The 57,671-nt window shown below is 28.6% G+C and carries 52 protein-coding genes and 1 tRNA gene (1 of these 53 running past the window's edge); 10 read left to right on the top strand and 43 right to left on the bottom strand.

Going from position 1 to position 57,671, the window contains the following annotated elements:
- The 11 genes from Q0W06_RS09330 to gdhA form a co-directional block, all read right to left on the bottom strand.
- Positions 1 to 414 carry the 5' portion of a PHP domain-containing protein gene (locus tag Q0W06_RS09330; protein ID WP_297634278.1) on the bottom strand. The gene continues 399 nt to the left of window position 1, outside the view, so only the first 414 of its 813 coding nucleotides appear in the window; the start codon lies at positions 412 to 414; its stop codon lies off the left edge, out of view.
- A gap of 118 nt (positions 415 to 532) precedes the next feature.
- Positions 533 to 904: a DUF1292 domain-containing protein gene (locus Q0W06_RS09325; RefSeq protein ID WP_297634275.1), complete on the bottom strand. Its 372-nt coding sequence runs from the start codon at positions 902 to 904 to the stop codon at positions 533 to 535.
- 294 nt (positions 905 to 1,198) lie between these two features.
- On the bottom strand, positions 1,199 to 4,708 hold the full coding sequence (gene nifJ / locus Q0W06_RS09320) for a pyruvate:ferredoxin (flavodoxin) oxidoreductase (RefSeq protein WP_297634272.1): 3,510 nt from the start codon (positions 4,706 to 4,708) through the stop codon (positions 1,199 to 1,201).
- Positions 4,709 to 5,018: 310 nt separating this feature from the next.
- Positions 5,019 to 6,101: an undecaprenyldiphospho-muramoylpentapeptide beta-N-acetylglucosaminyltransferase gene (locus Q0W06_RS09315; RefSeq protein WP_297634269.1), complete on the bottom strand. Its 1,083-nt coding sequence runs from the start codon at positions 6,099 to 6,101 to the stop codon at positions 5,019 to 5,021.
- Positions 6,102 to 6,117: 16 nt separating this feature from the next.
- Positions 6,118 to 7,890 (bottom strand): single-stranded-DNA-specific exonuclease RecJ, encoded by a 1,773-nt coding sequence (gene recJ / locus Q0W06_RS09310; RefSeq protein ID WP_297634266.1) that lies wholly within the window; start codon positions 7,888 to 7,890, stop codon positions 6,118 to 6,120.
- A 15-nt stretch (positions 7,891 to 7,905) separates the two neighbouring features.
- The gene (locus Q0W06_RS09305) at positions 7,906 to 8,451 is read right to left on the bottom strand and encodes a DJ-1 family glyoxalase III (protein ID WP_297634263.1); all 546 of its coding nucleotides are present in this window, start codon (positions 8,449 to 8,451) and stop codon (positions 7,906 to 7,908) included.
- An 11-nt stretch (positions 8,452 to 8,462) separates the two neighbouring features.
- Positions 8,463 to 11,354, bottom strand: a complete 2,892-nt coding sequence (locus Q0W06_RS09300) for a DNA topoisomerase IV subunit A (protein WP_297634260.1) — start codon at positions 11,352 to 11,354, stop codon at positions 8,463 to 8,465.
- A 17-nt stretch (positions 11,355 to 11,371) separates the two neighbouring features.
- Positions 11,372 to 13,315 carry a DNA topoisomerase IV subunit B gene (locus Q0W06_RS09295; protein ID WP_297634257.1) on the bottom strand — a complete coding sequence of 648 codons (1,944 nt, stop codon included), beginning with the start codon at positions 13,313 to 13,315 and terminating at the stop codon, positions 11,372 to 11,374.
- Positions 13,316 to 13,328: 13 nt separating this feature from the next.
- The gene (gene mnmH, locus Q0W06_RS09290) at positions 13,329 to 14,393 is read right to left on the bottom strand and encodes a tRNA 2-selenouridine(34) synthase MnmH (protein WP_297634254.1); all 1,065 of its coding nucleotides are present in this window, start codon (positions 14,391 to 14,393) and stop codon (positions 13,329 to 13,331) included.
- Positions 14,394 to 14,504: 111 nt separating this feature from the next.
- Positions 14,505 to 15,893, bottom strand: a complete 1,389-nt coding sequence (locus Q0W06_RS09285; RefSeq protein ID WP_297634251.1) for a glycosyltransferase family 2 protein — start codon at positions 15,891 to 15,893, stop codon at positions 14,505 to 14,507.
- Between the two features lie 483 nt (positions 15,894 to 16,376).
- Positions 16,377 to 17,723 carry an NADP-specific glutamate dehydrogenase gene (gdhA, locus tag Q0W06_RS09280; RefSeq protein ID WP_297634248.1) on the bottom strand — a complete coding sequence of 449 codons (1,347 nt, stop codon included), beginning with the start codon at positions 17,721 to 17,723 and terminating at the stop codon, positions 16,377 to 16,379.
- Between the two features lie 220 nt (positions 17,724 to 17,943).
- Here gdhA and uvsE point away from each other — a divergent pair, with 220 nt between their 5' ends.
- On the top strand, positions 17,944 to 19,158 hold the full coding sequence (gene uvsE, locus Q0W06_RS09275) for a UV DNA damage repair endonuclease UvsE (protein WP_297634245.1): 1,215 nt from the start codon (positions 17,944 to 17,946) through the stop codon (positions 19,156 to 19,158).
- A 69-nt stretch (positions 19,159 to 19,227) separates the two neighbouring features.
- Here the strand turns inward: uvsE and Q0W06_RS09270 are convergent, their stop codons facing one another.
- The 3 genes from Q0W06_RS09270 to Q0W06_RS09260 all read right to left on the bottom strand — a co-directional run bounded on the left by Q0W06_RS09270 (position 19,228) and on the right by Q0W06_RS09260 (position 22,153).
- A complete protein-coding gene (locus Q0W06_RS09270) occupies positions 19,228 to 19,827 on the bottom strand; it encodes a hypothetical protein (RefSeq protein ID WP_297634242.1) in 600 nt (199 codons plus the stop codon).
- A gap of 112 nt (positions 19,828 to 19,939) precedes the next feature.
- Complete coding sequence (gene pepF, locus Q0W06_RS09265; protein ID WP_297634239.1) at positions 19,940 to 21,730, bottom strand: oligoendopeptidase F; 1,791 nt, start codon at positions 21,728 to 21,730, stop codon at positions 19,940 to 19,942.
- A gap of 18 nt (positions 21,731 to 21,748) precedes the next feature.
- Positions 21,749 to 22,153, bottom strand: a complete 405-nt coding sequence (locus Q0W06_RS09260; protein WP_297634236.1) for a DUF6762 family protein — start codon at positions 22,151 to 22,153, stop codon at positions 21,749 to 21,751.
- Between the two features lie 175 nt (positions 22,154 to 22,328).
- Here Q0W06_RS09260 and Q0W06_RS09255 point away from each other — a divergent pair, with 175 nt between their 5' ends.
- From Q0W06_RS09255 to Q0W06_RS09245, 3 genes are all read left to right on the top strand, one after another.
- The gene (locus Q0W06_RS09255) at positions 22,329 to 22,715 is read left to right on the top strand and encodes a hypothetical protein (protein WP_297634233.1); all 387 of its coding nucleotides are present in this window, start codon (positions 22,329 to 22,331) and stop codon (positions 22,713 to 22,715) included.
- A gap of 65 nt (positions 22,716 to 22,780) precedes the next feature.
- Positions 22,781 to 23,452, top strand: a complete 672-nt coding sequence (locus Q0W06_RS09250; RefSeq protein ID WP_297634230.1) for a metal ABC transporter ATP-binding protein — start codon at positions 22,781 to 22,783, stop codon at positions 23,450 to 23,452.
- Between the two features lie 19 nt (positions 23,453 to 23,471).
- Entirely contained in the window at positions 23,472 to 24,272 is an 801-nt protein-coding gene (locus tag Q0W06_RS09245) for a metal ABC transporter permease (RefSeq protein WP_297634227.1), read from the top strand.
- Between the two features lie 19 nt (positions 24,273 to 24,291).
- Here the strand turns inward: Q0W06_RS09245 and Q0W06_RS09240 are convergent, their stop codons facing one another.
- The gene (locus Q0W06_RS09240) at positions 24,292 to 24,702 is read right to left on the bottom strand and encodes a Fur family transcriptional regulator (protein WP_297634224.1); all 411 of its coding nucleotides are present in this window, start codon (positions 24,700 to 24,702) and stop codon (positions 24,292 to 24,294) included.
- 260 nt (positions 24,703 to 24,962) lie between these two features.
- Here Q0W06_RS09240 and Q0W06_RS09235 point away from each other — a divergent pair, with 260 nt between their 5' ends.
- On the top strand, positions 24,963 to 26,180 hold the full coding sequence (locus tag Q0W06_RS09235; RefSeq protein ID WP_297634221.1) for a 6-phosphofructokinase: 1,218 nt from the start codon (positions 24,963 to 24,965) through the stop codon (positions 26,178 to 26,180).
- Between the two features lie 27 nt (positions 26,181 to 26,207).
- Here Q0W06_RS09235 and Q0W06_RS09230 read toward each other — a convergent pair whose 3' ends face one another.
- Positions 26,208 to 27,506 carry an aminotransferase class V-fold PLP-dependent enzyme gene (locus Q0W06_RS09230; protein WP_297634290.1) on the bottom strand — a complete coding sequence of 433 codons (1,299 nt, stop codon included), beginning with the start codon at positions 27,504 to 27,506 and terminating at the stop codon, positions 26,208 to 26,210.
- A 129-nt stretch (positions 27,507 to 27,635) separates the two neighbouring features.
- On the opposite strand from Q0W06_RS09230, the gene Q0W06_RS09225 reads away from it, so the two are divergent.
- Positions 27,636 to 28,310: a hypothetical protein gene (locus Q0W06_RS09225; protein ID WP_297634218.1), complete on the top strand. Its 675-nt coding sequence runs from the start codon at positions 27,636 to 27,638 to the stop codon at positions 28,308 to 28,310.
- Positions 28,303 to 28,917 carry a DUF4397 domain-containing protein gene (locus Q0W06_RS09220; RefSeq protein WP_297634215.1) on the top strand — a complete coding sequence of 205 codons (615 nt, stop codon included), beginning with the start codon at positions 28,303 to 28,305 and terminating at the stop codon, positions 28,915 to 28,917. The genes Q0W06_RS09225 and Q0W06_RS09220 overlap by 8 nt, the downstream gene beginning before the upstream one ends.
- A 32-nt stretch (positions 28,918 to 28,949) precedes the next feature.
- On the opposite strand, the gene Q0W06_RS09215 is transcribed toward Q0W06_RS09220, so the two are convergent.
- Complete coding sequence (locus Q0W06_RS09215; RefSeq protein ID WP_297634212.1) at positions 28,950 to 29,546, bottom strand: TetR/AcrR family transcriptional regulator; 597 nt, start codon at positions 29,544 to 29,546, stop codon at positions 28,950 to 28,952.
- Positions 29,547 to 29,687: 141 nt separating this feature from the next.
- Between Q0W06_RS09215 and Q0W06_RS09210 the strand changes: the two genes are divergently transcribed.
- Complete coding sequence (locus tag Q0W06_RS09210) at positions 29,688 to 31,622, top strand: ABC-F family ATP-binding cassette domain-containing protein (protein ID WP_297634208.1); 1,935 nt, start codon at positions 29,688 to 29,690, stop codon at positions 31,620 to 31,622.
- Positions 31,623 to 31,662: 40 nt separating this feature from the next.
- Here the strand turns inward: Q0W06_RS09210 and Q0W06_RS09205 are convergent, their stop codons facing one another.
- The 19 genes from Q0W06_RS09205 to rsmH all read right to left on the bottom strand — a co-directional run bounded on the left by Q0W06_RS09205 (position 31,663) and on the right by rsmH (position 48,947).
- The gene (locus Q0W06_RS09205) at positions 31,663 to 32,826 is read right to left on the bottom strand and encodes a class I SAM-dependent RNA methyltransferase (RefSeq protein WP_297634205.1); all 1,164 of its coding nucleotides are present in this window, start codon (positions 32,824 to 32,826) and stop codon (positions 31,663 to 31,665) included.
- A gap of 15 nt (positions 32,827 to 32,841) precedes the next feature.
- Complete coding sequence (gene pyrR / locus Q0W06_RS09200) at positions 32,842 to 33,384, bottom strand: bifunctional pyr operon transcriptional regulator/uracil phosphoribosyltransferase PyrR (protein WP_297634202.1); 543 nt, start codon at positions 33,382 to 33,384, stop codon at positions 32,842 to 32,844.
- Between the two features lie 11 nt (positions 33,385 to 33,395).
- On the bottom strand, positions 33,396 to 34,313 hold the full coding sequence (locus Q0W06_RS09195) for an RluA family pseudouridine synthase (RefSeq protein WP_297634199.1): 918 nt from the start codon (positions 34,311 to 34,313) through the stop codon (positions 33,396 to 33,398).
- Between the two features lie 141 nt (positions 34,314 to 34,454).
- The gene (locus Q0W06_RS09190) at positions 34,455 to 35,057 is read right to left on the bottom strand and encodes a DivIVA domain-containing protein (protein ID WP_297634196.1); all 603 of its coding nucleotides are present in this window, start codon (positions 35,055 to 35,057) and stop codon (positions 34,455 to 34,457) included.
- A gap of 14 nt (positions 35,058 to 35,071) precedes the next feature.
- Positions 35,072 to 35,839 carry a YlmH/Sll1252 family protein gene (locus Q0W06_RS09185; protein WP_297634194.1) on the bottom strand — a complete coding sequence of 256 codons (768 nt, stop codon included), beginning with the start codon at positions 35,837 to 35,839 and terminating at the stop codon, positions 35,072 to 35,074.
- A 3-nt stretch (positions 35,840 to 35,842) separates the two neighbouring features.
- Positions 35,843 to 36,106 (bottom strand): YggT family protein, encoded by a 264-nt coding sequence (locus tag Q0W06_RS09180; RefSeq protein WP_297634191.1) that lies wholly within the window; start codon positions 36,104 to 36,106, stop codon positions 35,843 to 35,845.
- A gap of 8 nt (positions 36,107 to 36,114) precedes the next feature.
- Positions 36,115 to 36,585, bottom strand: coding sequence for a cell division protein SepF (gene sepF, locus Q0W06_RS09175; RefSeq protein ID WP_297634188.1), 471 nt, complete (start codon positions 36,583 to 36,585; stop codon positions 36,115 to 36,117).
- A gap of 11 nt (positions 36,586 to 36,596) precedes the next feature.
- Positions 36,597 to 37,259 (bottom strand): YggS family pyridoxal phosphate-dependent enzyme, encoded by a 663-nt coding sequence (locus Q0W06_RS09170; RefSeq protein ID WP_297634185.1) that lies wholly within the window; start codon positions 37,257 to 37,259, stop codon positions 36,597 to 36,599.
- Between the two features lie 80 nt (positions 37,260 to 37,339).
- Positions 37,340 to 38,083 carry a DUF881 domain-containing protein gene (locus Q0W06_RS09165; protein WP_297634182.1) on the bottom strand — a complete coding sequence of 248 codons (744 nt, stop codon included), beginning with the start codon at positions 38,081 to 38,083 and terminating at the stop codon, positions 37,340 to 37,342.
- A 5-nt stretch (positions 38,084 to 38,088) separates the two neighbouring features.
- Entirely contained in the window at positions 38,089 to 38,430 is a 342-nt protein-coding gene (locus Q0W06_RS09160) for a small basic family protein (protein WP_297634180.1), read from the bottom strand.
- Between the two features lie 3 nt (positions 38,431 to 38,433).
- Positions 38,434 to 39,156, bottom strand: coding sequence for a DUF881 domain-containing protein (locus Q0W06_RS09155; RefSeq protein WP_297634177.1), 723 nt, complete (start codon positions 39,154 to 39,156; stop codon positions 38,434 to 38,436).
- A 7-nt stretch (positions 39,157 to 39,163) separates the two neighbouring features.
- Entirely contained in the window at positions 39,164 to 39,940 is a 777-nt protein-coding gene (locus Q0W06_RS09150; RefSeq protein ID WP_297634174.1) for an FtsQ-type POTRA domain-containing protein, read from the bottom strand.
- A gap of 176 nt (positions 39,941 to 40,116) precedes the next feature.
- Positions 40,117 to 41,247 (bottom strand): stage V sporulation protein E, encoded by a 1,131-nt coding sequence (spoVE, locus tag Q0W06_RS09145; protein ID WP_297634172.1) that lies wholly within the window; start codon positions 41,245 to 41,247, stop codon positions 40,117 to 40,119.
- Between the two features lie 24 nt (positions 41,248 to 41,271).
- Complete coding sequence (gene mraY, locus Q0W06_RS09140) at positions 41,272 to 42,243, bottom strand: phospho-N-acetylmuramoyl-pentapeptide-transferase (protein WP_297634169.1); 972 nt, start codon at positions 42,241 to 42,243, stop codon at positions 41,272 to 41,274.
- A 48-nt stretch (positions 42,244 to 42,291) separates the two neighbouring features.
- Entirely contained in the window at positions 42,292 to 43,644 is a 1,353-nt protein-coding gene (murF, locus tag Q0W06_RS09135; protein ID WP_297634166.1) for a UDP-N-acetylmuramoyl-tripeptide--D-alanyl-D-alanine ligase, read from the bottom strand.
- 12 nt (positions 43,645 to 43,656) lie between these two features.
- Positions 43,657 to 45,108, bottom strand: coding sequence for a UDP-N-acetylmuramoyl-L-alanyl-D-glutamate--2,6-diaminopimelate ligase (locus tag Q0W06_RS09130; protein ID WP_297634163.1), 1,452 nt, complete (start codon positions 45,106 to 45,108; stop codon positions 43,657 to 43,659).
- A gap of 106 nt (positions 45,109 to 45,214) precedes the next feature.
- A complete protein-coding gene (locus Q0W06_RS09125; RefSeq protein WP_297634160.1) occupies positions 45,215 to 47,392 on the bottom strand; it encodes a stage V sporulation protein D in 2,178 nt (725 codons plus the stop codon).
- A gap of 37 nt (positions 47,393 to 47,429) precedes the next feature.
- The gene (locus Q0W06_RS09120; RefSeq protein ID WP_297634157.1) at positions 47,430 to 47,876 is read right to left on the bottom strand and encodes a cell division protein FtsL; all 447 of its coding nucleotides are present in this window, start codon (positions 47,874 to 47,876) and stop codon (positions 47,430 to 47,432) included.
- A 138-nt stretch (positions 47,877 to 48,014) separates the two neighbouring features.
- Complete coding sequence (rsmH, locus tag Q0W06_RS09115) at positions 48,015 to 48,947, bottom strand: 16S rRNA (cytosine(1402)-N(4))-methyltransferase RsmH (protein ID WP_297634154.1); 933 nt, start codon at positions 48,945 to 48,947, stop codon at positions 48,015 to 48,017.
- 298 nt (positions 48,948 to 49,245) lie between these two features.
- Between rsmH and Q0W06_RS09110 the strand changes: the two genes are divergently transcribed.
- A tRNA-Sec gene (locus Q0W06_RS09110) sits at positions 49,246 to 49,342 on the top strand.
- An 86-nt stretch (positions 49,343 to 49,428) separates the two neighbouring features.
- Here Q0W06_RS09110 and ychF read toward each other — a convergent pair.
- Entirely contained in the window at positions 49,429 to 50,526 is a 1,098-nt protein-coding gene (ychF, locus tag Q0W06_RS09105; RefSeq protein WP_297634151.1) for a redox-regulated ATPase YchF, read from the bottom strand.
- A 156-nt stretch (positions 50,527 to 50,682) separates the two neighbouring features.
- Here ychF and pdaA point away from each other — a divergent pair, with 156 nt between their 5' ends.
- Positions 50,683 to 51,453 (top strand): delta-lactam-biosynthetic de-N-acetylase, encoded by a 771-nt coding sequence (pdaA, locus tag Q0W06_RS09100; RefSeq protein ID WP_297634148.1) that lies wholly within the window; start codon positions 50,683 to 50,685, stop codon positions 51,451 to 51,453.
- Positions 51,454 to 51,474: 21 nt separating this feature from the next.
- Here the strand turns inward: pdaA and Q0W06_RS09095 are convergent, their stop codons facing one another.
- From Q0W06_RS09095 to Q0W06_RS09070, 6 genes are all read right to left on the bottom strand, one after another.
- Complete coding sequence (locus tag Q0W06_RS09095) at positions 51,475 to 52,104, bottom strand: cyclodeaminase/cyclohydrolase family protein (RefSeq protein ID WP_297634145.1); 630 nt, start codon at positions 52,102 to 52,104, stop codon at positions 51,475 to 51,477.
- Positions 52,105 to 52,216: 112 nt separating this feature from the next.
- Complete coding sequence (locus Q0W06_RS09090) at positions 52,217 to 53,308, bottom strand: hypothetical protein (RefSeq protein ID WP_297634142.1); 1,092 nt, start codon at positions 53,306 to 53,308, stop codon at positions 52,217 to 52,219.
- A gap of 59 nt (positions 53,309 to 53,367) precedes the next feature.
- A complete protein-coding gene (locus Q0W06_RS09085; RefSeq protein ID WP_297634139.1) occupies positions 53,368 to 55,095 on the bottom strand; it encodes a phospho-sugar mutase in 1,728 nt (575 codons plus the stop codon).
- Positions 55,096 to 55,236: 141 nt separating this feature from the next.
- Positions 55,237 to 55,818 carry a 50S ribosomal protein L25 gene (locus Q0W06_RS09080; RefSeq protein WP_297634135.1) on the bottom strand — a complete coding sequence of 194 codons (582 nt, stop codon included), beginning with the start codon at positions 55,816 to 55,818 and terminating at the stop codon, positions 55,237 to 55,239.
- Between the two features lie 88 nt (positions 55,819 to 55,906).
- A complete protein-coding gene (locus Q0W06_RS09075; protein ID WP_297634133.1) occupies positions 55,907 to 56,332 on the bottom strand; it encodes a DUF523 domain-containing protein in 426 nt (141 codons plus the stop codon).
- Between the two features lie 144 nt (positions 56,333 to 56,476).
- Entirely contained in the window at positions 56,477 to 57,427 is a 951-nt protein-coding gene (locus Q0W06_RS09070) for a carbohydrate kinase family protein (RefSeq protein WP_297634131.1), read from the bottom strand.
- Positions 57,428 to 57,671: the final 244 nt, after the last annotated feature.

Genomic DNA, 57,671 nt, shown 5'->3' with positions numbered 1-57,671 from the left:
ATTCACTATTTCATTTGCTATATGTGCTCTTCCTATTGTAGGATTTTCTGCAATTAGCTTTTCTACATCTATTATAACTCCAACTGCCTTTAATTTTTCACATATCTTTCTAGCTCTTTCTCTTCGCTCTTCTTTTAATCTATCAATTGTTTTTATTAATATCTCATCATTTGGATTAATAAAATATCCTAGCATATGAATTTCTGTATTATTTATTTCAGCACTAACTTCAATCCCTGATATTATTTCTATATTTTTATGTTCTTTATCTATTATATACTGAGAATCAATAGAATCATGGTCAGTGATAGCAATATATCGAATTCCTTTATCTATAGATATTTTTATTATCTCTTCGGGTGTAAGCTTGCCATCTGAATAGGAAGAATGAATATGTAAATCTGCATATTTCATAACCTAACACCTTCCTTTTCTATATATAGAATATACCATTATTAATATCCATTGTAAATTATTTGTTTTTTTTATAAGTCAAAAAAAAGAGTGGAAAACCCCACTCTTTTAAATCTAATTATTCTGCTGACATAGCTTCTTCGTAGTATTTAGCAACTCTATCGAATTCTTCTTCTTCTGGAACTACTAATTCTTCTTCTTCACCATTTACTACTAATTTAAATAAGAAAACTGATCCATCTTCTGGGTGTTGAGCTAAAACGTAATCTGTTCCTTCATACTCAAAAGCATCCATTATAGGACATGATATTTCATTTCCTTCATCGTCTACTAAATCTACAACAAAATGTTCATGTTCATGTTCTTCTCCACATCCACAGTTGTCGTGTTTATGTTCATGACCTTCAGAACCACATCCGCAGTTTCCTCCGCATCCACATCCTTCTTTTTCTTCGCTATTACATCCACATTTATTTAATTCTTTATCCATGTTTATATTCCTCCTAAAATTTCTTCATGTTATAATTCTACCCTTAAATAGCTTAAAATAAAAGCAATTTCTTTAAGTTTTCTCTATTTTTCCTAATTTTTTTGATAAAATTTATGGTTATCTTCTAGTATTTTCATTTTATACATCAATTTGGTTTATATCTTTAAGATTTTCAAAATTACTTCTTATGTTATAACACTTTTTTAGTGTATCCATTATATTAAAATTATATACTTTCTTATACGTAAAAAAAAAGACTTAGACAATAAGTCTAAGTCTCTTTATCTTAAAAGATTATTTTCCAGCTAATTTTTTATAAGTGTCTAATCTGTCCATAGCATCTTTTTGAGTCTTTTCAAATAATGCTTCTGCAGCTTCTGGGAATGCCTTAGCAAGTGAAGCGTATCTAACTTCTCCCATTAAGAATTCTTTGAAGTCTCCAGTTGGTTCTTTAGAATCTAAACTAAATGGATTTTTACCTTCTTCTTTTAATGTTGGATTGAATCTGTATAATTGCCAGTATCCACAGTCAACAGCTTTTTTAGCTTCAACTAAGTTGTTACCCATACCAATTTTAATTCCTTGGCTGATACATGGAGCATAAGCTATAACTAATGATGGTCCTGGATATGCTTCAGCTTCAGCTATTGCTTTAAGAACTTGGTTCTTATCAGCTCCCATTGAAACTTGAGCTACATAAATATATCCATAAGACATAGCAATCATTCCAAGATCTTTCTTCTTAGTTCTCTTACCAGCAGCAGCGAATTTAGCTATTGCAGCAGTAGGAGTAGCTTTTGAAGATTGTCCTCCAGTATTTGAGTACATTTCTGTATCGAATACAAGAATGTTTATGTCGTCTCCTGAAGCAAGTACGTGGTCAACTCCACCGAATCCGATGTCGTAAGCCCATCCGTCTCCTCCGAAGATCCATTGTGATGGTTTTACTAAGAAGTCTTTTTCAGCTAAAATTTCTTTAGCGATTTCTTCTTTAGAACCTTCTAAAGCAGCTATTACTCTTTCTGCTCTTTCTCTAGTTCCTTCACCAACTTCAACTTCAGCAACCCAAGCTTCTAAAGCTTCTTTTGCTTCTCCAGTTAAAGTTTCAATTGCAGCGTTAGCTTTTTCGAATAATCTGTCTCTTATAGCTTTAGCACCTAAGAACATTCCTAATCCGAATTCAGCATTATCTTCAAATAATGAGTTAGCCCAAGCAGGTCCGAATCCTTTATGATTAGTTGTGTATGGTGTAGCAGGAGCAGATCCACCCCAGATTGATGAACATCCAGTTGCGTTAGCGATCATCATTCTGTCACCAAATAATTGAGTTACAAGTTTAGCATATGGAGTTTCTCCACATCCAGCACAAGCACCTGAGAACTCAAGTAATGGTTGCTCGAATTGGCTTCCTTTTAATGTTGTTTTCTTCATTGGGTTAGCTTTTGGTGAAACTTTTTCTATAGTGTAATCCCAGTTAGCTATTTCAGCTTCTTGAGTGTGAGCTGGTTTCATAACAAGAGCTTTTCCTGGAGCTGGACAAGCAACAGCACAGCTGCTACATCCTGTACAGTCAAGAGCTGCAACTTGGATTCTGTATCCTAATTCTTCGTCAGCTTTAATTCCTTTAGCTGGGATTATAGTCATTCCTTCTGGTGCATTAGCTTTTTCTGATGCATTGAATAAGAATGGTCTAATAGCAGCATGTGGACATACAGCAGCACATTGGTTACATTGAATACATTTGTCAGCATCCCATTCTGGTAAGCTAACAGCAACTCCTCTTTTTTCATAAGCAGCAGTTCCTGCTTCAAAAGTACCATCAACTAATTCCATTAAGTCTGAAACTTTTAAGTCAAATCCTTCTTGTCTGTTCATTGGTTCAACGATATTTTTAACAAATTCAGTTGCATTTTCAGCACCTTTAATTGCTTCTGGTTTAGCGTTTTTCCATGAAGCTGGGATTTCGATTTCTTGGATTAATCCAATACCTTTATCGATAGCAGCATTGTTCATGTCAACTACTTTTTGACCTTTTTTACCGTATGAAGTAACAACAGCTTCTTTTAAGTATTTAACTGCATCTTCAACAGGAATAATGTTAGCTAACTTGAAGAAAGCTGATTGCATTATCATGTTGATTCTTCCACCTAAACCTATTTCTTGAGCTATAGCAACAGCATTTAAAGTGTAGAACTTAATGTTGTTGTCAGCTATATATTTTTTATAGAAAGCTGGTAAGTGAGTATCTAATTCTTCTGGTGTCCAGATAGTATTTAATAAGAAAGTTCCGTTTTTCTTTAATCCATCTAACACGTTGTATTTAGTAACATAAGCTTGGTTATGACAAGCAACGAAATCAGCTTTATCTATTAAATAAGGTGATTTTATAGCTTTTTTACCAAATCTTAAATGTGATACTGTTATACCACCTGATTTTTTAGAGTCATATGCGAAATATCCTTGAGCATACATATCAGTATGATCTCCGATGATTTTGATAGCACTTTTGTTAGCACTAACTGTTCCGTCTGATCCAAGTCCCCAGAACTTACAAGCTGTAGTTCCTTCTGGAGTTGCATCGATATCTTCATGAGCTGCTAATGAAGTATTAGTTACGTCATCAACAATACCGATTGTGAATCCATTTTTAGGTTCTGCTTGTGCTAAGTTTTCGTATACTGCTGCAACTTCTGAAGGGTTAGGGTCTTTTGATCCTAGTCCGAATCTTCCTCCAACGATTACAGGAGCATTTTCTTCACCGTAGAAAGCACTTCTAACGTCTAAGTATAATGGTTCTCCAATTGATCCTGGTTCTTTAGTTTTGTCTAAAACAGCGATTTTCTTAACTGTTTTTGGCATAGCTGCTACTAACTTCTTAATGTCGAAAGGTCTGTAAAGTCTTACTTTAATAACCCCTACTTTTTGTCCGTTAGCATTTAAGTAATCAATTGTTTCTTCACATACATCTGTAGCAGATCCCATTGCAATGATTATTCTGTCAGCATCTGGTGCTCCATAATAATCGAAACAGTGGTATTCTCTTCCAGTTAATTTAGTGATTTCAGCCATGTATCCTTCAACAATATCAGGAATTGCGTCATAATATTTGTTAACTGCTTCTCTAGTTTGGAAGTAGATATCAGGGTTTTGAGCTGTTCCTCTTGTTACTGGGTGACTTGGGTTTAATGCGTTAGCTCTGAAAGCATTTAAAGCATCCCAATCAACTAATCCTTTTAATTCTTCAAAATCAAGAACTTCGATTTTTTGTATTTCATGTGAAGTTCTGAATCCATCAAAGAAGTTTACAAATGGAATTTTACCTTTAATAGCTGATAAATGAGCTACTGCTGATAAATCCATAACTTCTTGAACTGATCCTTCTGCAAGCATTGCAAAACCAGTTTGTCTTGCTGCCATAACATCTTGGTGATCTCCAAAGATACTTAATGATGATGTAGCTAATGCTCTAGCTGCAACATGGAATACTCCTGGAAGTAATTCTCCTGAAATTTTGTACATGTTTGGTATCATTAATAATAAACCTTGAGAAGCAGTATAAGTAGTTGTTAATGCTCCTGCTTGTAATGATCCGTGAACTGCTCCAGCTGCTCCAGCTTCTGATTGCATTTCTACAACTTTTACTGGTTGCCCGAATATATTTTTCATTCCTTTAGCTACCCATTCATCTACATGTTCTGCCATTGGTGATGATGGTGTTATTGGGAATATAGCTGCAACCTCTGTAAAAGCATATGATATATGTGCTGCTGCTGTATTTCCGTCCATTGTTTTCATTTTTCTCATCGCGTGACCCCTCTTTCATTATAAAAAATTATAAATTTAGAAAATTTATCCCTAAATAAAGCGATATCTCATTTAGGTTTTTATAATAAATAAAATTGAATTTTAAAAAGTTATTCCAACTAAAATTTAATTTTATTTAATATTTTGTGATGGCTAAACTTATAAAATCTTTTAAATATAATTAATATTATTTTTAATTTCTTCTATAGTATTTCCCATCCTCTTTAATTATATATTACTTTTTTTTTTTTGCAAGTTTAAAAAGGAAAAAAACTTGTTATTTTTTCCCTCTTTTGTCTGAATATCTGGTTTATTTCTTATTGTTTTCTATAGTTTTAGTTATAACACTTATTATTTCTTTCACACCATCATTCATATTACTGTTATTCATAGCTTCTATAAGTTTTTGTTTACTATTTTTTAACATAACAACTTGCTCCATTAGTCCAGTTTTAGCTAATACCTCTTCTTCAACCATTAATGAGAATCCTTCCTTCTTAAATGATTTCGCATTTAAAATTTGGTCTCCTCTACTTTGATTTCTAGATAAAGGTATTAAAAGTGTTGGTTTTTTTAATGCTAAGAACTCAAAAATAGAGTTTGCCCCTGCTCTTGATACTATAAAATCTGCTGCTTGCATTAAGTTTGGTAATTCTTCTCTTACAAATTCAAACTGTCTATATCCTTCAACATCTTCTAATTTAGGGTCTAAGTTTCCTTTTCCACAAATATGAATTACATTGTTTTCTTTTAATAGTTCATTTAAGTTTTCTCTTATTCCATCATTTATAACTTTAGCTCCAAGACTTCCTCCCATTGCTAGAATTACATCTTTATCATCATTAAACCCACAGAATTCTTTTCCTAATATCTTTGAACCTTTAAGCATTTCTCTTCTAATAGGGCTTCCTGTAAGTATTCCTTTTCCGCCTTTTACATATTTTAAACTTTCTCTAAAAGTAACACATAATTTATCACAGAAAGGTGCTGCTAATTTATTTGCAAGTCCTGGTGTAATATCTGATTCATGTGATATTACAGGAATCTTTTTCATAGATGCTGCAATTACTACAGGTACTGTTACAAATCCCCCTTTTGAGAATATTACATCTGGCTTTTCTTTTCCTAATATTCTTAAGGCTTGTATAACACCTTTTCCTACTTTAAATGGATCGGTAAAGTTTTTGACATCAAAATATCTTCTTAGTTTCCCAGAAGATATTCCATAATAAGGTATTCCCTCTCTTTTTATGATATCTTTTTCCATTCCATCTTTACTTCCAATATATTTTATTTCAAAATCTAATTCTTTAAGTGATGGAACTAATGCTAAGTTTGGTGTTACATGTCCTGCCGTTCCTCCACCTGTCATAATTATTTTATATTTTCTCAAAATATCCACTCCTTAATTATTCTGAAACTCTAAAGCTTTTGATGTTTAATTGAATATTTTTAATATTCCTAAACTCATTTATATCAGGATAATAAATTATATCCATATAAAAATTACATCTTCCACCATTATATTGCAACCTTAAAAATTCTTCTTCTCCAAAAGTATTTTCAAACATTTCTTTAAAGTCCTCATATTTAGTAAAATTTACTCCATCTATAGTTTTACCATTTTTCATAGCTATTTTAAACCTTAAATATTTTTTTTCTGCTCCCATAAAGAAAACATTCGTAACATGAACTTTTTTTCCTCCAAAACATGGAGATGGATTAGCCTTTCCAAATGGTTTCATTCTATTTATTTCATCTAATAGCTCATAATTTAAATCTTCTAAAGCTAAGGTCGTATCAATATGCACCTTTGGCGTTATATCATCTTCTGTTAATTTTGCTATCTTATTTAATTTTTCTCTTAATTTATTTATATTTTCTTCTTTTATAGATAATCCCGCTGCCATAGGATGACCACCGAACTTCTCCATAAGGTCTTTGCATTCACTTAATTCTTCAAACATATTATATTCTTCTATTGATCTTGCGGAACCTTTAGGCATTTCTTTTCCCTTAGTTAATACAATAGTTGGTAGGTTATACTTCTCTTTTATTCTTCCTGCTACTATTCCTGCTATACTTTCATGAATAGTATCTTCGTAAACAACAATTACCTTATCATTATTTTTTATTTCTTTTTGAACTTTTTCTGTGACTTTTTCTACACTTTCTAAAGTTAACTCTTGTCTAATTTTATTTAATTCATTTAATTTTTCTGCTAATTCCTTAGCTCTATTTTCATCTTCTGTTATTAAAAGCTCTACTGATATATCTGCTATTTCTAATCTTCCTGTTGCATTTATACATGGTCCTATAACAAAACCAAAATGATATTCTGCAATTTCTTTTCCTTCAAGCTCTTTTACTTTTATTAATTCTTTTATTCCAATTTTATTTGTGTTTCTTATTAATTTTAGACCCTCTTTAACAATAATCCTATTTTCATCTAAAAGATCTACTACATCACATACTGTTGCTATTGATACATACTCTAAAAGTTCAAAAACCTCTTCTTCTATTCCATAAACTCTATATAATCCTTGTAATACTTTAAAGCTTACCCCTGCTCCACATAGCCCTTTAAATGGGTATGTACAATCTTCTCTCTTTGGATTTATTACAACATCTGCCTCTGGCATTTTCTTTACTTTAACTCCATCTTCCTCAACTATAGGAATATCGTGATGGTCAGTTAAAATTACTTTCATTCCTAAATCCTTAGCAAGTTTCACTTCTTCAAATGCTGAAATTCCATTATCACAAGTTAAAATTATTTCTGCACCCTCTTCTTTTAAGATCTTTATTCTGTCCTTATTCATACCATATCCTTCAGATTCTCTATTAGGTATATGATATTTAAAGTTTGCATTTAATTTTTTTAAGCCCTTATATAAAACTGCTGTACTACATACTCCATCACAATCATAGTCACCATAAATAACTATTCTCTTCCCTGTATCTATAGCATCTTTCAATATATTAACAGCCTTCTCTAAATCCTTCATGGCAAATGGATCATGCATTTCTTTTATATCACCATATAGGAAAAGAGAAGCTGCTTTTTTATTATCAATTCCTCTATTACTTAAAAGTCTAAGGGTTAATAATCCTTCGTTGCACTCTTTTTGTAATTTTTGAAATTCTGTCTTTTTGTTCTTTAAAAGCCACTTCTCTTTCATTAATTTACCACCTATCTAATTTTTATAAAGCATTCCTTTTTCTAAGCTTAATGCTTCTTCTTTTTTATCAAGTTGTCTTAAAATTTCATAAGCAAATTCCATTGCTGTAGCTGGTCCTCTACTTGTTATTATATTACCATCAACTACAACAGATGTTTCTTTATAATTCACTTCTGCCTTATTTACTAAAGCATCTGGATAAGACGTTATATTTCTACCCTTTATTATTCCATAGGCTTCTAGTGCTATTGGTGCTGCACATATTGCTCCTATTTTCTTTTCATTTAAGTTCATTTCTACAACTATTTTTTCTAATTCTTTTGAATCTCTTAAATTTGCAGACCCTGGCATTCCTCCTGGAAGAACTATCATATCAAATTCTTTTATATTGTCATGTAATATTATATCTGCCTCTACCTTTATTCCATGAGAACCTGTTACAAATTTATCTTTTAAAGATACCATTTTACAATCAACATTTCCTCTTCTTAAAATATCAACAACTGTTAATGCTTCAATTTCTTCAAATCCTGAAGCTAACATTACTGCAACTCTTTTCATTTAAATCACCTCTAATTTATTTTTTGTAATGATATTGATTTTATTTCATCTTCCATAGTAAGTTCTACTATAGTTGTTCCTCTACCTGCTCTATTTTGCAGTTTCAATTCTTTTATCAATACATTTTCTTCTCGTTTTTCTTTAGTAGTTATAACCATTTTATAATCTTCTTCTTCAAAAAGTCTAGCATAAACTACTTCTTCTCCATCTTTTAATGTAATTCCTGTTACTCCTGAGGTAACTTTCCCCATAGTACTTACTCCTGATGCTGGGAATTTTATTCCTACACCTTTTTTAGTCATTAATACAATATTTCCATTTTCTAATGACTCTACAAATACCATAACTACTCTGTCATCTTCTCGCTTTAATTTATAATAAACTTGTGTATTATACTCTCCTTGGAATTCATTTAAAGAAGTTTTCTTAATTATTCCCTTTTTAGTTACAGCATACACACCCTTATTTTCATCGTATTCTTTTACTGATACCATTTTTATTATAGATTCATCTTTTTTAAGTCCATCTATAATAGTACTTAAACTTAAGTCTTCATTTATAACTTTTTCTACTAAGAAAGCTTTTATCTTAAAGATATTTCCCTTACTACTAAATAGAAGTAAATCGCTTAAAGTATCAGTATATGTTTTTAATTCATCATTTCTACTTATTCTACTTGTAAGTTTTAATATATTTTTATTTCCTAAAGCAACTCCAAATTCTTTTACCTCTAGTTCTTTTGAATATTCACATTGAATAACTGAATCTTTTTCTGATAAGTTAAATAAATATCTTCCAAGTAAATTTCTAGGAGTATTTTTAACTTCTCCTATTTCTAAATTAAATTCAAGTCCTAGTGAAGTTTTAACTTTTAAGAAGTCTTCTTTATTTTCACCTTCGAATAAAGTCGCCTTAATAATAGTTTCTTCTTCTTTTAATTTTATAGCTTGTAACTTTGAATAACTTGTTTTAAAGTTTTCTAAACTAGTATTCTTAATCATTCCAGTATTAGTTATGAATTGAACATAATTATTTGGATTTAATGTTGTTACTGAGAAAATATTTACTATTCCATCTTCTTCTTGATTAAATCCTCTTATTAAATCTTCTATTCTTTCACCTTTATCTTTCCATTTTCCTTCTGGAATATTTATTCCTTTTAATTGATACATATTACCTTTGCTTGTAAAAATTAAAAGTGAATCTCTAGTATTAGATTGAATTAAGAATTTTAAGAAGTCTCCTTCTCTATAATCTATATCATCAGCTTCTGCATTAGATCTTAAATAGTTTTTATGTGGCATTCTCTTTATAAATCCATCATTAGATATTGTTATCATAATATCTTCAACTACAACTAAGTCTTCAATATCAATCTTAGCTTCACTATCATCTTCTATGATAGCAGTTCTACGAGGGTCTTTATATTTTTCTGTAACTTCTATAAGTTCCTTTTTAACAACTTTTAAAAGTTCTTTTTCACTACTTAATATTTTAGTTAATTTCTTTATAATCTTTTCAAGCTCTTCATATTCTTTTTTATATACATTAATTTCTAAGCCTGTTAATCTATAAAGCATCATCTCTAAAATGGCATTAGCTTGAATTTCACTAAATTCAAATCTTTCCATTAAATTCATAGCTGCATCTTTTTTAGACTTTGATGCTCTAATAGTTTTTATAACTTCATCTAAAACATCAATAGCTTTAATAAATCCTTCAACTATGTGGAATCTTTTTTCAGCTGTTTCTAATTCTTTTTTACTTCTTCTATATACAATTTCTTTTTGATGGTTTACATAATGCTCAATTATAGTCTTTAACCCCATTTTTTCTGGTTTACCATCTGCTAATGCAACCATATTAAAGCTTATATTACATTGTAAATCTGTTTTCTTGAATAAATATTTTAAAACCTTATCTACAATTTTTTCATCTACTGCTTTTTTAAATTCTATAACAGCTCTTATTCCATTTCTATCAGATTCATCTCTAATATCTGTTATACCTTCTAAAACTTTAGCGTGTTTTTTATCTCCAGTCATTTCTGAAATAGTTTGAAGAATTCTTGCCTTATTTCTTCTATAAGGGAACTCACTAATAACTATTCCAAGTCTTCCATTTTCTAAAGTTTCAATATTTGTCTTAGCTCTATAGCTTACTTTTCCATCACCTGTTTCATAAGCTGCTAAAAGTGAATTCTTACCTATAAGTATTCCACCTGTAGGTAAATCAGGTCCTTTTATATATTCCATAAGACCTTTTGTATCTATATCGTTATTATCTATATAAGCAAGTATTCCTTCTGTAACTTCACCTAAATTATGTGGAGGAATATTAGTTGCAAGTCCAACTGCAATACCAAAAGTTCCATTTACTAAAAGATTTGGATATCTACTTGGTAAAACCTTTGGTTCCATTTCGCTATCTGAGTAGTTAGGAACCATTTCTACTGTATCTTTTTCAATATCTCTTAACATTTCCATAGCAATATTAGATAATCTAGCTTCTGTATATCTCATCGCAGCAGCTCCATCACCATCTATAGAACCCCAGTTACCATGTCCATCGATTAATGGATTTCTTGTACTAAAATCTTGTGCTAATATTACCATTGCATCGTATACTGATGTATCTCCATGCGGATGGTATTTCCCTAGTATATCTCCAACAATTCTTGCTGATTTATAATAAGGTCTCTCTGGATATGCTTTTAGCATATGTGCTCCATAAAGAATTCTTCTATGAACTGGTTTAAGTCCATCTCTAACATCTGGAAGTGCTCTATCTTTTGCTACTTCTATTGCATATGGAAGATAGTTATCTGGCATAGCTTCTTCAAGTGGAACTCTTATTATATTTTTATCTAGTGGTATTGGATTATTAGTTGTTTTCTTTGCCATATTTTAATTCCTCCTTTTTAGAATTCTCCGTATTTATACATATATTTTCTTCTTGGTTCTACTATGTCTCCCATAAGTAATGAAACCATTTTTTCTGCTTTTGCCGCATCATCAATTGTAACTTGTAGAAGTGTTCTTGATTCTGGATTTAATGTTGTATCCCATAATTGATCTGGATTCATTTCCCCAAGTCCTTTATATCTTTGGATTAAAGCTCCATTTCCAATTTTCTTTTTAACATCTTCTAATTGTTCATCTGAATATGCATATTCAAAAACTTCTTTATTTTTAACTTTTTTATATACTTTATAAAGTGGTGGTTGTGCTAAATACAGATGTCCATTTGCAATTAAAGGTCTCATATATCTATAAATATATGTCATCCATAATGTTCTTATATGGTATCCATCTACATCGGCATCACTCATTATAATTATTTTATTGTATCTTAAATCATTTTCACTATAATTATCTAGTGTTCCTGTCCCTAGTGCTGTATTGAATATTTTAAGTTCTTCTGAAGCTAAAACATTTTCAAGCTTTTGTTTTTCAGTATTCATTATTTTACCTTTTGATGGCATAATACTTTGGAATCTTCTATCTCTAGCTTGTTTTACAGAACCTCCTGCAGAATCTCCTTCTACAACGATAAATTCATTATATTCTTTTTCTTTTCCTGTACAAACTGCAACCTTTCCTGCAAGTGGCGCTGTTCCTTTACCTATTTTTTTCTTTTCTGCTTCATTAATCTTTTTGATTTTCTCTCTTCTTTGTGCAGCAGCTAAAGCATTGTTTATTATTCTTGTTCCAAGTTCTTTATTATCCTCTATCCATTCACCTAATTTTGTATAGGCTACTTCATTCATCATAGTATAAGCTTCATTATTTCCAAGCTTAGTTTTAGTTTGTCCTTCAAAAACTGGATTTGAAATCTTTATTCTTACGATTGCAGTCATTCCTTCTCTTAAATCGTCTCCTTCAAATTCCTTATCCTTTTCTTTAACTATTCCAAGCTTTTTAGCCCATTCTTTAAAAGCTCTAGTCATTCCAGTTTTAAATCCTGTTTCATGAGTACCAGCTTCAGTGGTTGGAATATTATTAACATAACTTGCTATGTTATCTGTAGTCGAGTCTGTAAATTGCATACAAACTTCACCTTCCATAGCAATTCCTCCAATTTCTTTTGAACCCTCAAATAAAATTGGATCTTTATGAAGAGGTGTTTTACTTTCATTTAAATATTCAATAAAGTCTAAAAGTCCTCTTTCTGAATAATATTCCTTTTCGACTACTTCACTTTTACGTCTGTCTATAAGCTTTAACTTCATTCCTTTATTTTGGAATGCAAGTTCTTGTAACCTTTCATCTATTATGTCAAACTTAAATTCTGTCGTTTGAAATATAGCTTTATCAGGTAAGAAAGTTACTCTTGTTCCAGTATCCTTGCACTTTCCAACTTCTTCTAAGCTTGTTACTGGAGTTCCTGGCATCATTTTATTTAATTCTTTATCAAATGCATATTCAAATCTTTGCTTATATATTTTTCCATTTTGATGTACTTCTACCTCTACCCACTTTGAAAGGGCATTAACAACTGCTGCCCCTACTCCGTGAAGTCCTCCTGAAGTCTTATAGTTTTTATTATCAAACTTTCCTCCAGTATGTAATTCAGTATATACCATCTCCACTCCACTTTTTTTCTTTATAGGGTGTATTCCTGTAGGTATTCCTCTACCATTATCCATAACAGTTACACTTTTATCTTTATTTAAAACTACTGTAGCTGTATCTCCATATCCATTTGATATTTCATCTATAGCGTTATCTAATATCTCCCAAACACAGTGATGTAATCCCTTGCTTCCAATTGACCCAATATACATTCCTGGTCTCATTCTTACTGGTTCTAATTTTTCTAAGGACGTCAGCGACGTAACATCATATAAATTTTTATCTTCCATGCGACTTCCTCCTTTATTCCATATCTTCTATTTCTTTATTATTCTTACTCATTTCATCATAAAAATGTATTAATTCTTGTAATGTTTTTTCTCTATCTTCATTATCAATCCATTTAGCAAACTTTTTCTTTTTAAATCCATTTAAATACATAGGATCATAATAGTTTAACATTAAGTTTTCACATGCTTCTTTAAAATTTCCTTCTTTTATCATAGTTTTATAATCTTCAACTTTTTTATTACTTAAATATTTCTTTATTTTATCCATTGCTTCTAAAAGTTCATTTATACTTTCTTCATTTTGGATATATTCATTTATTAAAAGATCACATCTATTTTCAATAGAATCCTCAATCCATATCTTCTCGCTTTTCATCATATTTTCCCAAATGAAATCTGGAATTATTATTCTACCAATTCTCTTACTTTCTCCTTCTGTAAACACTATATTCCCTTTTCTTTCTAATAAAGCATGAAATACTTCTGTTTCAAAAGCTTTTTGAGTATGTATTTTTCCAATAGATACAGAGCCTAATAATGAGCCTCTATGATTTGCAGCTCCTTCTAAATCTAAGATATCATAGCCTCTTTCTTTTAAAGTTTTTAAATACTCTGTTTTCCCAACACCAGTTTTCCCATATAAAACTATAAATTTCATTTCACTAAGCATTTCTTCAAAGTTTTCATTTATATATTTTCTATAAGCTTTATATCCACCTTTTAACTTATATACTTTAAGTCCTAAAGAATATAAAAGTGAATGAATACTACTACTTCTCATTCCACCTCTTGCACAAAATATAACTACCTTTTTTCTTTGAACTGAATAAAGTTCTTGAAACTTTTCAAAAATCTCAGGAAGTCTTTTACTTATAAGTTCTATTCCCCTTGTTCTTGCTTCTTCTACACTACTTCTAACATAAAGAGTTCCAACTTCTTCTCTTTCTTCATCTAAAAGAACTGGAATATTTATAGCACCCTTTATTGTTGATTCTTCAAACTCTTTTGGGCTTCTAACATCTACAAATACTACATTTTCTTCATTCATTATCTCATTATAATCTACTATATTAAACATTTCGTTACCACTTCCTATTTTAATCTCTATATTTTATCATATCTTAACTTTAAAAAAAATCAAAGAGAAAATATTTAAGGTCTACCTTTCGGTAGACCTTAATTTTACATCTTATAAGTCACATATTTCAACGTTTCTAACGTGTTTTGTATGACTCCATTCTTTTTTATCTTTATCTATTATACCTTGTATAGTTATTGGTATCCATGAGATTGTGTATAGTCCATAAAGAATAAATCTATAAAATAGTTTAAAATCATTTATACCTAATATTATAGGCACAAGTATAAAGAATATTATATTATATCCTACTTCTGCAATTATCCATCCATAAGCACCTGGTATATACATTTGTGCTATTGGAACTATTACTACACTTAATGAATATAAAACCATCATTACTAATAATCCATTACTTATCTTCTTTTCTAACTTAAGTATTAATGGTGTAATTACACATTGGAATACGATAAATGCTTCTAATCCTACTCCACTAAAAATACTTGTCATAGAGAAAACACCTGGTGTATGTAGTGTTCCTTGAACAAAAGTTAATACTGCTGAAACTCCTAGTAATAGAGTAACAAAAGGTTGCATTACATATAAAGCACAATCAAAGATATACCATTTTCTTTCTTTAATAGCTTTCTTAGTTAACTTAAAGAAATATCTTGAAGCTACATCTGTAAATCCTTGCATCCATCTCTTTCTTTGAGACCAAGACTGTTTTAGTGTTAATGGCTTTTCGTCAAATATTTTAGCATCGTGTGCCCATCCAACTTTTTCACCATTTGATACTAATTTACAAGTAAATTCTAAATCCTCAGTTAAGCATGTTGCTCCCCAACCTAATTCTTTTAAAATAGCTGTATCAATTGCAAATCCTGTTCCACCTAATTGGTTAGAAAAACCAACATTTCTTCTAGCTAATTGGAACATTCTATTTTGTGACCAAAAAGCAATTGAATATGAAGCTGATATCCAAGAATCATGTGGATTTTTACTATCTATATATCCTTGTACAACTTTATAACCTTCTGACATCTTTGAATTTATTTCTTTTAAGAAATCTTCATGTACTAAGTTATCTGCATCAAATATACAGATTGCATCAAACTTTTCATCCATTTCGAAAAGTTTTGAAAACATCCATTCTAAGGCATAACCTTTACCTCTTTTATCCTTATTAAATCTTTCGCATACATTTGCTCCATGTTGTCTAGCAATTTCTGCTGTTTTATCTGTGCAGTTATCGGCTATTACAAACACTTCATACATATCCTTAGGATAATTAAGCTTTTTCATACTATCAACTATACCAGATATTACTACCTCTTCATTATGTGCTGCAACTAACATTGCAAATTTTTTCCTTGGTGTATAGTCTTTAACATCTTTCTTTTTCCATAGTCCTATTACTCCTAAAACTAAATAGTACATAGTCAAGATAAATACTAAAACTTGAAAGACTGCTGTCACACCGTAAATAACGTTTCCCATTAAATTCACTCCTAAATGACAAATGGAAATTATTCCCCATTCATTTTTCTATTTTTTTTATCAATGTACGTCCTTTTAAATATAATTCAATATACCTTAAAAATCAAGTACATAAATCTTATTTTTATCTTATTTTTATTAATGTTTTTAAATTTATAAAAACCTTTTACAAAGTAAACTAATCTTTTTTAGTCCATCTATCAAGCTAATCTATTATGATATATCCACACAAATTCTGAGTTATAGACTATTTTAAATTTTATCTTCAATAATTATCATTTTATTTTAAGTTGATTATTTAATTTTTATGTCTCACTAAAATTTTACAAATTTCTCACATAAAATACGTGTTCTATAATTTCTATTTTATATTATTTTTAGTCTCTAATAATTTAGTTTAAATTAATTTTTCATTACTTCTTCCTTTTCTATAGATTAAAAAAGGGGTAGCTCTTGTAAATTAGCTACCCCTTTTATTATTTTTTAAACTAACCCTTGTGCCATCATAGCTTCAGCTACTTTCATAAATCCAGCAATATTAGCCCCTACAACTATATTACCTTCTTGCTCATATGCCTTTGCTGCTTCACTTGAGTTTTTATAGATATTTTTCATAATATCTTTTAATTTTTCATCAACTTCTTCGAAAGTCCAAGATAATCTCATGCTATTTTGTGACATTTCTAAAGCTGAACATGCAACTCCTCCAGCATTTGCTGCTTTAGCAGGCCCAAACATTATACCTTTATTTAAGAAAAGATCAATTGCCTCTAAAGTTGAAGGCATATTAGCACCTTCTGAAACACAAATTGTTCCATTCTTTATAAGCTTTTCTGCATCTTCTTTATTTATCTCACCTTGAGTTGCACATGGAAGAGCTATATCACATTTAACATCCCAAATATTTCTGCATCCTTCTACGTAAGTTGCATCTTTAACATAATTTAAGTAGTCTTTTATTCTACCTCTCTTCACTTCTTTAATTTCTTTTATTGCATCTAAGTTTATTCCTTTTTCATCATATATATATCCATTTGAATCACTTAATGCAACAACTTTTGCTCCAAGTTCAGTTGCTTTTTCAGTTGCATATATAGCAACATTTCCTGAACCAGATATTACTACTGTTTTTCCTAAGAAACTTGTTTTATTATCTTTTAGCATTTCTTCAGTAAAATAAACTAATCCATACCCTGTAGCTTCAGTTCTTGTTAAACTTCCGCCATAAGTTAGTCCTTTACCAGTTAAAACTCCTGGTGTATTAAGATTTCTTAGTTTCTTATAATATCCATACATATATCCGATTTCTCTTCCACCTACTCCAATATCACCAGCAGGAACATCTAAATCGCTACCTATATGCTTACATAACTCAGCCATAAAGCTTTGACAAAATCTCATTACTTCATTATCAGACTTACCTTTTGGATTAAAGTCTGAACCACCTTTTCCTCCACCTATTGGAAGGCCTGTTAATGAGTTTTTAAATATTTGCTCAAATCCTAAGAATTTAACTATACTTGCATTTACAGTTGGATGAAATCTAAGTCCACCTTTATATGGTCCAATTGCACTATTGAACTGCATTCTAAATCCTCTATTAACATGAACTTTACCATTGTCATCCATCCAAGGTACCCTAAACATAATTTGTCTTTCAGGTTCAACAATTCTCTCTAAAAGCCCAGCTTCTATAAATTTTGGGTTTTTATCAAATACAGGTGCTAACGAGTTTAATACCTCAGTTACTGCATCCAAAAATTCTCTTTCACCTGCATTTCTTTCTTTTACTTTTTCTAACACTTCTCCAACGTATTGTTTTCCATTCATTGTTAATCCCCCATTTCTTTTTTAATTTATATATATAATAACTCTTTTATTTTATTTTTTCCATAAAAAAATTTTTTATTGCTTAAATTTATACATTTAATATATTTTTGTCTTTCTTATTAGGAAACAATCAATTTTTCTATCTAAAATGAAAAGGTTTGTATTATATTTTGTTATTTTGGCAACATAATTATATAATTTTCTTTTAGGAGGCGTTTTCATGAAATTTGGTTATGCATGTATTCCACTTGCTACTCACTATAAAACTACAAAAAAATTTTCACTTAAGAATTTTAATGATGAAATTTTAATAAATTGCATTGAAAGTAATCTTTTAGGACTTCTAGAAATTTTAAAATATAATCTTCGTAACAATATAAAAATGTTTCGAATTAGTTCAGATATTATTCCCTTTGGTAGCCATGAAATAAATAATTTAAATTGGCAAGAGCACTTTAAAGAGCTTCTTTTAAAGATTGGTGATTTTGCTAATGAAAATAATATTAGATTATCTATGCATCCTGGTCAATATACTGTACTAAATTCTAAAGACCCATCTATTGTTAATCGTTCTATTAAGGATTTACAATATCATACTGACTTTCTAGATTGCCTTAACATGGATTCAAGCAACAAACTAATTTTGCATGTAGGTGGTGTATATAATGATAAGCCCTCTGCTATAGACCGCTTTATAAAAACTTATTCCTCTTTAGATTCATCTATAAAGAAAAGACTTATTATAGAAAATGATGAAAAAAGCTTTTCTCTATACGATCTTCTAAATATTTCTCTTAAAATAAATACTCCAATAGTTCTAGATAATTTACATTATTTTTGTATGGAAAATCATATCCATACCTATAATGATCTAAAAGATGCCTTTAGTACTTGGAGTCCTTCCGATGGAATTCCTAAAGTTCATTATAGTGAGCAGGCATTTAATAAACGTATTGGTTCACATTCTAATACTATTCACTTAAAAAATTTAACAGATTATCTAAATATATCTAAGGATTTAGATTTCGATATTATGTTAGAGGTGAAAGATAAAGACTTTTCTGCTATAAAAGCAAATAATTTTTTAAATAATGTTTCTAATAAAGCAGATTTAGAAAAACAGTTAGAGATTTATAAATACTATTTATTAGAAAAGTCTACGTCTGCTTATGATCATGGATATAATATTATTATGAATAAGGGGATTGAATCCTTTCTTTATTATATAGACTCCCTTGAAGATTCTCTAAATACAAACTCTTTATCTGCCTTAAGATCCTTTTCCTCTACTTTAACTTTAAAGAAAACTGAAAAAAGTTATCTAGATAAATTATTTCTTTTAGAAGACACCTTTAAAATTAAAGCATATCTTCTTAAAATAATTTTAAGACAAGATGATGATTCTTTACTTTCTAATTACTTTTTATTTACATAGAATAAGGACGGTACTTTAAAATAAAAATTCTTAATAATTATTTTTATCTTAGTACCGTCCTTCTATATTTTACTCATTAACATCTTTCAAAAACTCTTCTATTAGTGGAACCCTTTTTCCTTTTGAATAATTTATAATTGGAATTAATACAATTATTCCTCCAACTGTACCTAAAATAATATCCCACATAGTATCCTCTAATCCATTTTGAGCCATTAATCCAAATAAACTATCTGTTGTGAACTCCCAAATTTCCCAAAGTCCAGCTATCGAAACTAAAAACATTAAAATAAATATTATTAATTTCTTTATATCTATCTCTTTTTTCTCTTTAATATTAAACATATACATATAAAAAGCTAATCCTATAAAACCTAATATTCCTCCAGATAGTAAATGTAAGAACTTATCATAATGTTCTATTCCATAAAAATTCCATACATTCGCTAAATACATAGATATAAAAATAAATCCTAAAATCACTTTGTAGATTACACTAGATTTTTTTAATAAGCTTCTCTTATATACTATTTGAAGCCCTATCAATGTTACAAATATAAGTATTATTCTTAAAAACTTTTCTCCTCCATTAACAGTAAAATCATAAATACCTGTTAAAACTAACAATACATAAAACCCATATGTTAGCCTTTTATTTATCTCACTCATTCCTTTCCTCCCATACAAAATTTCCTTACTATATAATATAACCTATTTTTACAATTTTTGTTAGGGTATATTAAAAAAAGACTGTTCTCAAAACAGTCTTTTTAATCTTATCCTAGTTTAATTCTGCTTCTAGCATATCTAAAAGTTCATTAAATCTTTCTATTGTCTTCTCAAGTGGTTTTGGTGTAGTCATATCAACACCTGATTTTTTTAGGATTTCTATTGGATAATCTGATCCTCCACTCTTTAAGAACATTTTATATTTTTCTATAGCATTTTCTTCACCTTTTAAAATTGAATTTGAAAAGGCTGATGCTGCTGCATATCCTGTTGCATATTGATAAACATAGAAGTCTGAATAAAAATGAGGAATTCTTGCCCATTCTACATCTACTTCTTCATCTACAACCATTTCTGGTCCAAAGTAATTTACGTTTAATTCATGCCATTTTTTAGAATATTCATCTGATGTTAGTGGAATTCCTTCATCCATCATCTTATGTGTATAATATTCAAATTCTGCAAACATAAGCTGTCTAAATACAGTTGTTCTTATTTGCTCTAATTCTTGATTTATAAGATATAATTTTTTATTTTTATCTTCTTCTTTATTTATTAAATAATTTATAAGTAATGACTCATTTGTAGTTGATGCAATTTCTGCACAGAATATTGTGTATCCTGCATATACATATGGTTGTTCTTTATGTGAGTAATACGAATGTATTGAATGACCCATTTCATGAGCTAAAGTTGAAACATCATTTAAATCATGATTATAATTTAAAAGTACATATGGCATAGTATCATATGATCCCCATGAGTATGCTCCGCCTCTTTTACCTTCATTTTCATATTTATCTATCCAACCAGTTTCTATTCCTTCTTTGAATATATTAATATATTCATCTCCTAGTATATTTAATGCTTCTATTACAGTTTCTACACCTTTATGGAATTCTATATGTTCTTTTTCAATTTCTATAACTGGAACATATAGATCATACATATGCATTTTTTCTAAACCTAATAATCTCTTTTTAAGTCCCACATATCTATGAAGAGATGGTAAATGTTTATTTATAGTTTCTATAGCTTCTTCATATACTTTTACTGGTATATCATTTGGATCTAATGCAGCTTCTATACAACTTTTATAGTTTCTCTTTTTAGCTACAAAATTAAAGTTTTTAATTGATGAAGTAAGAGTAGTTCCTAATGTATTTTTAAGCTTTCCATATTCACTAAAAAGTGCTTTAAATGCATCTTTTCTCACTTCTCTATTCTTAGATTTTATAAAAGAAGAATAATTTCCTTCTGTAAGCTTTATTTCTTCTCCCTCTTCATTTTTAATTGTAGGGAAAGTCATATCAGCATTAGTTAATATCCCATGAATATTATCTGGTGCTCCTAAACAGTCTGAAACTCCTGCTAACATTTCTTCTAACTCTTTTGATAAAGTATGTTCCTTTTCTTTAAGAATTGACTTAAACATAAAGTCATACATTTTAAGTCCGTCTTCCTTACTTATCATTTCATTTATTTTTTCTTCACCAAGGTCTAATATTTCTGGTACAAAAAATGCTCCATAACTAGAAAGTTCAGCCATATAACTATCAATCTTATTTTTTATTCCTTGATTTTTATTATTTCCTGTATTCTCATCACTTTTCATATGAGCATATACTAAAAGTTTTTCTGCTCTTCTAGATATTTCTTCATCAAACTTTAAATACTCTAAAAGAGTTTTTTCATTGTTTAATTTTCCTTCATAGCTTTTAAGTTTTTCGCCTTCTAATTTTACAGCTTCAAATTCTTTTAAAAGCTCTTCTTCACTTTTATATACTTTTTCTAATTTCCATTTATCTTCAATAGATATATCTTCTCTCTTTTTTAATGTCATTTTATTTCTCCTTTTCTCTTATTCTTCAGTATATTCTGCTTCTTTTCCTTTTATATCTTCAAAAACTTTTTCCATACTAGCATTTATTAAGCTAATCATTTCTGTTACTTTTTCATTCATTTCTGAAAAATCTTCTAAGTATTTGAACTTTATAATAAATGTTGGATTAAACTCTTCTAAATCCTCTTCTATTTCATATCCCTTTTCTTTAAAGCTTTCTGCATCAAAAAGATCATATATAGCAGAGAATTCCCATTCTTCTACATCTTTATTAGTATCAAATTTAACTACTACATCTTCTCCATCAACATAAAATCTTTTTACAAATAAAGCCCCTTCATCTACTGAAAAGCTTCCTAATTCTTGTGTTATAAATCCTGTCTCTTTATCCTTTTCCATTAAAACTAAACTTGAAAAATCCATAATTTTATCTCCTTTAAATCATCTTTATATTTTTTATTACTCTAATTATAATGTGAATGCACTAGTTATAGCAACTATACCTATTATTTTATTATAAAATAACTAAATTTATTCTTTACTTATTGGAAAAATATGGTAATATTTAAGTATATTTTATTTTTAAGGAGGTATATTTATGAGTACTCTAGCTTCAAATGTTGCAAAATCTCCACTAAAAATGACGAGACGTGAAAAATCAAGACGAAAAAAATTTGAAAGACGTCGCTTTATTTTTTTTGCAATATCTTTTCTTTTAATAATAGCATCAATTTTTATTTTTAATTTTTCTAAAAAGAGAACTGCTTTAAAAGCTCCTGACACAGCTTTAAATTACTATATGACAAATTCCTTTAATTCTAAACTAGAGCGAATAGATTCCTTCGAGTTAATTTATTCTCATGAGGGTAAGTCTATTTATAAAGTTTATGGCCTAGATAACTCTGAAACTTTTAAAATTTATGAGGTCTCATTAGTTAAAGGTTCTTCAAATTGGAATATAGATAATTTAAAAAATTTAAATTAGTTTCTTGCAAATAATTTGCATTTATGTTTATAATGTAACAGAAATATTTTTAGGAGTTGATTTATTTGATTGCTTTAACTAACTTAACTTTTTCATACACAAATAAACCACCATTTCTTATAAATAAAGTTAATTTAAATATAAATGCTGGTTCTTATGTTTCTATAATTGGAGAAAACGGTAGCTGTAAAAGTACCCTTTTAAAATTAATGCTAGGGCTTTTATCTCCCACTTCTGGAAACGTAAATATAAAAACTAATAAAATAGGATATGTTCCTCAAAGAGTTGATGGTTTTAACTCACAATTTCCCATTTCAGTAAATGAGATTTTATTAAATCATTTAAAAATCTCTAAGTCTAAAGACTTATCTTTAATAAAGAAATCTTTGAATATTGTATCTATGGTAGATTTTAAAGATAATTTAATCGGTAGTCTTTCTGGTGGGCAACAACAAAGAGTCTTTATAGCAAGAGCTTTACTTTCTAACCCTGACCTTATTGTGTTAGATGAACCTTCCACTGGTGTAGATAGTAAAAGTCAAAAAACTATTTATTCTCTTTTAAAAAAATTAAATGATGAGGGAAAAACTATTGTTTCGGTTGAACATAACTTAGATACAGCTCTACTCTATTCAACACATATTGTAGAGGTTATTTCAGGAACACCAATTTTATATACTAAAGAGGAATTTTTGAATAAGTCTTCCTTTAGAAATGATAATATAATTGGAATGTAATTCAGTTTAGGGGGATTTTATGTTTGAATTTGAATTCATGAAAAATGCTTTCATTGCTGGAGGCATAATTTCTATTTTATGTCCTTTTATAGGACTATTTTTAGTACTTAGACGCCACTCTATGATAGGTGATACATTATCTCACTCATCTTTTGCTGGTGTTGCAATTGGCCTTATAATTGGAGTTAATCCACTTATTACTACTTTCATTTTTACTACACTTTGTGCTTTAATAATTGAATTTTTAAGAGGTTATTATAAAAAATACGCTGAACTTGTAATGTCTATTGTACTTACTTTAAGTTTAGGTATCGCTATTACTTTAATAAGTAGTGGAAAAGCCTCTACTAGTGTTAATTCTTTTCTTTTTGGAAGCATTTTAACTGTAACTAAAAATGATATCCTTTTAATTCTTATTACAGGTATAATTTCACTTATAATAATGTTATTAATCTTTAATAAACTACTTTATGTAACTTTTGATGAAGAAGGAGCTAAAGTTTCGGGGATAAATGTAAAGAGAATAAACTATCTTTTTACTATTATAATTAGTGCTACTATTTCTATGTCTATTCGTATTATGGGAATTCTAGTTATTTCATCTATAATAGTTGTTCCTGTAGCTACGGCTATACAGCTTGAAAAGAATTTTAAGAAGACTTTATTATTCTCAATTTTATTTGGGTTTATTGATATTATAGTTGGTCTTATAGCATCTTACTATATGGATAGTGCCCCTGGTGGTGCTATTGCAATAGTTTCTGTTGTAACGCTTTTAATAGTGCTTATTTTTAAAAAGTTTGCATATATAAAAAAATAAAAGAGGATTTATTCCTCTTTTATTTTTTACACTTATTACAAACGCCTTTCATCTTTAAACTATGTTCTGTTAATGTGAATCCTGTTTGTTCTTTTAATATTTCTTCAATTTGCTTTATAGGACATGGAACTTCAACTTCCTTATGACATATATTACACTCTAGAATATGCTTATGAGTTTCCCTATGTATTTTATATACGGCTACTCCATTTTCTAAAATAAATCTATCTAGTATTAAGCTTTCTAAAAAACTATCTAATGTTCTATAGACTGTACTTAAATTTATGTTTTTGCCTTTACTTCTTAATTTAGAAAATATTTCTTCTGCATTTAAACTTTTTTCTACATCAGTTAAAAATACTTCTAATATTTCAGTTCTTGCTTTAGTTACTTTTAATCCTTTATTTCTTAAAATATCATTAATATCCATAACGTACTCCATTCCTCTCTTCTTAATTAAATCTTACCACTTTTCTTCAAGTTTTAAAATAATAAATATAATTTATATTCATCAGTATTTTTACAGCTATATTTATATTTAGCATATACTTTTTAATATTTTTTCATATTTTTCTCTTTTTTACTCTTTTATTTTTTTTTATTATGTTGTATATTATTAAATAGAGTATGTTATTTAAATAAATAGCATATCATATTTGTTTATTAAGTTTATATTAAAGGAGTTTTATTATGTCAAATTGTATTATTGCACAATCAGGAGGTCCTACTTCCGTTATTAATTCTAGCGTAGTTGGATTAATCAAAGCTAATGAGGAGCTTAAGCTTTTCCAAACTGTATATGGAGGCTTAAATGGAATTGAAGGAATTTTAAATGAGAATATTATTAATTTATCTAATCTATCTGATGAAGATTTAAAATTATTCCAATATACACCTTCTTCAGGATTAGGTTCTTGCAGATATAAATTAAAGGATTCTGATGAGCATATTGAAGAATACAAATTATTAATTAATATTTTAAAACAGTTAGATATCGATACTTTTTTCTATGTTGGTGGAAATGACTCTATGGATACTGTCTATAAGTTATCTAAATATAGCAAAGAAAACAATCTTTCTATTAAATTTATAGGTGTTCCTAAAACTATCGATAATGATTTAATGTTTACTGATCACACACCGGGATTTGGTAGTGCTGCTAAATTTATTTGTACAACCACTTTAGAGTGTTATTTAGATTCATCAGTATATACTAATAACGGTATTTTTATTTTAGAAACTATGGGTAGAGATACAGGATGGCTTGCAGCTTCTGCAACCTTAGCAAGAATAAATGGGAATCCTATTGTTGATTTTATTTATGTTCCTGAAGTCTCTTTTGATAAATTAAAGTTTTTACAAGATGTACGTGAAAGATTCAATGCAAATAACAAAGTGTTTATTGTTGTTTCAGAAGGAATTAAAGATTCAAATGGAAGATTTTTATCTGAGTTAAATGTTAAATCAGGAGATTCTTTTGGACATGCCCAACTTGGTGGTGTATCTGAAACTTTAAGACATTTAATTTTAGATGCGGGCATAACTACTCGAGTTAAAGCACTTCAACTTGGTATTTTACAAAGATGTGCTATGCATTCTGCTTCTAATGTTGATGTAGAAGAAGCTTATTTAGCTGGTTATGAAGCTTTAAAATATTCTATGGAAGGATTAAATGGAGTAATGGTTTCTATAAAAAGAAAAAGTAATGTCCCTTATTCCACAGAATTCCAAGCAGTATGTTCTTCAAAAATAGCCAATAACGTTAAATATCTTCCAACTTCGTGGATAAATTCTGAAGAAAATAATTTAACTACTGAAGCATATGAATACTTTTTACCACTTATAGGTGACATTCCTAATTTAAATTTTGAAAATAATTTACCAAAATTTAAAGCATTTACTATATAAAACAAATGGGGCTTACGGGCCCCATTTTCATCTATTGTTCTCTATATTCTTTAATTCCTCTAACAAGATGTCTATATCTTCTTTTGTATTATATGGCCCTAAACTAACTCTTACCATTCCAGGCATCTTTTCATTTTTATCATATAAAAATCTGCATACTTCATCTTCTGTAAGATTCATAAGTCTTCTACAATAAGGATGTGCACAAAACCATCCATGTCTTACTGCTATCCCTTTTCTTTTTGCTAAAATTTTTGCAACTTCCATTGATTCTATATTCTTCACATTAAAAACACATATTCCTAATCTATCCTCTATATTTTCATTATCTCCATACAAAATTATATTATCCATAGATTTTAATTCATTTATCAAATATCTTCCTAATTCTCTTTCATGATTTAATAAATTTTCATATCCTATCTTTTCAATTTCTTTTAAAGATTCAACTAATGAAACTACTCCAAAATAATTAGGTGTCCCTGCTTCATTTTTTTCAGGTGTCTCTAGATATTTTATACTCCAATCATTTACTATTTCAACTATTCCTCCACCTTGCTTATCAGGACAGCTCTTATTAAACTCTTCTTTAGGCCCAAGTATTACACCACTTCCAAAAGGTGCATAAATTTTATGACCTGAAAAAACTAAAAAATCAATATAATCATCACTTTCTAATCCTTTCATACTCACTTTCACATGTGGTACTAACTGAGCTCCATCTACAATAATTTTCCCTCCAGCTTTATGGACAAGTTTTGCAATATAATGGATATCATTAATATAGCCAGTAACATTTGATGCTCCTGCAATAGTTAAAAATCTTAGTTTTCCTTTATACTTTTCTAGCTTTTCTTTTAATGAATTTAAGTCTATTCGCCCTTTTGAATCTACTTCTATATAGTCAACCTGTGCAACTTTTCTCCATGGTAAATCATTTGAATGATGTTCCATTCTTGTGCTTAAAACTATTCCCCCATCACAAAGTAAAGTATTTGAAATTCTATTTATTCCATCAGTAGTATTATTAACAAATATAGCTGTGTACTCTTCCTTATTTGGAACATTAAAGAAGTTCAAAACATACTTTCTAGCTTCTTCATAATTTTCTGTTGATATAGTTTGTTTTTGACCTGTTCCTCTTCCTATAGAGCCATAACTATCTATTAATTCTGTAATTCTATCAAATACAACTTTTAATGGAGGTGTTGTAGCTGCATTATCAAAATTTATAGCAGTAGAATAACTTCCATCCTCTAGCATAATTTTACTCTCTACACCTAAGAATTCTTTTCTTAAAGTATTTTCTTTTCTATTCATCTGTATCGCCCTCCACTATATATTATTCACTAAAATATTTTTTGTTCTATAAATAGATTTTTTTGAATATTATAAAAGTAACAATAGTGTACATATTTCATATATCTATACTATATTATTATTTGGAGGTAAAAAATGTATCCTAATGTGAAATTTATGAATGAAAGTGATGATTTAATTTTCACTCCTTTTGAAATTAATAGTTCTTTAAATAATGGTCTTTTTGTTTCTGAAGAATTCATAGAAGAATTTAGAACTTCTTCTATTTCTGAAAACCCACTAACATTTGACTTTCGTGAAATAATTTTATCATCAAATATCACAAACAAAGAGGAAGAATTAAAAGAATTAATTTCTCTATATGAAAATGATCCACGCTTAACTAAGGATATTTTAAAATGTCATAATCTATACTCTGAGGATTTATCATCTAACTTACGTAGTATTCCATCAGAATGTGATATTCTTAGAGAACTTAATTTAGACATCAACGAGGAGATTTTAGAACTTGAAAGAGATTTTGAGGATGTTTATGAATTAGAGGCTAGAACTCCTAATACCTGTAATGCAGAAGTTATTTTTAATAAAATGATGAGAACTAATCCTCGAATAATGGGAGTCTTAACTACTTATAAAATTCCATTTCCAGTTGCTAAAACTTTAATTAAACAAATTATTAATTTTACTATTTTCAATTGTAATCCTAGCAATAATATTAAACCATTTCCTGATAAACCCTTTATAGTGGATGGCAATATTATCCCAATGCCTTTTAACACTACTATAGATTCTGGTGAAAATAATGATTAACAATTTTAATCTTGCGCCTAAATTGCTTTGTCATGTTAGATTTTTATACGCATGTCCTGATTTTGGCCCTATAAATATTTTTGCTAATAGAAAACCAATTGTTCAAAACTGTAATTTTAGTGAAGCAACAAAATACTTAGATCTGCCTCCTATGCAATATAAAATAGAAGTTTTTAAAGTTTCTGATAATAATAAGCCTATTCTTGAATATGACTTTGAAGCAATTCCAACAATGACATATACAATATGCTTAACTTGTTTATCAGGAAAATTTCAAGTAATCCACTTAAAAGATAATTTCAATAAGAAAAAAGATGATACTAGTTATTTAAGATTTATAAATCTTTCACCTAATGCTCCATTATTAAATTTAAGTATTTCAGAAAATAATCCTCTCTTTAGTAATGTTGAGTTTTGTGAAACTACAAATTATTATCCATTAACGCCTAATAATTATTCTTTCACAATTTATAATAATAAATTTAGTATGTTTAAGAAAAAAATTCCTAATCTAAATTTACTTTCTGGTGAACAGTATACACTTTTTATTATTGGACTTTTAAATGGCAAACCATCTCTTGGTTATTTATTCTTAAAAGATATGTAAAAAATAGGAGGATTGTTTAATCCTCCTATTTTTTAATTTATCATACCTATTATTTTTTTAAATAATATTGGTTTTATACTATCTATATCTGTAGGCTCATTAAATATTATACTATTATAAGCTATACTTCCTACTAGTTCTATTATCATATATAATGTTAGCCTACTCTCTTCTTCACTATAGCCTTTCTTCTTCAGATTGCTGATAAAGATTTCTAATATACTATTTACCTCTTCGATTCCTTCTAAATTTTTATCTCCCTTATCTGTATATAATCCATTCGAAAAATTCTTAGTTATTATTTTTAGCATAAGCCTATTTTCTTTTAAATACTCTATAATATAATTTATAAAATATATTATGGAATCTTCAAATTTTTCAAAATGCATATCTCTTGTCTTTTCTAATCCTTCTTTTGCTAGTTTATAGCTTTTTCTATGTATTAATTTTTTTATAAGGTCATGCTTATCTTCAAAATAAAGATAGAAAGTCCCCTTTGCAACACCAGCTTTTTTAGCTATTTGGTCTACCCTTGTATTTTCTATACCTTGTTCTAAAAATAAATCATATGCACCTTTATATAATTTTTGTTCTTTTTCTCGTTTATTTTTTTCTACTGTTGTCCCCATAAAATTACCTCGTTTTATATTATATATCTTAATTTTATCATTTATTCCATTCTATTTAAACTATAAATCCTTTAAAATTGATATACACTAATATAAATAGTATAATATAACTATTAATTTAGTTTAGGAAGGATAATTTAAATGATAGTTTTAAGTTGTAAAAATATAAAAAAAAGTTATGGTATAGATGAAGTTTTAAAAGACGTTAACATAAGTATTAATGAAGGTGACAAAGTAGGTATTATCGGACCTAACGGTGAAGGTAAATCTACATTATTTAAAATTCTAGCAAAGGAACTTTCTTTTGATGATGGTGAAATCTTTCTTGATAAAAAGAAAACTTTAGGTTATCTTTCTCAGCATCTAGAAGTTTCCTCTACTACTACAGTATATACTGAAGCAGAATCTGTTTTTAGTGAGCTTTTAGATATAGAAAGTAGACTTAAAGATTTAGAAATGAAAATGAATGAGCCTTATGATAGTTCTCAAGAAGAGTATCACAACAATTTAATAAAAAAATATACTACTCTTCAAGATTTATATTCACATAAAGGTGGTTATACATATAAAGGAGAAATACATAGAGTTCTTAAAGGACTTGGTTTTATAGATGAAGATTTCCAAACTCTAGTAGCCTCTTTAAGTGGTGGACAAAAAACTAGATTAGCTCTTTGTAAGCTACTTTTACAATCTCCTGATATAATCTTACTAGATGAACCTACAAACCATCTAGACTTAGAAGCAATAGAATGGCTTGAAGAATTTTTAAAATCCTATAAAGGAACATTACTTGTAATTTCCCATGATAGATTTTTCTTAGATACAGTTACAAACAGAACATTCCAAGTTATTAATGGACACGTTAATTGCTATAATGCTCCATATACTAAATCTCTTGAATTACAAAAGAAAGATTATGATACAAAATTAAAAGCTTATAATCTTCAACAAGCTGAAATTAAAAGACAAGAAGCAATCATTGAAAAGTTTAGATCTTTTAACCGTGAAAAAAGTATAAGAAAAGCTGAAAGTCGTGAAAAAGCTTTAGATAAAATTGAAAGACTTACTGTTCCAGATAAGGATAAAGGTCCTTCTAAGATTTCTTTTGAATCTGCAACTAGTAGTGGATACGACGTTTTACACGTAGAAAATCTTCAAAAATCTTTTGATGATTTAGATTTATTTTCTAATGTTTCTTTTGACTTAAAAAGAGGCGAAAAAATAGCTCTAATTGGAGCTAATGGTCGTGGTAAAACAACTCTATTTAAAATGATAATGGGAAAAATTAAAGAAGATAAAGGTCTTATAAAGTTAGGTGCTAATGTAGAAATTGGTTATTATGACCAAGAACAATCTGATTTAGACTTAGATAAAACAATATTAGATGAAATATGGGATAGCTTCCCTCACTTAACTACTACAAGAATTAGAACCCTTCTAGGCTCTTTCTTATTTACTGGAGAAGATGTATTTAAGATTATAAGTACTTTAAGTGGTGGTGAACGTTGTAGAATTAATCTTTTAAAGCTTATGTTATCACAAGCAAACTTTTTACTTTTAGATGAACCAACTAACCACTTAGATATAATGTCTCGTGAAGCTTTAGAAAATGCAATTCTAACTTACGATGGAAGTATGCTAATTATTTCTCATGATAGATATTTCTTAAATAAGATAATAACAAAAATATTAGAACTTGAGGAAAATGGTATAAAAGAATATTTAGGTGATTACAGTTATTATATACAAAAGAAAGAAAAGCCTACACGTTTTCAAGCTTTAGAACCTACATCTGATACAGATAAAACTAAAACTCAAGCTAAAGCTGAAGAAAAGAAAGTTAAAATTGCTCAAAAAGAGCTTAGAATAAAAAAATTACGTTTTAGAGAAATTGAAAAAGATATTTCTGATACTGAAGCACTTTTAGAAAAATTAAATAGTGATCTTTGTTTAGAAGAGGTTTATTCAAATCCTGAAAAATCTTTAGAAGTTAATAATTCAATTAAAGATACTGCTATAAAAATAGAGAATCTTTATGAAGAATGGGAAGAACTTAGTGAACTTTTATCTGAATAATATTAAAAGAGGTTAGACTTTTCTAACCTCTTTTAATTTACTATTTAATTAAGCATTGAACAACAGTGTCTCCTGCATTTTTTATTTTATCATTATGGAAATATTGATAGTAGTAACATCTTAATTTTCCATTATATAATTTTCTATTTTTACTATCTTTTATTCTAAACACTCTTCCAAAGTTCTCATAAGAAGTTAGAATGTTAAATTCCCAAGTTTCGTACTCTTCTTTCAATCTTCCAAACTTTCTAGTTATCATTTCTACTTGTTCTTTATCACTTAATCTTTCTCCATAAGGTGGATTTGTTATTATAAATCCGTACTTATGTTTATTAGAGAATTTATAGAAATTGCTTTCTTGGAATTCTATCCATTTAGATACCCCAGCTTTTATTGCATTATTTTTAGCTGTTCTTAAAACTCTCTTGTCTATATCATAACCGATTAAAGTTAAGTCATAATCCTTTATAGCATTTTTAGCGCCTTCTCTAACACCTTCAAATACTTCTTTATCCATTGTTGGCCAAGTTTCGCATACAAACCTTCTATTAAGTCCTGGTGCTATATTTTGCATTATCATACAAGCTTCTATAAGTATAGTTCCTGAACCACAAAATGGATCTATTAAAGTATAATCTTTTTTCCATCTTGAAAGTAATACCATTGCAGCAGCTAATGTTTCTTTAAGTGGAGCTACTCCTGAGTTTTCTCTATACCCTCTCTTATGAAGACCTGGACCTGAAGTATCAATTGTAAGCGTTACTTTATCTTTTAAGATAGCTACTTCAATCTTATATACTGGACCATCTTCTGGAAACTGTTCAATTCCATATGCTTCGCTCATACTTTTTACAACAGCTTTTTTTACGATTGATTGACAGTCAGGAACACTATGTAGCGTTGATTTTATTGATTTTCCTGTTACGTGCATTACACCATTTTCAGGAATTATTTCGCTCCATTTTACTTTTTTTGTTCCTTGGAAAAGTTCTTCAAAGCTTCTTGCTTCAAATTCAGCCATATTTATAAGTACTCTATCAGCAGTTCTTAAATGAGTATTTGCTATTGCAATATCCATTTCATCTCCTTCAAAAAATACTTTCCCATTTTCAGTTTTTAAGTTTTCATATCCTAAAGCCTTTAATTCTTTAACAGTTATACCTTCAAGGCCAAAGGTTGTAGTTGCTATTAATTTATAATCCATTTTATTACCTCTATTCTAATTTTCTTTTTCGTAAATTTTAACCCAGTCTTCCCCATCGATTTCTTCAATTTTAACTCCAATTATCTCTTCCTTAGATGTTGGAATATTTTTTCCTACATAATCAGCTCTTATAGGTAATTCTTTATGGCCTCTATCGATTAATACTGCAAGTTGTATTCCTATCGGTCTTCCTACATCAATTATTGCATCAATAGCCGCTCTTACAGTTCTACATGTATATAAAACATCATCAACTAATATAACTTTTTTATCTTTTATATTCACGCCTAAATCTGTTCCTTTAAAATTAGGTTTATCCCCATCTTGAGTTAAGTCGTCTCTATATAGAGTTATATCTACATATCCAACCTCTATTTTTACACTTTCTATTTCCTCAATTTGCTTTGATATTCTTTTAGCTAAAGGGTATCCCCTTCTCTTTATCCCAACTAAAACTATATCTTCAACACCTTTATTTCTCTCTATTATCTCATGAGAAATTCTAATTAAACTTCTTTTCATTGCTTTTTCATCTAAAAGATTTGCTTTTAATTTCACTCTAAATCCTCCTAAATGTTATCTCTTCTTAAATTCTCTAATAAAGCTACATAGTTTTTTGGAAGTTCTGAAGAAAACTCCATATATTCTCCTGTTGATGGATGTACAAGTCCTAATACTTTTGCATGTAGCATTTGTCCATCATCCTTAAATTTATGCTTTTTATATCCATATAAAGGATCACCTATTAAAGGATATCCAATAGATGACATATGAACTCTTATTTGATGTGTTCTTCCTGTTTCTAGGATACATCTTACTAAAGTTGCATTCTTAAATCTTTCTATTACTTCATAATGAGTTACTGCTCTTTTTCCATCCTCTACAATAGCTATTTTCAACCTATCTTTTTTACTTCTCTTAAGAGGTCTATCTATTGTTCCTGAATCTCTTTTAAGTCTTCCTTCTACTAAAGCATAATATTCTCTTTTCATGCTATGATTCTTTAACTGTTCAGAAAGTTTTACATGAGCTTCATCATTTTTTGCAACTACTAAAACTCCTGTTGTATCTTTATCAATTCTATGTACGATTCCAGGTCTAATTACTCCATTTATACTAGATAAATCAGTACAATGATATAATAATGCATTAACTAAAGTTCCTTCATAATTTCCTGGTGCAGGATGCACTACCATTCCTCTTTCTTTATTTACAACAATAATATCACTATCTTCATAAATTATATCTAAAGGAATATTTTCTTTTTTAACTTCTAATTCTACTGGTTCTTTTATAGTCGTCTTTAGTATATCCCCTGTTCTTAATTTATAATTGCTTTTTACTTGTTTATCATTTACAAGTACATATCCATCATCAATCATTCCTTGTAAATATGATCTTGATTTCTCTTGAAATTGCTCTGCAATAAATTTATCTATTCTAAGTCCTTTGTTTTCATCACTTATATTAAAAATTTTTTCTTCCATTTGTACACCTCAATGTCTTATATTACTTTTCAATTATAATATAATAATCCCCTTATAACAATAATGGGATTATTATTATCTTTTTCTTATGAAAAAAAAGATTGATACTACTATCATTTCGTAATATCAACCCTTTTCTTTTTATTCTGCGTCGCTTGCAAAAAAGCTTTTTATTTCGTCTAGATTATCTGTATTTACATCTTCAATAATTTCTTCTTCTAAATGTGGTTCTTCAAAACCAATTTCTTTTGGCATAAATTCTTCTACTGGAGTTGCTATAGAATAATTTTTATTTAAATCTTTCTCTAAATCATCAAATGTTTCTAATTGTGTATTCATAAAGTTTCTGAATTTAGCTCTGAATTTTATGAATTCTTGTTTTATTCTATCAAACTCATCATTTATTTGAATTACATCGTTGTGTGCTTTATCAACAATTTTTTGTGCTGTTTCATTAGCATTTTTAACTACTAACTCTGCTTCTTTTTGTGAGCTTTCTTTTGCTTGATCTGCAGCATTTTGTGCTAATAAAAGTGTATTTTGAATCGTACTTTCAATTTTAGCATAATGATCTATTTGCTCATTTAAAACTGTTATTTTTTCTTTTAATTTGGCATTTTCTTTGTATAATTCTTCATAATTTTCTATGACTTCATCTAAAAACTCATCAACTTCATCTGAATTATAGCCTCTAAGCCCTTTTTTAAATTCTTTATTATTTATATCCATTGGAGTTAATTTCATAATGTTACCACCCTTTATGTATATTTTTTTATAATCACTTTTAACTTCCCACTTTTGCTATTTCCTTGTATTGCGCCTAAAATGCATTTTCCATATTTTCTTACTGTAATTCTGTCGTTTTCTTTTATTTCTTTACTTTTTTCTCTACATACAGAATAGTTAATAAGAACATCACCTCTGTTTATACACTCTTCAGCTATTCCTCTAGATTTTTTCATAATTTTAGATACTATAGAATCCAGTCTTAAAGATTGTACATTTATAATTTCCTCTTTAAATTCATAATTTACTTCTATATTTTCATAATCTAAAATTGAAACCTCACATCCCACATTTGATATCTTGTTTAAATTTGCCTGTATAAATTCCGCTATATCTGAAAAGACAACTACATAACAGACATCTTCCGTTAAAATTAAATCACCCATCTTAGATCTTTTTATCCCTAAGTTCATAAGACTTCCTAAAAAATCTTTATGCTTAAGTGATTTAAATTTAGAATTAGTCGTTACTTTAAGAACCTTAATAGGATATTCAATGTCGTAGATATTATTAAAACTTATTATTTTTCTCTCCGCTTCATTAAATACCCCATAAGATTCTATTTTAAAATCTTTTATTTTAATGTTTTCTTTTACAGTATTCCATATATTTGGTGTATAAAACTCATTTGAAAATACCGGTATATCTTTATCTAAAGCTAAATTAAACTTATCGTATAAATTTAATGCTTCTGCTTTATCTTCTTCTTTAAATTTTTTTAAAAAGTCTTCTTTATTCATTTATTACAACAACCTTATCAATAAATTTTTTATTATTTCTAAAGCTATTATAGCAATTAATGGTGAAAAATCAAACTGACTATATCCAAATATTTTATTTAAAAGCATTCTAAAGGGCATTAAAATTGGACCTACCAATGCTGATATAAATTCTCTGACTCCACCTAAGTCTAAATTTCTAAAATAAGATAAAATTACATCTGCTAATATCAAAATTTCTAATACATTAAATAATGCATCTATAAATGTGAAAATTAACCTAGACATTTTATCACCTACTTGCTCCAGTTAAATAAAGCTTTAGACGATAATTCACTTTTTAATTCATTTGTTACTTCTACATTTGATGGTGAAAGAATATATACACCTTTATCAATTTCTTGGAAATCTCCTTTTAATGCATATGAAGCTCCACTTATGAAGTCTAGTAATCTTCTTGCAGTTTTATTTTCAAGATTTGCTGTATTTATAACTACTATTCTTCTATTAGTAAGTGCATCACAAATTTCCATTGATTCTTCATAAGAAGTTGGTTTTGTTATTAGCACTTTTGCTGTTGCATTATTGTGTATATTAACAACTTTATTTTGTTGTCTATTTCCTCCAATAATTACTGGACCTGATTCCTCTTCAAACTCATCCTCAGGAACTAATTCCTCTCTTTCATATACTTCTTCATCGAAGTCTTCCATTTCATCATCTTCTAATCCAAAAAAGTTTTTCATTTTTGAAACTATATTTGCCATTTTAAATCCTCCTATTTACTATAATCTCTTTCTCCAAATATTCCTGTTCCTACACGGACAGTGTTTGAACCTTCTTCTATGGCTATTTTGTAATCATGGGTCATTCCCATAGAAAGAGTTTCCATTTTTATATTTTTGAATTCTCTTTCTTTCAATTTATCAAATATGTCCTTTGTCTTCTTGAAATAATGTCTATTAGATTCCTCATCCCCCTGGGGAATGATAACCATTATTCCTTTAGCTTTAACAAAGTTACATTTTTCAATAGCTAAAATTAAATCTTCTAAATCTTCTTCAAGTACTCCACTTTTGCTTTCTTCTCTTCCAATATTAATTTGCATTAGTACATCTACTAAAATATTATTTTCAGAGAATTTCTTTTCAAGCATTTCTAAAAGTTTTATACTATCTAAGGAATGTATAAGGCTAGTTTTTCCAACTATATATTTAACCTTATTTGTTTGAAGCTTCCCTATTAGATGCCAATTAACATCTTTATGAAAGTTTTCTTCTTTATGAACTAATTCTTGAACTTTATTTTCTGCGAAATCTCTTTCACCAACTTCATAGGCTTCTTCCATTTCTTCTAAAGTTCTCGTTTTAGACACTACTAAAAGTTTAACATCATCCCCGATTTCAGCTTTAATTCTTTTTATATTTTCCTTAATACTCATCAATAAGCCTCCATTGTTTGACCTCATTTTTATATATTCTCTAAAAATCTCTAAAACCCTCTATTTACATTAAAATTTTATTATTTTTTATCATTTTCTCCAATATCTTTCATATAATTACTATTATTTGAATTAATAGCCCTTGGCATTTTTATATTTTCAACTTTTTTTATCTCAATATTTAATTCTCTTAATAATAATTCTTTTATATGACTGTTATCAGAAAGAATTGATGCTTCCATTTCTTCTGGATTTCCAATTGCATAAAAATAAAATGGTGCATACTCAGTATGCTCATTTTCAAAAATTATAAATGGACCATTACATGAAAGTCCAGTATTAGGAGTTATTCTATAATTATTTACCATAATAGCTTCTGCTCCAGCTTTTTTCAACTCATTTAATACAAGTTGCACATCTCTATCATGAAATATTTTATTAGCTATCTCAACACTATTATTGTTTTTATCATAAATATCTCCATCATTTATTTTAACTAAAATTCCACTACCTTCAACAGGCATATTTCCCGTTAATAGTCCATAGTAATCCGTTTGCTCTTTCATAAGCCCTAATACATCTTCATTTTCATCTTTTTTATTACTTTCATAATCTCTAATCAATTCTTGTGCTTTTTTGTTATTTTTCTTTAAACTTTCCACTTGTTTGTTCAAATCATTTCTTTCAACTATAGCATCATTATACTCCTGTGAATTCAAAGAAAAATACTTTTTTATCCCATCAAACTCTGAATTTAAAGAAATTAAAATACCTAAAAATAAACTTAAACTAAATGTTATTATTTTTCCACTAACCTTTCCCATATACTTTACCTATTTTTTCTGATTTTTTCTAAAATCAATCTTCTAATAATGGCAAAGTTATCAAATATTCTTCCTCCAAACACAATAACTGCAGCTATATATATAGGAATACCTAATTTATCTCCTAAATAAGCTAACCCTGCTGCTAAAAGTGCATTTCCAAAAAAACCTGATATAAAAATATCTACTTTAAAGTTTTTTGATAAATTTGCTCGTACAGCTCCAAAAACAGAATCTAAACAAGCAAGTATTGCCACTGACATATATGGCGAAAGATTATCTGGAATATTTATATCCAAAGAAAATCCCAATAAAACACCTATAAAAAGACCTACTACAGCTACCATATTTTATTCATCCCCCTCATTTACTGGTTTTAAAAATTCTGTCTTTAATCCTTGAGTAGTTTTTTCAATTAATAGCTTATCCTTCTCTTCAGCATTACAATCGTAATTTTGAAGTGCTCCATAATCAAGCCCTCCTGGAAAATTTAAAGCAACCTTTAATCTAGCTTTATCACCAATTGCTTTAATAACTATTTTTTGTTCTGGACTTATTTGCCCTGCTGTCCCTATCCAAATATAATTTTTTGAATTTTTTATTCCTGTTTGAGGAGTCACCCTATATCCATTTATAGATATGGCTTCTGCTCTTGTAAATCTAAGTAAATTAACTATATGAACAATTTCATCTTCACTTAAGATGCTTGTCCCAGTTTCATTTGATCCAAATAATGATTTTTTAGGTGTTATAGTTATTTCTACACCTGGACCTTCTACATCTAATAGCCCTAATATCATTCTTGAATTATTTAAACTATTTTTTATAGTAGCGCCTTCTTTTCCTTCTTCTATAGCTTCATCTTCTAATTTATTTAGTTTTTCATTTAAATTTTTATTTGTTTTTTCTAATTCATCTTTTTGTTTTTGCAAACCTTCAATTTGCGTGATCATATCACTTTTATCATAATTATTCTCATTTTTTTTAGTTAAACTTTTAAATTGATACGTAATCAAAAACCCTAGTAAGACACAAACTACTGCTATTGATATTTGTGAGGTTACCTTTTTCATAATTACATTATGCCTCCATTCCCCTATTTATAATTGGAGAGCCATTAAAGCTTAAATCAATATACCCTTTTTCTATATTGATTTCTTTGTTTTCTAGTATATTTAAAACTTTGTTTATTTTTTCTACTAACTCGTTACCATCTCCAACTCTCACTTCTATTCTTCCAAACCATATTTTTATCATAGATATATTTGATAAATCTACTTTTGTTATCTTATGTTTCGTTTCATTTGCTTTTTTTATTTTGTAAAGTTCTTCACAGAAGTTTTCTATTACTCCATCTTCTGTACTTACAATCCTCTCCCCTATTTCCATTTTAGGTTTTTCTAAACCTACAATTTCAATTAAATTCTTAATATCCCCATTTAAATTTCCATTTTTATTTTGTTCTAAAACTCTTAATTTACTACTTAATATATAGGCACTTTTTCCTTTTCCTATATAATAAGCAATATCACTTTCTTCTACTTCTAATAACATTTTATTTGGAAAATTCTTTTTGACTTTTATATTTTCAACATAAGGATTTTCTTTAAGAGCTTGTTTTATCTCATCTGTCTTAATAAAAAGTAAACTCTCATCTAAAAATCTCTCCCCCTTTTTTTGTAAACTTTCCTGTAATGTTATATTTTGACCATAGACTTCAACACTTTTTATATTAAAAAATGCTGACTTAGTTAAAAAAAGTAATAGACCGCAACTTAAAAATGAAAAAAAGAGTATACCCTTAAGAAACGCTTTACCACCTTTCTTTTTTCTCTTACCATTTTTAATTTTTCCCATATTTCCCAATTCCCCTAGTATATTTTTAAATTCTAATATTATAATATCATTTTTATATGCTTTTTTCACCATTATTTCCTTAATAATATATTAAAAATTTATACATAGTTTATATTTATTGCTAATTTTGTTCAAAATAAAAAATCTTTCATCCTAAAATGAAAGATTTTTCTATATTATCCAACTCTTTTTTTCTGTCTTGAAATATTCAAAAGTATTCCTACAGCTGCTAAATTTATAACTAAGGAGGAGCCTCCATAACTTATAAATGGTAATGGTACTCCTGTAACAGGCATAGATCCTGTTACAACTGCTATATTTATAAGACATTGAATTCCTAAAATAGCAGTTATTCCAATAGCTATTAATGCTCCATAGCTATCTCTTGCTTCCATAGCTATTTTTATCCCTCTCCAAACTAATGCAACAAAGAGAAGCATAATAACTAAACAACCTATATATCCTAATTCTTCTCCAACTATAGAGAATATAAAATCATTATGTGGCTCTGGCATATACATAGTTTTCTGTCTAGATTCTCCTAGACCTAAACCCGTTATCCCTCCAGACCCTAATGCATATAAAGATTGAATTAATTGATACCCATTTCCTGCTGGATCTTTCCATGGATCCATAAAGTTTAAAAGTCTTGCCATTCTATAAGGTGCTAAAAGTATTGCTAAACTTGCTAGCCCAAACAGAGGCGGGACTATATATCCAAACATATGTTTAACTCTTGCTCCTGATATGAAAATCATTCCAAAAGCAACCATCATAGTTATAGATGCAATACTTAAATTCCTTTGTGCTAGAATAATAGCAGCTATAACTCCTGCAAAGATTAAACAAGGTAATACTCCTTGCTTAAAATCCTTTATCTTTTTTCCCATTCTATTAAGCATATATGCTAAAAATAAAACTACTGTGTACTTTCCAAGCTCTGAAGGTTGAAATGATATTCCAGGCAGTTTTATCCACCTTTGAGCTCCCTTACTACTTGGAAATAAGAATACTGCAAGTAATAAAATTATTGTTACTATATATAATCCATACATAATTTTTTTATTATTGTATTTATGATAATCAACTCTCATAAGCATAACCATTGCAATTATTCCTATAACAGCAAATAATGCTTGTTTTTTAAATAATGCTGCACTGTCATTGTCTGTAAACATTGAATGATATGAACTTGCTGAGTAAACCATAACTACTCCAATTGATAATAATGTAACAACTATTGCAAATAACCATACATCTACTTGACCCAATTCTCTTTTTTTCAAATTAGGTTTTCTACCTCTCATTTATAAACCCTCCACTATTTATTTTTAAAGTGAAACATACCCTATAATACAAAGTATTATTGTTATTAATGAAAATACTCTAACTACCTTTACTTCACTCCATCCTAACTGTTCAAAGTGATGGTGTACCGGTGCCATTTTAAATACTCTTTTCCCTCTTGTTTTAAATGAAACAACTTGAATTATTACTGAAAGTGCTTCAAATACATAAATTCCACCAACAATGACCACTATTATTGGCATCTTTAAAAGTAATGCTATACTTCCTATAGCTCCACCTAGTGCAAGAGATCCTGTATCTCCCATAAATATTTTTGCTTTAAATCTATTATTTTTTAAGAAGCCTAATAAGGCTCCAATTAACCCTATACAAAATACTGCAATCTCTTCTTTATTTTCTTTAATAGATACTATTGTAAAGAAAATTAATACTATTATAGTTACAGTTGTTGCAAGTCCATCTAATCCATCTGTTAAATTTACTGCATTAGTAGTTGCTGCATAGTAAATAACTACTAATGGTATATAAAGAATTCCAAAATTAACATGTAGAGTTGTAAATGGAATTGAAATTGTACTTCCAACATTGTGATATGCATACCATGCCATAGCTATTGAAAATAATAATAATAATATCATTTTTTGCCAAGCTCTTAATCCTAAGTTTTGCTTTTGTATGATTTTAAGCATATCATCTAAGAATCCAATAAATCCAAATGCTATCATTGAATAAAGTATTACCATCGCTTCTGATGATAATTTATATCTCATAGAGAGCATAACAACCACTATTGATATTATAAAAATTATTCCACCCATAGTTGGTGTTCCAGCTTTTTTAAAATGACTTTGTGGTCCATCCTCTCTTATATTTTGCCCAAACTTAAGTTTGTGTAATAAAGGTATGAAAACTGGTCCTAATATTAGAGACACAATTAAACCTATAATTAATGCATAGAGCATCGTTGGGTTAACTAAATTTGAAAAATCCCCCATATTTTTTTGCTACTAGACCTTTTCTAGTAGCTCACCTCCTTCGTTTAATTAGATATTTTTTAATTCTCTAACTATATCTTCGTATTTTTCACCTCTTGAAGCTTTAACTAAAATGTTATCACCTGATTTTATCACATTTTTCAAATCATCTATAAGGCTCACTTTAGTATTATATAATTTTACCGATTCTTTTTCAAAGCCTTCTTTGAAATCTTCTTTGAAATCACCTGTTACAATTAAAAGATCAGCTATGTCTTTTGCATATTCTCCAACTTCTCTATGAGCTTTTTTAGCCTCATCTCCTAATTGAAGCATAGTTCCTAAAATAGCAACTTTTCTTCCTGATTTCATTTTTAAAACATCTAATCCTGATTCCATTGAATCTGGGCTTGCATTATAACAATCATTTATTATATTTACAGTTTTACCATCTATAAATTCTAATCTCATAGATGTAGCTTCTAAAGTTTTTAACCCTTTTACCATTTCTTCTATGGTAAGACCTAACTTAAATCCAGCTTCTATTCCTAATAATGCATTTAGTACATTATGCTTACCTACCATATCTAAAGATATTCTAGTTTGTTTTCCATTATGATTTAAAGTAAATGATGTATTTTCTAAGTTTGCATCTATGTCAGTTGCAAAACATTCATAATCTGAATTATATCCAGTTTTTACTATTTTATACTCTTTTGATTCTAAATTTTGTAATTTATCATCCTCACCATTTACAATTAATACATTTTCTTTATTAAAGAAATCTGTTATTTCCATTTTTGCTTTTAAGATATTATCTCTAGTTTTTAATGTTTCAATATGTGAAATTCCGATATTAGTCATTAATGCAATGTCTGGTCTTGCACAATTAACTAAATTATGAATTTCATTAAAATCACTCATTCCCATTTCTAAAACAGCAATATCATATGAGCTATCTAATTCTAAAATCATTAATGGCATACCTATTTCATTATTAAAGTTTCCTTTTGTTTTGAAAACTTTATATTTTCCACCTAAAAATGCAGTTGTTAAATCCTTTGTACTAGTTTTTCCAGTAGATCCTGTAATTCCTACAACTTTAATTCCTAGTTTATTTCTATATCCATGTGCAATATCTAAAAGTGCTTTTTTAGTATCTTCTACTTTTATAATAACTTTATCTTTAACATTTTCTGTATCAAAAAGAACTTCATCTATAATACATACTTCTGCTCCTTGCATTAAAGCTTTTTCTGCATATTCATTTCCATTGAAATTTGCTCCTTTTAATGCTAAAAATACATTTCCTTTTTCAATCTTTCTTGTATCTGTAGATAATTTATTTATATCTGCATCTACTTTAGATGTTAAAAATTCTCCTTTAGAAAATTCTTTTAATTCTTGTACTGATAATTCCATTTTCCTACACCTCTAGTTTTTCATTAATATTTCTTCTATAACTTCTCTTTCATCAAAATGAATTTTTCCACTTTTTAAAATTTGATAAGTCTCATGTCCCTTACCTGCTATTAATATAACATCATCTTCTTTTGCTATTTCTATAGCTTTTTTTATAGCATCATATCTACTAGTTATTTTTATATAATTATCTTTCTTTATTCCTTTTAATATATCTTTTATTATTTCTTCTTCATCCTCTGTTCTTGGATTATCTGAAGTAATTATCGCTATATCTGAAAGCCTTGTACCTATCTCGCCCATTTCTGGTCTTTTAACCTTATCTCTATCTCCACCACAACCAAAGACTGATATAAGTCTTCCTTTTGTGAATTCTCTACATGTTTCTAAAACATTTAAAAGACCATCTGGAGTATGTGCGTAATCTATTAAAATTTCATAAGGTAAATTTTTATCCCTCATTACTCTTTCACATCTTCCTGGTACAGATACATTTTTAATTCCTTCTTTTATTCCTTTTAAACTTATACCTGCATTAATACAAGCTAATATAGAGCCTAATGCATTGTATATGTTATAGTTTCCTGGAATAGGAAGTGTCATTTCTTCTTTTTCTCCACCAAATTCCACTTTAAACTTAGTATCCATTCCCTCTTCTTTAATTTCTTTAGGAACTAAATCTCCCTTTTTTAAAGAATATGTTATATAGTTTTTTAAGTTTAATTTATCTAAATCTAAAATTACTCTTTTTCCCCATTCATCATCAATATTAACTATTGCTTTTTTGCTTCTTGGGAATAATTTTAATTTTGCATTATAATAATTTTCAAATGTTTTGTGGAAATCTAAATGATCTCTTGTTAAGTTTGTAAATATTCCACTTTGGAATTCAATTCCATAAACTCTATCTAACTCTAAAGAGTGAGATGAAATTTCCATAACACAAAACTCTACATTTTCTTCCACCATTTTTGAAAATAATTCATGTAACTCTAAAGATTCTGGTGTGGTTCTTTCTGTTTCAATCTTTTCATCACCAATATAATTTGCTATAGTTCCAATTAAGCCAACTTTCTTTTCATTATGTTCAAGTATTTTTTTTATCATAAAAGCAGTTGTGGTCTTACCATTAGTTCCTGTAACTCCAATGATTTTTAATTTTTCTTTAGGATTTCCATAAAAGTTTGACCCTATTATAGCTAACGCTTTTCTACTATCTTCTACTTTAATTATAGTTACGCCATCTTTAGCTTCTATAATATCTTCACAGACAATTACTTTAGCTCCTTTTTCAATAGCTGTACTTGCAAATTTATGTCCATCGCTTGTAAATCCTTTTACACAAACAAACAAATCATTTTCTTCTACTTTTCGACTATCATAGTTTACTCCATTTACATCTTTTTCTTCTGAACCTTGTATCAACTTATAGTGTAAGCCTTCTAAAAGCTTATTTAGTTTCACTAAAATCAACTCCTCTTAAAATTTTATGCAAGTCTTTTTATTAAGATTACATATTTATTGTTAAAAATAGCATGTAAGGAATTCCCTACATGCTAAAATACTCTACTTATGAATCTAAGGTTAAATCTACTTTTGCTCCTTTATTAATAAGCTCACCTTTAGGGATGCTTTGCTTTTTAACTATTCCATCACCTTTAAAGTTATAACTTATTCCTAATTCACTTAAGATTTGCCCTGCTTGTTCCTTTGTATATCCTTCAACATTTGGCATAATAACAGCATCTTTTTTAGTATTATTTTCCTCAGTATAGATATTTATTTTAGTATTTTCTTTTACAGCATATCCTGGGTATGGACTAACACTAATGACAGTATCTCCATTTCCTTCTACATTATAATCTATTTTTGCTTTTTTTAATATAGCTTTTGCTTCTTCTAAATTCTTGCCTCTTATTTCTGGAATTATAACATCCTTTATTATAGCAGAATTATTTTCTTTAGAAAAACTATTTTCCATATAATTAAATATATCTGTAAATAAACTTTTTGCTACTGGACTTGTAACTACTCCTGCATAGTATTGTCCATTACTTGGTTCATCAATAGTTATCATAACAGTTACTTTTGGATTATCAACTGGAGACATTCCAACAAATGATGAAATATACTTTCCTTGTGCATATTTTCCATCTATAACTTTTTGAGCTGTTCCTGTTTTTCCTGCAATAGAATATCCTTCTACAGCTGCATTTTTAGCTGAGCCATATAATACAACCCTCTCCATATGCTTTCTTAACTCACTTGCTGTAGCTTCACCTATTATCTCTTGAGTTTTTGGTGAAAAGCTTTCTACTTGTACCTTTACTCCATCCTCATTTTCTCTAGTAATTTCTTTCATTACATGAGGTTGTACAAGTTTCCCACCATTTGCTACTGCATTAATTGCTGTTAAGAATTGAATTGGACTTGCTGTATTAGTTTGTCCAAAAGATATTGTAGCTAAATCAGTTTCTGATGTATTTGCAGGTTTCTTTACTATTCCCTTTGCTTCTCCTGGTAAATCAACACCTCTTAATTCACCTAAGCCAAACTTCTTCGTATATTCATAAAGTTTTTCTTTTCCTAATCTTTTTCCAAGTTCCATAAACCCAACGTTACATGAATTTTGAATTATTTCAGGAAAAGTTAATGTTCCATGACCTGATGTTTTCCAACATTTTATTCTTCTCTTTCCATAGTTTAATCCACCACTACATGTAAAAGTGTCAGTTTCTTTTACTAATCCTTCTTCCATAGCAGCAGCAGCTGTTACTACTTTAAATATTGAACCAGGCTCAAAAGTATCATTAACAACTTTATTTCTCCACATATTTTGAACTTTTTCAAACTCTGTAGTTCCTGCAAAGCCTTCAGCACCCTCAAATGGTTCATTTGGATCAAAGTCATTTTTATTAGTTAATGCTAAAATCTCCCCATTTTTAGGATCCATAACTGTTATAGATACATTTTTTGCTTTATTTTCTTTCAATGCCTTCTCTGCAGCTTTTTCTGCAAAGTATTGAATATTTTCATCAATTGTTAATATTACATCGCTTCCATTAACAGGTGGCGTATATTTAGATATTGTATATGGAAGATCACTTCCCTTAGCATCAATTTCTGAAATTTTCATTCCTGGAACTCCTGCTAAAGCTTCATTATATTGAAGTTCTATTCCTGTAAGTCCCTTTCCATCTATATTAGTACTTCCTAATACATGTGCTGCAAAGTTTCCATTTGGATAATATCTTTTAGTGTCTGGTGACACCATAACTCCATGTATTTTTAATCCTTTAACCTTATCTGCAATCTCTTTTTCTACACGCCTTACAAGGGTAGCAGAACCAGCGTTTTTACCACTAGGTAATTTTGTATTTAATTTCTTTAAAACTGTTTCTTTTTCTATTCCAGAAGCTTCTGTGATTTTTTCTCCAATAGCCTCCATTGTAGTATCTTTTTCTTTTATATAGTTTCTTATTGCATTTAAATCAAAATCTATTCTATATACATTTGCAGAAACTGCAAGTTCAATTCCATTCCTATCTAATATCTTTCCACGTCTAGCATCAATTCGCACTTCACTAGTCCACTGTTCTTCTGCACCTGCTGCTAACTTCTCATGCTGAATTACCATTACATATGCAAGTCTACATGCTAATAGAAAAAAAACTACACTTAACACGCTTAAAAATAATCGCATTCTTTTATGCATCAATGCTCTATCTACAAATTTTTTATTTTTCAAACCCCTCTTCTCCCTTTGTTAAATTACTCAAACCCTTTTATCTATTATTTATTAAGTCTCCTAAATAATTATTACTTAAATCTGCTTCAATCCTTTTAGCTTCTTTTCCCTCTATCATCTTAGCTTTGCTCTTTGCATTTTCTTCTATTTTTTTCAAAGAAGAATTCTTAAGTAAATCTACTTTCATAGCTTCATTCTCTTCTGATAAAAGCTTCATTTCACTATTTAAAGATTTTATATTTCCTTTTAAGGCATATATTTTAGATTCTTTCATAATTGTTATGCTTCCTAAGGCAAATACCAATACCGCTGTTTGCACAACTCCTAGAACACGTTTTAAATTTCTTTCCCTTTTTAACCGTTCTCTATATATTTTCTTTTTTCTATAGTCTTCAATACTTCTCTTTTTTTCTTTTCGTTCAATTTTTCTCTTTGGCTGTACAGCTGTATTCCCATTTATATAATTAAATTCTCTCTCTATCACTTTATTCAACCCCTCAAAAATTTATACCATATTTCTTTTTTTCATTTATACCCTTTTATTTATATTTTTTATACCCTTTTTAATTTACACCCTTTAAGTTATATCTTTATATAATTTATACCCATTAATTTATATCTTTTATAACTTTTCTATTATTCTAAGTTTAGCACTTCTACTTCTTGGATTAACTTCAACCTCTTCATCACTTGGCTCAATAGCTTTTCTCTTTAAAAGTTTTACTTCTGGTGTTTTCCCACAAGCACAAATCGGAAACTCTTTTGGACAAGTACATGGGTCTGCTAATTCTCTAAACTTAAGTTTTACTATTCTATCTTCTAATGAATGGAATGTTATAATACACATTCTTCCACCCTTATTTAATTTTGAAACCCCATCTTCAATAGTTTTATTTAAAATTCTAAGCTCTCCATTTACTTCAATTCTTATAGCTTGGAATGTTCTCTTAGCTGGATGTGGCCCTTCACGTCTAGCTTTAGCTGGAATAGCATTCTTTATTATTTCAACTAACTCTAAAGTTGTTTCTACAGGTTTTTCTTCTCTTGCTTTAACAATAAAGTTTGCTATTCTCTTAGCAAATTTATCTTCCCCATAGTTTCTAATAATTTTCCCTAACTCTTCTTCTGAATAGTCATTTACTACTTCATATGCTGAAAGTTCATCATCTCTATTCATTCTCATATCTAATGGTGCATCTTTCATATAGCTAAATCCTCTTTCAGCATTATCTAATTGATATGATGAAACTCCAAGGTCCATTAATATCCCATCTACACCTTCTAATCCTAATTCTTCAATTACTGATCCTAATCTATAAAAGTTGCTATGTACTAATTTCTTATTATCATAATCCTTTAGTCTTTCACCAGCAGCTTTTAATGCATCCTTATCTTGATCGATACCAATTAATGTACCTTCTTTAGATAATCTTTTTATTATTTCTGAAGAATGTCCTGCACCACCTAGTGTACAATCCACATAGATTCCATCTTCTTTTATATTTAATCCTTCTATACATTCATCTAACAGTACTGATACATGTTTAAATTCCATTCTTTTGTCTCCTTCTTAAATACCTAGACTATTCATATCTTCAATAAATGCAATATAAATATTCACCCTTTATCTTCTCGCAATTTTTTGCCTTATACTTCTATTCTAGTTTATAATCTTATAGTTATTATTTACTTTTCTATTTTAGCATATTCTCTTTATTTTTGTGTTATTAATCCTTTTTACTCCACTTAATTTATATTAATTCTACTATCTCCCTGTATTTCCTTCTTTTTTGTTAATTTTTTTTAAACTTATTGACTTTTTTTTTTTTCTTTTATAGAATATATTATGTCATGGGAGTAGATAAGTCCTGGTGGGCTTACCGGTCTTCAACACCGTGTTGTGGTGCTAGTACCATCACGGGTAGGTTCAATTCCTACATACTCCCGCCAAAAAAGATAGCTTTTTAGCTATCTTTTTTTATTACCTTAATTTTATTTTAAAATAAAAAATACCTAAAATTTAGGTATTTTTCATTCTATACGTTAAATCTGAAGTTAACTACGTCTCCATCTTTCATAACATATTCTTTTCCTTCAAGTCTAAACTTACCTGCTTCTTTAGCAGCTGCTTCTGAACCGCATTCTACTAAAGCATCATAAGCTACAATCTCAGCTCTTATGAATCCTCTTTCTATATCAGTGTGGATTTTTCCAGCTGCTTGAGGTGCTTTAGTTCCTTCTTTTATAGTCCAAGCTCTAACTTCTTGAACTCCTGCTGTAAGGTAACTAATAAGTCCTAATAATTTATAACTTGCTTGTATAAGTTTATCTAATCCTGATTCTGTTAATCCGTACTCGCTTAACATTTCCATTTTTTCATCATCTTCAAGACCTGATAACTCTTCTTCAAGTTTTGCACTTACTATAACTGTTCCTGAGTTTTCTTCATTTGCAAACTCTTGAACTTTTTTAACATATTCATTTTCAACATTTCCACTCATCATATCATCTTCTGATATATTACAAGCGTATAATACTGGCTTTGATGTTATAAGCATAAAACTTTTTATCATCTTTTCTTCATCTTCAGTTACTTCTAAACTTCTAGCTGGCTTACTAGCTTCTAAATGTTCTTTTAATCTTTCCATTAAAGCATATTCAGCCTTAGCAACCTTGTCTCCTGATCTTGCAAGTTTTGCTCCCTTTTCCATTCTTCTTTCAAGAACATCAATATCAGCAAAAATAAGTTCTAAGTTTATTGTTTCAATATCTCTTATTGGATCTACTGATCCTTCAACGTGAACAACATTTCCATCATCAAAACATCTTACTACGTGAACAATTGATGCAACCTCTCTAATATGAGATAAAAATTTGTTTCCAAGACCTTCACCTTTTGAAGCTCCTTTTACTAATCCAGCTATATCATAAAATTCTATTGCAGTATATATTTTCTTTTTAGTGTTATACATTTTTTCTAAAACATCTAATCTATTATCTGGAACACTAACTACTCCTACATTAGGTTCTATTGTACAGAATGGATAGTTAGCAGATTCTGCTCCTGCTTTTGTTATTGCATTGAATAAAGTACTTTTACCTACATTAGGTAAACCAACGATTCCTAACTTCATCTATGTACATCCCTTTCTTTTTTAAACTATACTCATAAATTATACTAGAGTAACTCCTTTATTTCAACAAAGTACGCCACTTTTATTTTAAAATAAATTTTTCCACGTTTATTTCTTTTAAATATTTGCATACTAAACTTGTAGGGAGGTTTTATTATGAAAAACAAAAAAATTTTTTTACTAGGTTTAGTTTTAATTTTTTTTACTATCGTTATTCCTGTAACTAAGGTTTTCTCCCATTCTAGAAATGAGCATAGTTGGTATTTTGTATCTAATGGAAAAAATACTATTCCTTTAGCACCAAAAGAGACCTCTTCCTTCTTAGATAAGAACGATGCTTTTTTTCTAGGAAATTCTTCTAGTAAGGATATTTTTTTAACCTTTGATGAAGGTTATGAAAATGGGAATACGCCAAAAATATTAGATATTTTAAAAGAGGTTAATGTAAAGGCTGCTTTCTTCGTGGTAAAACCATATATAGAAAATCAAAGTGATCTAGTTAAACGAATGGTAGATGAAGGCCATTTAGTTTGCAATCATTCTTCTAAACATTTATCTATGCCAGCTTTAAGCGATGAAACCTTTAACAAAGAATTTAAAGATACAGAACTTGCTTATGAAAATTTAGTTCATGCACCTATGCCAAAGTTTTTCAGACCTCCAATGGGAAAATACTCTGAAGAATCTTTAGCTAAAACTAAAGCTCTAGGATATAAGACTATCTTTTGGAGCTTTGCCTATAGAGATTGGTTAATCGATGATCAACCTTCTCCTGAAGAAGCTTATAAAAAAATACTTTCATCTGCTCATCCTGGAAGTATAATGCTTTTACATGCTGTTTCTAATACTAATGTACAGATTTTAAAGGATGTGTTAGTAGAACTTAAAGCCCAAGGGTATACATTTAAAACATTAAATGAGCTATAAAAAAATAGGAGACTTTGTCTCCTATTCTATTTCCTCGTTTACTATCTTTAAAATTTCATTCATTTCTTTTTTTGATTGTATCATAATTTCTGAAATTTTATTTTTAATTTCTTCTTTTAAAGTTTCATCTTTAAAATATTTCAAATTTACTTTTACATTCAGTATAGATGCATTTATAGCACTATCTAATAATATCCCTCCTACACCAGCATCTGTTATAAGACCTTTATTTCCATATTGGGCAGCAAATTTTATATTTTCATAAAACTTTATACCTAATTTAGCCATTTCAAAAGGTGCATTCATAGCATTAAAAGTTAATTCTTGAATCTTCTCTCCTCTATCTTCTAAATCTTTAGGTAATCTATATCCTTCCATTAAAGCCTTAAAAGCTCTGCTATCTTCTTCCATTAACTCTATAGAAGTTTCTATAAACTTTTCAGTTTCACTTTGAAAACTTTTCATTTTTTCTTTATCTTCATCTATTAATTTCTGGAAACTCTTTTTCCCAACTGTTAATGAATAAACCATTCCATTAAGACTACCTGCTAAAGCTAATACTAAAGCGCTAGTACTACCTCCACCTGGTGCCTCTGAATCAGATGATAAATCCTTTATAAATCCTTCTATACTATATTTTTTAAACTCCATACATTTACCTCTTTTTTTATTCTTAATAATTATACTCTAAAATAGACTAAAGAAAAGCTTCCTTAGTCTATTTTTATTTATTTTTTCTTATATAACATTTATTTATACAAAATTATTTTTTCTCTAAGAATTTTTTTATTTTTATTACTATTTCATCATCTTTATCTATTTTTTCTGCAATATCTAAATGTAATTTTGCTTCTTCTATTTTACCTAAGTTTATATAGCACATTATTAAATTAGTACAAATTTCTACGTCTTTAGAAGCTTCAAATGCTTTTCTTAAATATTTTGCGCCTTCTTCATAATCCCCAAGACAAGCATAATTTATTCCAAGTTCATTTACTACTTCTAATATTCCACTATCTATTCTAAGACTCTCTAAAAGATATTCAATAGCTTTTTCATGCTTTTCAATCTTTCTATAACCTACTGCTAAGTAGTAATACATTAATGGATTATCATCAAAATTTTCTACTAAGTTTAATAGTATTCCTATAGCTTTTTCAGTATTTTTATCTAATAACTCTATTGCTTCTTCATAAGATGTAATGTTTTCTATATCTCTCATAAGCATTTCTATTTCTGGAGTTTGTTCTCCTCCACGTATTAGATATTCATTTACTTCTACTCTTGCAGCTTGATAATCTCCAGCATCTCTATAGATTATACTCTTATATAAATAAGGTTCTTTCATCTTTTCAAAATATTTTTTAGCTTCATCTATATCTTCTAATAAAACATCTTCAAAATCTCTATTTTTTCCTCTTAATGATACACCTATCATTAAAAGTTTTTCCATATATTCTTCTTCTTCATAAGCTAAGAATAATCCTTTTAAAATTAAATATCCATCAAGAAGATTATCTTCTTTTATCTTCTTTGCAACAAGAGACTTTCCGCACTCTTCTGCATCTGGAATTTGCATCATAAGCTTTATATAATCATTTCTAAATCTTATTTCGCTGTCTGCTCCTAAAGTTAATAAAATTCCTTCTATTATATAATATATTGGAATATTATTTATTTTTATCTTATCTCCAATATTTTCTGTTAAATATTCTGAAGATATAGGAAGGAATAAATCCTTTGTTTGAAATTCTATGTACTCTGGTATATTAACCATCTTTTTAAAGCCTTCTTTTTCTATTTCTAGAAATAATAGCTTACTTAACTTTTCTTTGAAAATATTTCTATAATCCATACTTCACCTCATAAAAATTATTGCTACTATCCTCCGAGAGATAGCAGCAATATATTAAATTATTTTAAGTTTTTTTCTATTAAAGCCATAACATTTTCTTTGAAGTTTTTCATATCTTCATCTGCACCTTGGATACTAGTTCCTTTAACAGCAAGATATACTTTCATTTTTGGCTCTGTTCCTGATGGTCTTACAACAAATGAAGATCCATTGTCTAATATAAACTTAAGAACATTTGATTTTGGAAGATTTATATCATTTTTTATATTGTTTATGAAATCTTCTTCAGTGCTTAACTTATAATCAAGTTTAATCTTGATTTTATCATTAGCAATATGTTTTATATCTTCATGTCTTAACTTATCTATACATGCAGCTATTTGTTCTTGACCTTCTTTACCTTTTAATTCTATTGATACTAAGTCTTCTTTAAAGAATCCAAATTTATTATAAAGATTATTTAAAGCTTCTGCAAGACTTAATCCTTTTTCTTTATAATAAAGTGTCATTTCTGCAATTAACATACTTGCAATTACAGCATCTTTATCACGTACAAAGTCTCCTGCTAAGTATCCATAACTTTCTTCAAATCCAAATAAATATTTTTTATCTCCAGCTTCATTGAATTCTCTGATTTTTTCACCGATATATTTAAATCCAGTTAAAACATCCATGATTTCAACACCATAATGGTTTGCAATTTCACGTGCACCTTCTGTAGTAACTATTGTTTTTATTACTACTCCGTTGTTTGGAAGTTTTCCTGTTTCTTTTAAGCTAGATAACATATAATCTGTTAAAAGAAGTCCTGTTTGATTTCCAGTTAAAACTTTAAATTCTCCTGAAGCTTCTTTTACTACAACACCTATTCTATCACAATCTGGATCTGTTCCAAAAATGATATCTGGATTGTCTGTTTTTGCCATATCTAAAGCTATTTTAAATACTCTTGGGTCTTCTGGGTTTGGATATGGTGCTGTTGGGAAATTACCATTTGGCATTTCTTGTTCTTTAACAACAGTAACATTTTCATATCCTAACTCTTTTAATACTCTTCTTACTGGAACATTACCACTTCCGTGAATTGGAGTATATATAATTTTTAAATCTTTTGCTTTTTCTTTAACTAATTCTTCTCTTATAGTTAAAGATTTTACATTTTCTATATATGTTTTTAAAACGTCTTCACCTATATAAACTAATAAACCTTTTTCTAAAGCTTCTTCTTTTGATATTTTCTTAATAAAGCTAAAGTCTTTAACGTTATTTACACAAGTTATAACCTTATTTGCTTTTTCATCTGTTACTTGACCACCAAATTCATCATATACTTTATATCCATTATATTCTTTTGGATTATGTGATGCAGTAACTACTACCCCACCTTGACAGTTTAATTGTCTAACTGTATATGAAAGAACCGGTGTTGGCTCTAGTGCTTCATGTAGATACACTTTTATTCCATTTCCTGCAAAAGTTAGAGCTGTTGCTTCTGCAAATTCTTTTGACATGTTTCTTGAATCATATGCGATTGCAACCTTTGGTTCTTTAAAGTTTTCGTTTAAGTAATCAGCAAAACCTTGAGTTGCTTGTGATACAGTATAAATATTCATTCTATTTGTTCCTGCACCTATAACTCCTCTTAATCCACCTGTTCCAAACTCTAAATCTTTATAGAATCTATCTTCTATCTCTTTCTCATCAGTAATATTTCTTAATTCTTCTTTCATTTCTGAAGAAATTGTCTCTGAAGTTAACCAACTATTATACTTTTCTTTAAAATTCATCTGTAGACCTCCTTAAATTCTGTACAGGTTATATTATACTACACTTAACAATAAATAGAAATATTTTATTAAATACTTATTATCTCAAAAATTTTCCTGTACAGTTAATTAGAGACCCGTTTTAACGAGTCTCTAACTTTATTATTTATTCAATTCTTCTTCTACAGCTGATACTATTTTTCTTTCATTGCTTATAGATGCAATAACTGTTTCTAAGCTATCTATAATACATATTTCTTCACCTAATTCTAAATCTGCATATTTAAAGACTTCTCCTGGAATTCCTTTTGATATATCCATTTTTATACTTTTTGGTAAATCTTCTAACTTACAAGTTACTTTAACAGAATCCTTTTCCTTTTGTAGAACTGTTGCTCTTTTAGCTAACATTTCTTCTCCAACATATTGAATCTGTACATCTGTTTGAACATTTCCATCATTTTTAATTTCATTAATATCTATATGGACAATCTTATGAGTTACAGGATCTCTTTGAACTTCTTTTATTAATGCAGACTTTTCTTCATTATCTAAATTAAAAGATAATATACCGTGCTCTCCTGCTAATGAAACCTCTTTATTTAACTCTAATTCTGATACTTCAAACATTAGATTTCCTACTTCTTTTCCATAAAATACTCCAGGTACTTTTCCAGACTTTCTAGATTTTTTAGCACTATTTGCTATTTTACAATCTCTTTTTTCAATATTTAAATTGCTCATTAATTAAATATCCTCCTTAAAATTTTTTCAAAACTCTTTTAAATTATTCCTCTAAAAAAATTTTTTTATTCATTTTAAGGTGATTTTTTTAAAAAAGCTCTTTAAAATTTTCCTCTGAACAAACCTTAACACCATTTTCTTCTAATAATCTCACCGTGATTCCTTTTCCTTCTATCTTTTTACCTTCAAATTTTCCATTATAAATCTTTCCGCTTCCACAAGATGGGCTTCCTTCTTTTAAGATAGCGAATTCTGCATTAAATATCTCTTTAATCTTCAAAGTCTCTCTAGCCCCTTTTTCAAACTCTTGTGTAACATCTACCCCTTCATTATTAATTACTTTACCTTCTCTTATTTCAGCTGGCTTTCTAGGTGTCATAAGTCCACCTAACTGCTCTGGACAAACTGGAGTATATTCTTTACCCTTTAAAAGCTCTAAAACTTCTAAATTCAAATTATTCTTTCCATTATATTTACAATCTACTCCTAATAAACATGCACTTACTAAAATCATTTATTCTATCTCCCTTTATTCTCTAAAATTTTTATAAAATCACTAACTCTAAACTTTTGTAGAACATAACCTTATAACTTTCCTATACGTTAAAAAAAAGATTGTATTAAAGCAACTATGATTTAATACAATCTTTTTTTTATATTATAATTCTGTTTCTATCCATTGGATTCTATCTAAATAATAATCTACATAATCTTCACACATTTTTGGATTTATAGTATCCTCATGAGAAATTGTAACAATTGACATTGCAATAGAATATTTCACGATATCTTTTAATGATAATTCATTCATATATCCATATCCAAGTCCTGCTACAAAAGAATCTCCCGCTCCAGTTGTATTTTTTACTTTTACATCTTTCGCTTTGATTTTTCCTTCTTCTTCTCTATTTACGTAGTATATTCCATCAGCATCTAAGCTTATAAATACATTTTCAACACCTTGATCTAAAAAGTATTTTCCAGCTTTTCTTAAATCTTTATCATCTTCAATTGGAAAACCACAAAGAATTTCTGCTTCATATCTATTTGGTTTTATAGTATGAAAATATTTAACTAAATGTGGTAATTTTTTTGCTTTTACTGCTGATACTGGATCTAAGACAAATTTAGTCTGTCCTTTATATGTAGTTAGCATATACTCTAATAATTCTGCATCATCTGCATCAACTATTGTATATTCTGCACTTTTAATTTTTTCTGCCTTTGAATCAACAAAATCTGTATCCATAGCACCTAAGCTGTCCATATCAACTACTGCTGAAATCATATCTCCTGTTTCATCTAAAATAGCCATATATGTTGGTGTGCATCCACTATCTAAGATTAATGAATCCTTCATATCATATCCTATTAATTTAGAATTTTCTAAAATACTTCTACCATTTTCATCTGATCCAATTATAGAAATAAACTTTGTATTTACTCCAACTCTTGCAAGATTTTCTGCTATGTTTCTACATACGCCGCCTAAGGCGATTTTTATGTTACCTGGTATTGAATCCTTTTGTTTGTAATCATTTTTGCAAAACCCTAGAATATCAACTATTGAGGCTCCCATTACTAGTATGTATGAATCTTTGTTTATCATTTTTTTTATCGCTCACTTTCGTATCCCAATTTTTTAAAAATATATAAACATTATAGTTTACATGTGAAAAAAAATAAAGTTTTTTCTCTATATTTCTTTTTATTTTTACATTTTTCGATAATTTTATTCATTAGTTATCCATATAATCCCTATAAAGCTTCTCCATTACTAAAAGAAAAAGACAGAATCACTAAAATGGTACCTATGAACTGGACACTTTAAAAAAAAGTGTTTCGTTTATAGG

The organism is uncultured Clostridium sp. (genome assembly GCF_947072515.1).
Classification (GTDB): Bacteria; Bacillota; Clostridia; order Clostridiales; family Clostridiaceae; genus Clostridium.
Note: the sequence above shows the minus strand (reverse complement) of the source record. Positions and strands in the feature narration are given on the sequence as shown.

Bases quoted from the DNA above. Each gene is read 5' to 3' on its own strand.
- Q0W06_RS09325 (WP_297634275.1), bottom strand. From the start codon at position 904: ATGGATAAAGAATTAAATAAATGTGGATGTAATAGCGAAGAAAAAGAA.
- nifJ (WP_297634272.1), bottom strand. From the start codon at position 4,708: ATGAGAAAAATGAAAACAATGGACGGAAATACAGCAGCAGCACATATA.
- recJ (WP_297634266.1), bottom strand. From the start codon at position 7,890: ATGAAAGAGAAGTGGCTTTTAAAGAACAAAAAGACAGAATTTCAAAAA.
- Q0W06_RS09305 (WP_297634263.1), bottom strand. From the start codon at position 8,451: ATGAAAAGAGTTGCAGTAATGTTAGCTTCAGGATTTGAAGAAATTGAA.
- Q0W06_RS09300 (WP_297634260.1), bottom strand. From the start codon at position 11,354: ATGGCAAAGAAAACAACTAATAATCCAATACCACTAGATAAAAATATA.
- Q0W06_RS09295 (WP_297634257.1), bottom strand. From the start codon at position 13,315: ATGGAAGATAAAAATTTATATGATGTTACGTCGCTGACGTCCTTAGAA.
- mnmH (WP_297634254.1), bottom strand. From the start codon at position 14,393: ATGTTTAATATAGTAGATTATAATGAGATAATGAATGAAGAAAATGTA.
- Q0W06_RS09285 (WP_297634251.1), bottom strand. From the start codon at position 15,893: ATGGGAAACGTTATTTACGGTGTGACAGCAGTCTTTCAAGTTTTAGTA.
- gdhA (WP_297634248.1), bottom strand. From the start codon at position 17,723: ATGAATGGAAAACAATACGTTGGAGAAGTGTTAGAAAAAGTAAAAGAA.
- uvsE (WP_297634245.1), top strand. From the start codon at position 17,944: ATGAAATTTGGTTATGCATGTATTCCACTTGCTACTCACTATAAAACT.
- Q0W06_RS09270 (WP_297634242.1), bottom strand. From the start codon at position 19,827: ATGAGTGAGATAAATAAAAGGCTAACATATGGGTTTTATGTATTGTTA.
- pepF (WP_297634239.1), bottom strand. From the start codon at position 21,730: ATGACATTAAAAAAGAGAGAAGATATATCTATTGAAGATAAATGGAAA.
- Q0W06_RS09260 (WP_297634236.1), bottom strand. From the start codon at position 22,153: ATGGATTTTTCAAGTTTAGTTTTAATGGAAAAGGATAAAGAGACAGGA.
- Q0W06_RS09255 (WP_297634233.1), top strand. From the start codon at position 22,329: ATGAGTACTCTAGCTTCAAATGTTGCAAAATCTCCACTAAAAATGACG.
- Q0W06_RS09245 (WP_297634227.1), top strand. From the start codon at position 23,472: ATGTTTGAATTTGAATTCATGAAAAATGCTTTCATTGCTGGAGGCATA.
- Q0W06_RS09240 (WP_297634224.1), bottom strand. From the start codon at position 24,702: ATGGATATTAATGATATTTTAAGAAATAAAGGATTAAAAGTAACTAAA.
- Q0W06_RS09235 (WP_297634221.1), top strand. From the start codon at position 24,963: ATGTCAAATTGTATTATTGCACAATCAGGAGGTCCTACTTCCGTTATT.
- Q0W06_RS09225 (WP_297634218.1), top strand. From the start codon at position 27,636: ATGTATCCTAATGTGAAATTTATGAATGAAAGTGATGATTTAATTTTC.
- Q0W06_RS09220 (WP_297634215.1), top strand. From the start codon at position 28,303: ATGATTAACAATTTTAATCTTGCGCCTAAATTGCTTTGTCATGTTAGA.
- Q0W06_RS09215 (WP_297634212.1), bottom strand. From the start codon at position 29,546: ATGGGGACAACAGTAGAAAAAAATAAACGAGAAAAAGAACAAAAATTA.
- Q0W06_RS09210 (WP_297634208.1), top strand. From the start codon at position 29,688: ATGATAGTTTTAAGTTGTAAAAATATAAAAAAAAGTTATGGTATAGAT.
- Q0W06_RS09205 (WP_297634205.1), bottom strand. From the start codon at position 32,826: ATGGATTATAAATTAATAGCAACTACAACCTTTGGCCTTGAAGGTATA.
- Q0W06_RS09195 (WP_297634199.1), bottom strand. From the start codon at position 34,313: ATGGAAGAAAAAATTTTTAATATAAGTGATGAAAACAAAGGACTTAGA.
- Q0W06_RS09190 (WP_297634196.1), bottom strand. From the start codon at position 35,057: ATGAAATTAACTCCAATGGATATAAATAATAAAGAATTTAAAAAAGGG.
- Q0W06_RS09185 (WP_297634194.1), bottom strand. From the start codon at position 35,839: ATGAATAAAGAAGACTTTTTAAAAAAATTTAAAGAAGAAGATAAAGCA.
- Q0W06_RS09180 (WP_297634191.1), bottom strand. From the start codon at position 36,106: ATGTCTAGGTTAATTTTCACATTTATAGATGCATTATTTAATGTATTA.
- sepF (WP_297634188.1), bottom strand. From the start codon at position 36,585: ATGGCAAATATAGTTTCAAAAATGAAAAACTTTTTTGGATTAGAAGAT.
- Q0W06_RS09170 (WP_297634185.1), bottom strand. From the start codon at position 37,259: ATGAGTATTAAGGAAAATATAAAAAGAATTAAAGCTGAAATCGGGGAT.
- Q0W06_RS09165 (WP_297634182.1), bottom strand. From the start codon at position 38,083: ATGGGAAAGGTTAGTGGAAAAATAATAACATTTAGTTTAAGTTTATTT.
- Q0W06_RS09160 (WP_297634180.1), bottom strand. From the start codon at position 38,430: ATGGTAGCTGTAGTAGGTCTTTTTATAGGTGTTTTATTGGGATTTTCT.
- Q0W06_RS09155 (WP_297634177.1), bottom strand. From the start codon at position 39,156: ATGAAAAAGGTAACCTCACAAATATCAATAGCAGTAGTTTGTGTCTTA.
- Q0W06_RS09150 (WP_297634174.1), bottom strand. From the start codon at position 39,940: ATGGGAAAAATTAAAAATGGTAAGAGAAAAAAGAAAGGTGGTAAAGCG.
- spoVE (WP_297634172.1), bottom strand. From the start codon at position 41,247: ATGAGAGGTAGAAAACCTAATTTGAAAAAAAGAGAATTGGGTCAAGTA.
- mraY (WP_297634169.1), bottom strand. From the start codon at position 42,243: ATGGGGGATTTTTCAAATTTAGTTAACCCAACGATGCTCTATGCATTA.
- murF (WP_297634166.1), bottom strand. From the start codon at position 43,644: ATGGAATTATCAGTACAAGAATTAAAAGAATTTTCTAAAGGAGAATTT.
- rsmH (WP_297634154.1), bottom strand. From the start codon at position 48,947: ATGGAATTTAAACATGTATCAGTACTGTTAGATGAATGTATAGAAGGA.
- ychF (WP_297634151.1), bottom strand. From the start codon at position 50,526: ATGAAGTTAGGAATCGTTGGTTTACCTAATGTAGGTAAAAGTACTTTA.
- pdaA (WP_297634148.1), top strand. From the start codon at position 50,683: ATGAAAAACAAAAAAATTTTTTTACTAGGTTTAGTTTTAATTTTTTTT.
- Q0W06_RS09095 (WP_297634145.1), bottom strand. From the start codon at position 52,104: ATGGAGTTTAAAAAATATAGTATAGAAGGATTTATAAAGGATTTATCA.
- Q0W06_RS09090 (WP_297634142.1), bottom strand. From the start codon at position 53,308: ATGGATTATAGAAATATTTTCAAAGAAAAGTTAAGTAAGCTATTATTT.
- Q0W06_RS09085 (WP_297634139.1), bottom strand. From the start codon at position 55,095: ATGAATTTTAAAGAAAAGTATAATAGTTGGTTAACTTCAGAGACAATT.
- Q0W06_RS09080 (WP_297634135.1), bottom strand. From the start codon at position 55,818: ATGAGCAATTTAAATATTGAAAAAAGAGATTGTAAAATAGCAAATAGT.
- Q0W06_RS09075 (WP_297634133.1), bottom strand. From the start codon at position 56,332: ATGATTTTAGTAAGTGCATGTTTATTAGGAGTAGATTGTAAATATAAT.
- Q0W06_RS09070 (WP_297634131.1), bottom strand. From the start codon at position 57,427: ATGATAAACAAAGATTCATACATACTAGTAATGGGAGCCTCAATAGTT.